Annotated in this window: 54 protein-coding genes (2 of these 54 running past the window's edge); 12 read left to right on the top strand and 42 right to left on the bottom strand. The window is 47.4% G+C overall.

The features are described from left to right. The 4 genes from uxuA to MKY95_RS17670 form a co-directional block, all read left to right on the top strand. A protein-coding gene (gene uxuA / locus MKY95_RS17655; RefSeq protein WP_017688206.1) for a mannonate dehydratase crosses the window boundary here: on the top strand, positions 1-380 show its end. 688 nt of this gene lie to the left of the window's left edge; the window shows 380 of its 1,068 coding nt (coding positions 689-1,068); its start codon lies off the left edge, out of view; it ends in the stop codon at positions 378-380. After that, positions 377-1,240 carry an SDR family oxidoreductase gene (locus tag MKY95_RS17660; protein WP_076317697.1) on the top strand — a complete coding sequence of 288 codons (864 nt, stop codon included), beginning with the start codon at positions 377-379 and terminating at the stop codon, positions 1,238-1,240. The genes uxuA and MKY95_RS17660 overlap by 4 nt, the downstream gene beginning before the upstream one ends. Before the next feature lie 205 nt (positions 1,241-1,445). Continuing rightward, positions 1,446-2,174, top strand: a complete 729-nt coding sequence (locus tag MKY95_RS17665; RefSeq protein ID WP_083684362.1) for a DUF421 domain-containing protein — start codon at positions 1,446-1,448, stop codon at positions 2,172-2,174. Positions 2,175-2,200: 26 nt separating this feature from the next. Further along, a complete protein-coding gene (locus MKY95_RS17670; RefSeq protein ID WP_076328606.1) occupies positions 2,201-2,572 on the top strand; it encodes a DUF4363 family protein in 372 nt (123 codons plus the stop codon). 115 nt (positions 2,573-2,687) lie between these two features. On the opposite strand, the gene MKY95_RS17675 is transcribed toward MKY95_RS17670, so the two are convergent. The 6 genes from MKY95_RS17675 to rpmG form a co-directional block, all read right to left on the bottom strand. Next, positions 2,688-3,389 (bottom strand): M50 family metallopeptidase, encoded by a 702-nt coding sequence (locus tag MKY95_RS17675; protein WP_036613817.1) that lies wholly within the window; start codon positions 3,387-3,389, stop codon positions 2,688-2,690. A gap of 54 nt (positions 3,390-3,443) precedes the next feature. Then, positions 3,444-3,926, bottom strand: coding sequence for a hypothetical protein (locus tag MKY95_RS17680; RefSeq protein WP_036673725.1), 483 nt, complete (start codon positions 3,924-3,926; stop codon positions 3,444-3,446). 165 nt (positions 3,927-4,091) lie between these two features. Next, positions 4,092-5,213 carry a zinc ABC transporter substrate-binding protein gene (locus tag MKY95_RS17685; RefSeq protein ID WP_339193598.1) on the bottom strand — a complete coding sequence of 374 codons (1,122 nt, stop codon included), beginning with the start codon at positions 5,211-5,213 and terminating at the stop codon, positions 4,092-4,094. After that, a complete protein-coding gene (locus tag MKY95_RS17690) occupies positions 5,200-6,093 on the bottom strand; it encodes a metal ABC transporter permease (RefSeq protein WP_339193601.1) in 894 nt (297 codons plus the stop codon). Before MKY95_RS17690 ends, MKY95_RS17685 begins: the two co-directional genes overlap by 14 nt. After that, on the bottom strand, positions 6,039-6,746 hold the full coding sequence (locus tag MKY95_RS17695; RefSeq protein WP_339193602.1) for a metal ABC transporter ATP-binding protein: 708 nt from the start codon (positions 6,744-6,746) through the stop codon (positions 6,039-6,041). The genes MKY95_RS17690 and MKY95_RS17695 overlap by 55 nt, the downstream gene beginning before the upstream one ends. A gap of 49 nt (positions 6,747-6,795) precedes the next feature. Further along, positions 6,796-6,945: a 50S ribosomal protein L33 gene (gene rpmG / locus MKY95_RS17700; RefSeq protein ID WP_036613813.1), complete on the bottom strand. Its 150-nt coding sequence runs from the start codon at positions 6,943-6,945 to the stop codon at positions 6,796-6,798. A 169-nt stretch (positions 6,946-7,114) separates the two neighbouring features. On the opposite strand from rpmG, the gene MKY95_RS17705 reads away from it, so the two are divergent. Further along, complete coding sequence (locus tag MKY95_RS17705) at positions 7,115-7,969, top strand: hypothetical protein (RefSeq protein WP_339193604.1); 855 nt, start codon at positions 7,115-7,117, stop codon at positions 7,967-7,969. Between the two features lie 69 nt (positions 7,970-8,038). On the opposite strand, the gene MKY95_RS17710 is transcribed toward MKY95_RS17705, so the two are convergent. After that, a complete protein-coding gene (locus MKY95_RS17710) occupies positions 8,039-8,326 on the bottom strand; it encodes a GTP-binding protein (RefSeq protein WP_339193606.1) in 288 nt (95 codons plus the stop codon). 23 nt (positions 8,327-8,349) lie between these two features. Then, on the bottom strand, positions 8,350-8,448 hold the full coding sequence (locus tag MKY95_RS17715) for a GTP-binding protein (protein ID WP_076328598.1): 99 nt from the start codon (positions 8,446-8,448) through the stop codon (positions 8,350-8,352). Between the two features lie 224 nt (positions 8,449-8,672). On the opposite strand from MKY95_RS17715, the gene MKY95_RS17720 reads away from it, so the two are divergent. Together MKY95_RS17720 and MKY95_RS17725 are read left to right on the top strand one after the other, a co-directional pair. Then, the gene (locus MKY95_RS17720; RefSeq protein ID WP_339193607.1) at positions 8,673-9,707 is read left to right on the top strand and encodes a permease; all 1,035 of its coding nucleotides are present in this window, start codon (positions 8,673-8,675) and stop codon (positions 9,705-9,707) included. A gap of 105 nt (positions 9,708-9,812) precedes the next feature. Next, positions 9,813-10,775 (top strand): TIGR03943 family protein, encoded by a 963-nt coding sequence (locus MKY95_RS17725; RefSeq protein ID WP_339193609.1) that lies wholly within the window; start codon positions 9,813-9,815, stop codon positions 10,773-10,775. Between the two features lie 122 nt (positions 10,776-10,897). On the opposite strand, the gene MKY95_RS17730 is transcribed toward MKY95_RS17725, so the two are convergent. From MKY95_RS17730 to MKY95_RS17755, 6 genes are all read right to left on the bottom strand, one after another. Next, entirely contained in the window at positions 10,898-12,199 is a 1,302-nt protein-coding gene (locus tag MKY95_RS17730; RefSeq protein ID WP_036613808.1) for a pyrimidine-nucleoside phosphorylase, read from the bottom strand. A gap of 244 nt (positions 12,200-12,443) precedes the next feature. Continuing rightward, positions 12,444-13,151, bottom strand: coding sequence for a purine-nucleoside phosphorylase (gene deoD / locus MKY95_RS17735; protein WP_017688193.1), 708 nt, complete (start codon positions 13,149-13,151; stop codon positions 12,444-12,446). 96 nt (positions 13,152-13,247) lie between these two features. Next, positions 13,248-14,426, bottom strand: coding sequence for a phosphopentomutase (gene deoB, locus MKY95_RS17740; protein ID WP_047843308.1), 1,179 nt, complete (start codon positions 14,424-14,426; stop codon positions 13,248-13,250). A 29-nt stretch (positions 14,427-14,455) separates the two neighbouring features. Continuing rightward, positions 14,456-15,643 carry a NupC/NupG family nucleoside CNT transporter gene (locus MKY95_RS17745; protein ID WP_036613804.1) on the bottom strand — a complete coding sequence of 396 codons (1,188 nt, stop codon included), beginning with the start codon at positions 15,641-15,643 and terminating at the stop codon, positions 14,456-14,458. A gap of 231 nt (positions 15,644-15,874) precedes the next feature. Continuing rightward, complete coding sequence (gene deoC, locus MKY95_RS17750) at positions 15,875-16,525, bottom strand: deoxyribose-phosphate aldolase (protein ID WP_076250397.1); 651 nt, start codon at positions 16,523-16,525, stop codon at positions 15,875-15,877. 213 nt (positions 16,526-16,738) lie between these two features. Beyond that, positions 16,739-17,677 (bottom strand): sugar-binding transcriptional regulator, encoded by a 939-nt coding sequence (locus MKY95_RS17755; protein WP_062836066.1) that lies wholly within the window; start codon positions 17,675-17,677, stop codon positions 16,739-16,741. Positions 17,678-17,913: 236 nt separating this feature from the next. Here MKY95_RS17755 and MKY95_RS17760 point away from each other — a divergent pair, with 236 nt between their 5' ends. Then, entirely contained in the window at positions 17,914-18,540 is a 627-nt protein-coding gene (locus MKY95_RS17760) for an FMN-dependent NADH-azoreductase (protein WP_253508968.1), read from the top strand. 281 nt (positions 18,541-18,821) lie between these two features. On the opposite strand, the gene MKY95_RS17765 is transcribed toward MKY95_RS17760, so the two are convergent. The 13 genes from MKY95_RS17765 to MKY95_RS17825 form a co-directional block, all read right to left on the bottom strand. After that, the gene (locus MKY95_RS17765) at positions 18,822-19,172 is read right to left on the bottom strand and encodes a hypothetical protein (RefSeq protein ID WP_339193610.1); all 351 of its coding nucleotides are present in this window, start codon (positions 19,170-19,172) and stop codon (positions 18,822-18,824) included. An 85-nt stretch (positions 19,173-19,257) separates the two neighbouring features. Then, complete coding sequence (locus MKY95_RS17770) at positions 19,258-20,445, bottom strand: MFS transporter (protein WP_339193611.1); 1,188 nt, start codon at positions 20,443-20,445, stop codon at positions 19,258-19,260. A gap of 82 nt (positions 20,446-20,527) precedes the next feature. Further along, entirely contained in the window at positions 20,528-21,745 is a 1,218-nt protein-coding gene (locus MKY95_RS17775) for a Xaa-Pro peptidase family protein (protein ID WP_339193612.1), read from the bottom strand. After that, positions 21,738-22,583: an ABC transporter permease gene (locus MKY95_RS17780; RefSeq protein WP_036613795.1), complete on the bottom strand. Its 846-nt coding sequence runs from the start codon at positions 22,581-22,583 to the stop codon at positions 21,738-21,740. Before MKY95_RS17780 ends, MKY95_RS17775 begins: the two co-directional genes overlap by 8 nt. After that, positions 22,576-23,493, bottom strand: coding sequence for an ABC transporter permease (locus MKY95_RS17785; RefSeq protein WP_339193614.1), 918 nt, complete (start codon positions 23,491-23,493; stop codon positions 22,576-22,578). Before MKY95_RS17785 ends, MKY95_RS17780 begins: the two co-directional genes overlap by 8 nt. Beyond that, a complete protein-coding gene (locus MKY95_RS17790; protein WP_339193615.1) occupies positions 23,490-24,620 on the bottom strand; it encodes an ABC transporter ATP-binding protein in 1,131 nt (376 codons plus the stop codon). Before MKY95_RS17790 ends, MKY95_RS17785 begins: the two co-directional genes overlap by 4 nt. Before the next feature lie 72 nt (positions 24,621-24,692). Further along, a complete protein-coding gene (locus tag MKY95_RS17795) occupies positions 24,693-25,829 on the bottom strand; it encodes an extracellular solute-binding protein (protein WP_339193617.1) in 1,137 nt (378 codons plus the stop codon). A 68-nt stretch (positions 25,830-25,897) separates the two neighbouring features. Beyond that, on the bottom strand, positions 25,898-27,871 hold the full coding sequence (locus tag MKY95_RS17800) for a hydantoinase B/oxoprolinase family protein (protein WP_339193619.1): 1,974 nt from the start codon (positions 27,869-27,871) through the stop codon (positions 25,898-25,900). Then, positions 27,868-29,916 (bottom strand): hydantoinase/oxoprolinase family protein, encoded by a 2,049-nt coding sequence (locus MKY95_RS17805; protein ID WP_339193621.1) that lies wholly within the window; start codon positions 29,914-29,916, stop codon positions 27,868-27,870. The genes MKY95_RS17800 and MKY95_RS17805 overlap by 4 nt, the downstream gene beginning before the upstream one ends. A gap of 41 nt (positions 29,917-29,957) precedes the next feature. Continuing rightward, positions 29,958-30,665, bottom strand: a complete 708-nt coding sequence (locus MKY95_RS17810) for an FCD domain-containing protein (protein ID WP_076318139.1) — start codon at positions 30,663-30,665, stop codon at positions 29,958-29,960. Between the two features lie 311 nt (positions 30,666-30,976). Then, positions 30,977-31,639 carry a class II aldolase/adducin family protein gene (locus MKY95_RS17815; protein WP_339193623.1) on the bottom strand — a complete coding sequence of 221 codons (663 nt, stop codon included), beginning with the start codon at positions 31,637-31,639 and terminating at the stop codon, positions 30,977-30,979. A 70-nt stretch (positions 31,640-31,709) separates the two neighbouring features. Beyond that, positions 31,710-33,200 (bottom strand): rhamnulokinase family protein, encoded by a 1,491-nt coding sequence (locus tag MKY95_RS17820; RefSeq protein ID WP_339193625.1) that lies wholly within the window; start codon positions 33,198-33,200, stop codon positions 31,710-31,712. 124 nt (positions 33,201-33,324) lie between these two features. Continuing rightward, positions 33,325-35,115 (bottom strand): L-fucose isomerase, encoded by a 1,791-nt coding sequence (locus MKY95_RS17825; RefSeq protein ID WP_339193626.1) that lies wholly within the window; start codon positions 35,113-35,115, stop codon positions 33,325-33,327. A 411-nt stretch (positions 35,116-35,526) separates the two neighbouring features. On the opposite strand from MKY95_RS17825, the gene MKY95_RS17830 reads away from it, so the two are divergent. After that, the gene (locus tag MKY95_RS17830; protein WP_339193628.1) at positions 35,527-36,543 is read left to right on the top strand and encodes a LacI family DNA-binding transcriptional regulator; all 1,017 of its coding nucleotides are present in this window, start codon (positions 35,527-35,529) and stop codon (positions 36,541-36,543) included. A gap of 235 nt (positions 36,544-36,778) precedes the next feature. On the opposite strand, the gene MKY95_RS17835 is transcribed toward MKY95_RS17830, so the two are convergent. From MKY95_RS17835 to MKY95_RS17845, 3 genes are read right to left on the bottom strand one after another with little or no spacing between them, the layout of a single operon-like run. Further along, positions 36,779-37,672: an NAD-dependent epimerase/dehydratase family protein gene (locus MKY95_RS17835; protein ID WP_339193630.1), complete on the bottom strand. Its 894-nt coding sequence runs from the start codon at positions 37,670-37,672 to the stop codon at positions 36,779-36,781. A gap of 21 nt (positions 37,673-37,693) precedes the next feature. Next, positions 37,694-38,455 (bottom strand): SAM-dependent methyltransferase, encoded by a 762-nt coding sequence (locus tag MKY95_RS17840; protein WP_339193632.1) that lies wholly within the window; start codon positions 38,453-38,455, stop codon positions 37,694-37,696. A 30-nt stretch (positions 38,456-38,485) separates the two neighbouring features. Further along, entirely contained in the window at positions 38,486-39,466 is a 981-nt protein-coding gene (locus MKY95_RS17845; protein WP_339193634.1) for a Gfo/Idh/MocA family oxidoreductase, read from the bottom strand. Positions 39,467-39,655: 189 nt separating this feature from the next. On the opposite strand from MKY95_RS17845, the gene MKY95_RS17850 reads away from it, so the two are divergent. Both MKY95_RS17850 and MKY95_RS17855 read left to right on the top strand, forming a co-directional pair. Beyond that, positions 39,656-40,240 (top strand): bifunctional transcriptional activator/DNA repair enzyme AdaA, encoded by a 585-nt coding sequence (locus tag MKY95_RS17850; protein WP_315935737.1) that lies wholly within the window; start codon positions 39,656-39,658, stop codon positions 40,238-40,240. After that, positions 40,237-41,055 carry a radical SAM protein gene (locus tag MKY95_RS17855; protein ID WP_339193637.1) on the top strand — a complete coding sequence of 273 codons (819 nt, stop codon included), beginning with the start codon at positions 40,237-40,239 and terminating at the stop codon, positions 41,053-41,055. The genes MKY95_RS17850 and MKY95_RS17855 overlap by 4 nt, the downstream gene beginning before the upstream one ends. A gap of 168 nt (positions 41,056-41,223) precedes the next feature. Here the strand turns inward: MKY95_RS17855 and MKY95_RS17860 are convergent, their stop codons facing one another. From MKY95_RS17860 to MKY95_RS17885, 6 genes are all read right to left on the bottom strand, one after another. Then, positions 41,224-42,330: a Gfo/Idh/MocA family oxidoreductase gene (locus MKY95_RS17860; RefSeq protein ID WP_339193638.1), complete on the bottom strand. Its 1,107-nt coding sequence runs from the start codon at positions 42,328-42,330 to the stop codon at positions 41,224-41,226. A 96-nt stretch (positions 42,331-42,426) separates the two neighbouring features. After that, positions 42,427-43,152: a ThuA domain-containing protein gene (locus MKY95_RS17865; protein ID WP_047843313.1), complete on the bottom strand. Its 726-nt coding sequence runs from the start codon at positions 43,150-43,152 to the stop codon at positions 42,427-42,429. A gap of 69 nt (positions 43,153-43,221) precedes the next feature. Beyond that, positions 43,222-44,394, bottom strand: a complete 1,173-nt coding sequence (locus tag MKY95_RS17870) for a Gfo/Idh/MocA family oxidoreductase (RefSeq protein ID WP_339193640.1) — start codon at positions 44,392-44,394, stop codon at positions 43,222-43,224. 54 nt (positions 44,395-44,448) lie between these two features. Beyond that, positions 44,449-45,498, bottom strand: coding sequence for a LacI family DNA-binding transcriptional regulator (locus MKY95_RS17875; RefSeq protein WP_339193641.1), 1,050 nt, complete (start codon positions 45,496-45,498; stop codon positions 44,449-44,451). A 280-nt stretch (positions 45,499-45,778) separates the two neighbouring features. Continuing rightward, a complete protein-coding gene (gene glpX / locus MKY95_RS17880) occupies positions 45,779-46,861 on the bottom strand; it encodes a class II fructose-bisphosphatase (protein ID WP_036613775.1) in 1,083 nt (360 codons plus the stop codon). A gap of 692 nt (positions 46,862-47,553) precedes the next feature. Beyond that, a complete protein-coding gene (locus MKY95_RS17885) occupies positions 47,554-48,072 on the bottom strand; it encodes a GNAT family N-acetyltransferase (RefSeq protein ID WP_339193642.1) in 519 nt (172 codons plus the stop codon). A gap of 123 nt (positions 48,073-48,195) precedes the next feature. On the opposite strand from MKY95_RS17885, the gene MKY95_RS17890 reads away from it, so the two are divergent. Then, positions 48,196-48,840 (top strand): YitT family protein, encoded by a 645-nt coding sequence (locus tag MKY95_RS17890; RefSeq protein WP_076328663.1) that lies wholly within the window; start codon positions 48,196-48,198, stop codon positions 48,838-48,840. 82 nt (positions 48,841-48,922) lie between these two features. Here MKY95_RS17890 and MKY95_RS17895 read toward each other — a convergent pair whose 3' ends face one another. The 6 genes from MKY95_RS17895 to MKY95_RS17920 form a co-directional block, all read right to left on the bottom strand. After that, complete coding sequence (locus MKY95_RS17895) at positions 48,923-51,502, bottom strand: X2-like carbohydrate binding domain-containing protein (protein ID WP_339193643.1); 2,580 nt, start codon at positions 51,500-51,502, stop codon at positions 48,923-48,925. 363 nt (positions 51,503-51,865) lie between these two features. Then, complete coding sequence (locus tag MKY95_RS17900) at positions 51,866-52,384, bottom strand: (2Fe-2S)-binding protein (RefSeq protein WP_036673756.1); 519 nt, start codon at positions 52,382-52,384, stop codon at positions 51,866-51,868. After that, positions 52,381-54,846 carry a molybdopterin cofactor-binding domain-containing protein gene (locus MKY95_RS17905; RefSeq protein WP_339193646.1) on the bottom strand — a complete coding sequence of 822 codons (2,466 nt, stop codon included), beginning with the start codon at positions 54,844-54,846 and terminating at the stop codon, positions 52,381-52,383. Before MKY95_RS17905 ends, MKY95_RS17900 begins: the two co-directional genes overlap by 4 nt. 33 nt (positions 54,847-54,879) lie before the next feature. Then, positions 54,880-55,794, bottom strand: coding sequence for an FAD binding domain-containing protein (locus MKY95_RS17910; protein WP_339193649.1), 915 nt, complete (start codon positions 55,792-55,794; stop codon positions 54,880-54,882). 290 nt (positions 55,795-56,084) lie between these two features. Continuing rightward, the gene (locus tag MKY95_RS17915) at positions 56,085-56,732 is read right to left on the bottom strand and encodes a nucleotidyltransferase family protein (protein ID WP_339193651.1); all 648 of its coding nucleotides are present in this window, start codon (positions 56,730-56,732) and stop codon (positions 56,085-56,087) included. Continuing rightward, positions 56,698-57,671, bottom strand: partial view of an XdhC family protein gene (locus MKY95_RS17920; RefSeq protein WP_339193654.1) — the 3' portion only. Its footprint extends 319 nt past the window's final position; 974 of the gene's 1,293 nt are visible here — the last part of the coding sequence; its start codon lies off the right edge, out of view; its stop codon occupies positions 56,698-56,700. The genes MKY95_RS17915 and MKY95_RS17920 overlap by 35 nt, the downstream gene beginning before the upstream one ends.

The following is a 57,671-nucleotide window of genomic DNA, read 5'->3' on the forward strand; positions in this document are numbered from 1 at the left end:
ATTTGAATCTTTATGATAGCCCTTACAACAGCGTGACACTATGCAGTGGCTCTTTGGGAGCGAATGCTGATAATGACATTATCGGGATGATACACGAGTTCAAGGATCGGATTCCATTTGCCCACATTCGTAATGTCAAAATCTACGAAAACGGCGACTTTATTGAAACGTCACACCGCAGTCAAGATGGAAGTGTCGATATTGCGGGGGTTGTTGAGGCTTATCATGATATCGGTTATGAAGGTTATGCAAGACCCGACCATGGTCGTCACCTCTGGGGAGAACAGTGCCGACCTGGTTATGGACTCTATGACCGGGCTTTGGGGATCATGTATCTCTGGGGCGTCTGGGATTCCCTGCAAAGGAGGGCAAAAGCATGAGTGAACACCAATATGAACGCTCATCTCGTCTCGAAGGCAGAACGGCTGTAATCACCGGAGGTGCTGGAGTATTATGCCGCTCCATGGCGGAAGAACTCGCTCGGCACGGTGCAAGTGTAGCCATCCTGAACCGCACGGTGTCCAAGGGACAGGAAGTTGTATCTGCGATAGAAGCTGCCGGTGGCAAAGCGATTGCTATTGCCTGTGACGTAACCCAGGCCGATAGTGTGCAAGCAGCGGCAGATGCGGTGCTGGAACAGCTCGGACCATGTGATATTCTGATCAATGGCGCCGGTGGCAATAACGCCAGTGCCAACACCACCAATGAAATTTTCAGATTGGAAGATCTGGAAAAGAGCGATGTCACTACATTTTTCAATGTAAGTGTAGAGGGATTTCGTCAGGTGATGGATCTGAATTTTGTCGGTTCTCTCATCCCTACTCAGATCTTTGCAAAACATATGATAGAGCGTGATGTTCCCGCTACTGTCATAAACATTTCTTCCATGAGCGCCCCATCGCCCATGACGAAAGTTCCAGCGTACAGCGCTGCGAAGGCAGCCATTAACAACTTCACGCAGTGGCTCGCCGTTCATCTGGCCGAATCCGGTATTCGTGTCAACGCTATTGCACCCGGGTTTTTCTTGACCGAGCAGAACCGTAATCTATTACTGCAACCAGACGGCTCACCTACGGAGCGTTCCAGTAAAATTATTGCTCATACACCCATGCGCCGCTTTGGCAAACCGGAAGACCTGCTTGGCACATTGATGTGGCTTGCGGATGAAAGACAATCCGGCTTTGTCACTGGCACAGTCATTCCGGTAGATGGCGGATTTATGGCGTATTCAGGTGTATAACGATTAACGTGTAAATGAATCAGTGCAACTAATATAGGTATTTAATGAAACCGAAGCTTGGGATACATACCCAGGTTTCGGTTTTTTGCGTTCAAGCATAAGATCCTCCAGCATAGGAAAAGCTTGTTATAATGCGTGTTCAAAGCAAACTTTTCAAACTAGCTCTTAATACAGCTACGGTGAACTTAAGGAAGGTGATACATATATGATGGAAGAAACATGGGTTGTTGCCGTACGGTCTATTATTGCTTTTCTGACCCTGATCATCTACACAAGGGTACTGGGCAAACAGCAGATGGGTAACTTGACGTATTTTGATTACATTAACGGTATCACAATCGGTTCCATTGCGGGGACTTTTGCAACCGATCTTTCGTCCAAGGCGTGGATTCATTTTGTGGCCTTGACCATTTTCACAATCATTACGATCATCTTTCAGTATATTACGCTGAAGAATCGCACCATCTCCAAATTAATGGACTCAGACCCCACATTGATCATCCAGAACGGTAAAATTCTCGAACAGAACCTGAGTAAAATGCGAGTCAAATTTGACGAATTGACCATGATGCTGCGGCAAAAGGATGTATTTGATATTACAACACTGGATTATGCGATTCTGGAACCGGATGGCAGCCTCTCGGTTGTTTTGAAACCTGAGAATCAACCGGTAACCGCCAAAGACATGCATATGCACCCGCCCAAGAGCAAGCTGATGACCGAGATTATCATTGATGGCCTGCTGATTAAGCAAAATCTGGAGGAAAGAAATAAAGATATCAACTGGCTCAGTGAACAGCTTAAGAAACAAAAGATCACGATACAGGATATTGCTTTTGCCGCCATATTGCCCAATGACAAACTGTATGTTGATCTGTTCAAGGATAAAATCACCGAAAAAATCGATATGGGCGATTATGAGGGGCCTTTCTAAATTCTTTACTTGAAGGAGGCGGTTGAATGAAAACGCGTTTCTGGCTGTTATATGTGCTTCCGATCTTCCTCATTCTTGTATTCGTTGCGATTATGGCTAGCGGAGCCTTTCTCAAAAAGCCCTTTGGCAACGATGATCGCTTGCTTGAATCTATACAAACGTTAGAGAAACAGGTTGAGGGTAAAAAATGGACTGAAGCCAAGTCTCAAGTTAATTACGCAATGAAGGCCTGGGATAAAGTCGTCAACCGCATTCAGTTCAGTGTGGAACGTGAAACGATATATGATATTCTGGGCACGCTTGCTCGGATCAAGGGCGGCGTTGCGGCAGAGGATGATAAGGCGATTATGGAAGAGATTTATTACTTTTATGTGTTATGGGATAATCTTGGAGATTAGGTTCAATATCTTTAATATCAGGCTTGAATATAAGAAGTAAGTCCAACAACAAAAGGCACTATCCTTTTATGAAGAAAGGAAGTGCCTTCTTTGCTTTGATATAACTTTATATCCATTACGCTCTTCGTAATCCCCGAGACCGTGACGATCGCGAAGTACCTTCTTTGCGGAAAAAGAGACCGAGTGCTCCCTTGGCACACCACAGTGCAAACAAAGCGAACAGCGTGCCCCAAAACAGCGCGGGAAGGAATGTCTGTTGAGCGAGATTCGCTGCATCCCCTGCCCGTGAAGGCTGAGTCCAGGACATAAATCCAACGTATACAGCACTAACAACCGACTCTTCCAGCGTAAGAAACGCCAGTAACAGATAATAGTACTTCACGATCTTGGCACCAAAAATCATAATGACAACGTTCAGTACGATGAACCCGGTCAGCCATAACATGCCGAACTCCCCTCTTACATATAACAGGAGCGACACCAGAGCGACAGCCGTCATAATACCAAGTCCCCACATGTGCAAGCCTTTGCGGTATAAGTAAAACAACAGCAAGGCGAACAGTGATGCACTGATATATCCCGCCAGAGAAACCAGGATCGATCTGCCTGGCGTCAGCATGGAAGAGTAAGTTACACCACTATGATCAGCGTATAATTCAATGCGCAGCACTTTACCGGACAATACCAGTGTCATTAGTGCATGACCGAATTCGTGAATCATCGTATCCAGGTTACGGAACAAGGACGAAAATGGGATGAATCGTGTAAGAAAGACGGAGCCTAGTAGAAAAAGTATCGTTTTGACCCACTTATTCAATCGTGTATACCTCCTTTACCTTCAAGTAAACAATCAAGTAAACAAGCCTATCCTTTATACTACGCTTTTTTCACTCGATTCGTTTCGGCTTCCGAACTGTAAGGCACAGTGCTCCATCCACCAGCAGAAGCTCCGATTGTGTCCAATGAAAAAAGAAGATAGATCATAGCGGCCCTTTTCGGCCTCTAGCGTAACGAGCAGTCGATTCCGCATCCGACGGAGGGCATAGTGCACGAATTGATCTGCTACCTCACTTTGTATCAGGGTAACATAAGCATAAAGGGAATGATCGACAGGTTCATCAAGCGGACTCACCCCTGCACATGAAAATTCCGTCCTCACGCCCGCACTCTGAAGTATGGACAATGCCTTCACAAGCTCGGCATCAACTTCAACACCGTTCCAAATCTCTGTTTTCTTCGCGGATACTGTATGTTTATCACGTTCCGTCCAGTGCATCAGCTCCAGCTTACGCCGTCTCCACAGATGGGCAGGCTGTTCACTTAACAGCACTTCATGTTCCTCATTTAAATTCATGCAATGTGTCCTCCTGTTCTCCTTGATCCGGTCACCTTATTAAACAAAGAGAGAGCACATCACTGTGCTCTCTGCTTTGCAAAAAGGCAAAGGAATGGCGATCCATTCCTCAGCATGTTGTATTATTGTACCTTTTTCGGTGACAGGCATCAAACTGATTTTTAATTATTCGTTTAGTGCCAGTTTCAGAGCCTCCAGATTCTGTCTCATCACGCTAATGTAGTCCATTCCCGCCGCAATTTCTTCCTCGGTGAGTCCCTCAATCGGATTCAATACAGCCGTCTTGGCCCCCACTTCACTTGCGATTGTCTCAGACACTTTGGATGAAACCAGTGTTTCGAAGAAAATCGTTTTCACCTGATGCTCTTTTGCAAAATCAATGACAGATGCCATCTGTGCTGCCGAAGGTTCTTGCTCAGGAGACAATCCTGCGATGGGCACCTGTTGTAATCCATATTCCTTGGCAAGGTAGCCAAATGCAGCGTGTTGTGTGATGAAATCCTTACGTTTGCTATCCGTCACAGCCGCTTTGAAGTCCTGATCCAGTGACTCCAGTTGAGCAATGTAAGCATCTGCATTCTGCTTGAACTGTTCAGCATGTTCCGGGGCAGCCTGCGCCAAACCTGCTTCAATATTGCGCACTTCCTTTACAGCCAATGCAGGTGACAGCCATACGTGGGGGTCGAGTCCACCGTGATCGTGATCATGTCCTTCTTCTGCTTCTGCCTCTGCGTCATGATCATGGCCGTGTTCTTCAGCAGTTGCTTCATCCGCATGATCGTGATCATGTGCTTCTGTAGTCGCTTCATTCGCATGCTCATGATCGTGGTCATGTTCTGTTGTCTCTGAATCTTCTTGATGGTGATCATGCTCTCCACCTTCAAGCAGGTTGATGCCCTTGCTTGCTTCCACCTGAATGAGCGAAGCGTTGCTTAGACTTCCGGTGACCTGATCAATCCATGATTCCATCCCCGCACCGTTGTACACAAGCACATCCGCTTTTTCAATGCTGGCAATATCTTGTGGTGTGGGCTCCCAATCATGGGGCTCCATTCCTGCTGGAACGAGTGTATGCACATCGGCCAGATCACCTGCCACATTTTTGGTGAACTCATACATCGGGTAGAAGCTGACCTGCACGTTTAATTTTGCAGTTTCCGTCTCGACTGGAACGGAAGTGCCTGTCGAAGCTGTATTTGCATCAGAAGCGGATTTTTGTCCGCAGCCTGCGACGATAAGTGTAAGACTGAACAACAATCCGAGCGTAGCTTTTTTACTGAATTTCATGTGATGTATTCCTCCTAGAATGGTTGACCAGAATGACGTGCTGTGATTTCGTTTCTTTACGGTGACGCTTGCGGTTATATCGTGCAATCAGCTTTTGCGCTGATATTCCAGTCAATAGGATGACCAACAGGATGAGTGCAATTGTTCCTCCCGGTGGTGTATTTAGATGGTAAGATGTTGTGAGCCCGCTAAAAATACCGATTAACCCCGTGATTACCGCGACAATAATCGCTGCTGTAAAACTGCGAGACACTCTTAGTGCCAAGGCAGCAGGCAACACAATGAGAGCAGACACCAGCAACACACCGACGATCGGCATGGCTGAAGCTACAGTCATTCCTGTCAGAATGGCAAATGCAAACGATAAACCTCTTACCTGAATGCCTCCAATGGAAGCAGTCTCTTCATCAAACGTAAAGTTATACAACGGTCTTCGGAGCAGGATGAAAAAAAGTAAACCCGTGATACATACTCCTGCCATCATCCACAACTGCATATCGCTAACCGCGACAATAGATCCAAATAAGTATGAGCTGAAGGTCTTGGACAGATTGGTTTTGAGACTCATCAATACCACAGCAAGAGCCAGCCCCGAAGTCATGATGATCGCCACAGGTACCTCGCTGTAGGTTCGGTAACTTCGCCGCAGTTGTTCAACCAGTAATGCACCGAGAATTGCAATAGCGAATCCGCAGATCACCGGATTAAGATTCATGACCGAACCGAGCGCAACTCCTGCGAGTGAGACATGGGATAACGTGTCTGCCATTAGTACCTGCCGCCTGAGCATCAGATAGACCCCGAGAATTGGAGCGATGACTCCAATCAGTCCACCTGCCCAGAAGGCACGTTGCATGAATTCGTACTCAAACACTGCCATTCCTCACTTTCTTGCCTCTCCAGAGTAATCGTTCGGTCCAATCGATCCCCCATCTCTTCCAGTCCATGAGTAATCATAATAATCGTTATCCCATGAGCATCAACATAGTGGCGCATCAGATTGTAAAATCCCTCACGGCTGTGGCGGTCCATTCCCGTTGTTGGCTCATCAAGTACCAGAACCTGCGGTTGCCCAGCCATAGCTCTGGCAATACAGATCCGTTGCTTCTGTCCACCAGACAGCTCACCGACGCGTGTATTCCGATATTCCCACATACCAACTTCCCGCAGACTGCGTTCAACGACGGCATCCTGCTCTGCTGTGAATCTGCGGAATAATCCCAGACTGGTGTAACACCCGGACCGGACCAGTTCATTCACCGTACTGGGAAATCCACTATTAAACGATGCCACCTGCTGGGGCACATAACCGATATTGGACTTGTTCCCACGTTTCAACTGCGGATTCATATGTATCGTGCCGCTCCAGGGCTTTAATAGCCCTAGCAGCAGCTTTAACAGGGTCGTTTTGGCAGAACCATTGGGACCTGTGATGCCTATGAACTCTCCCACATGGATATCCAGCGACAGTTGATCAATGACCGGCTCTTTGCCATATCCAAATACAACATCACGCATGGAGGATAGTATCATGCCTTTCCCTCTTTTCGTAAATATTACGATTTAAAAATAACAAAAAAATTTACCTGGTTTCCCGGTGGATCGTCATTTTCTTCAAACGTGGGGAGTACTTCTTCATCTCAAGTCTCTCTGGATGGTTACGTTTGTTCTTGGTTGTTGTATAGTTGCGGTCCCCGCACTCGGTGCAGGCTAAAGTTACAATGACTCTCATGGTTGTTGCCTCCTCTTATTTAATCGTAATTATTACTATTTAATGATATTAGTCTATGGCTTTTCTTTTGTCAACTCTATATCTGTTACAGTAAAATTTTGTATGCACAATATAATTTCATATGATATACTGCTTTGGTAGCATTATACTTTACCTACGGAGGAACTAGATGAAGATCAAAAAATCAACTTTTATTGGGTCATTGGTAGCTTGCAGTTTGGCTTTCGGTGCCCTTGGTGTAGCAGCTTCAAACGGAATTCAAGATATTGAAGCAGCACTCGACAGCAACATTAGCTTTAAAGTAAACGGTTTGTCTTGGACACCCAAGAATGAAGCTGGAGACAAACTGAATGCACTGGTATATGACGGTGATGTATACTTGCCTGTAAGTACCACAGCAGAAGCACTCGGAGCCAACGTATCTCTGAATGTTAGCAACAAAGTTGTAAGTATCACTAATTCAGGTAACAGTAAGTCTAGTAGTTCAAGTAATAACAGCAGTACAGGTACCAAAGGTTCTGAAGATTCAAGTAAACCAAGTAGTTCAAGTAACTCAAGCACTTCTGGCTCAATCAAGATGACTGGAACTGACGCTCAGATGATAGTCAAATTGCAGAAAGAATCTTTAACATTGATCAAAATGTATGGTAAAGCACTTAAAACAGGTAGCACTAGTGAATTTGATAAATACATAGATGCTAAAGTTATTGAAAATCCTGAGATCGACATTTTTGATCTGGGTAAGCAATCCCAGAAAGATAAATTTAAGACTACAGTCAAAGGTATCATTGCAGCAAATGATAAAAAAACGCTGACTAAATATGCAGATCAGTTGATTAATGTGAAATCAGCTGATTTTAAAGTGATTGCAATGAATGATAAAACCAAAACAAGACACAGTTACAAAGCCATTTATTATCCGCAAGGATGGACGGGTTCCTATGGAGTGTACCTTACCTTTGTGTTTAGTCCGCAAAAAAGTGGCAACGGTGATTTTTATCTTGGCGATTTGTACTTTAGCTAAAGTCATTAATGCAATATAATCATTGATCTTCAGGGGCACTATTGCACTTGAAGATCTTTTCTTTTCACTTCAACTCCACGCTGGAAAAGGATCTTTCAGTTCACGCCAGTTCATCAACATCTCCTCCTCCGTAAGAAGGGTCTCATCCAATGTATGTTCAATCTCCGCCCGGTTCATATCGATGCCGATAAATACTAATTTGGTTACCCGGTCATCCCACTCATCATCCCAGTCCGGTATGCTTGGCAGCGTGTCGCCAAAATGAAGTTCCCTTTCCTCCTCACTCATCGCACCTACCCATACTCCTGCTGCTGCAAGCTGCTTCGATGTACCTGCATGACTGAAAGATATTGCCATATGGTTTCTTGTCGCCAGCCACATCAGGCCTTTGCATGATTGAGAAGTGTCGTTTTGCCTGCACCCAAATATCCACTAAGTACGGTTACTGGAACCCGCTGTTGAACCTGTTGATCTGACATTTCTGCTTCCTCCACTCTGTTTAAGATGAAACTTTAATCGTAATTATTACTATTAATGATAATCAATCCGAACTATACCGTAGTTTTCTTTGGATTGTCAACATCTAATATGATGAAAAACCTTGATTAATCGTAAAAATGTTGATTAGAACATAGGAATGATGTATGTTGCCGCACGTACAAGCATATATTTTAGCAAAGTCCTAGTTGTGGAGGTCTGTTTCATGAAAATGGCAGCCAATCTGAAGCTCCTGTCCTTCCTGGTCCCTTGTGCATTTCTTGTTCCCGTGTTGATCACAATGGCTCCAGACTTGAAGGAAGCATGGAACAGTGAAGCTTTGCAAAATATGAAAACCGTATTCATAGGTATTTTCCTTGAAGCCGCACCTTTTCTGCTCATGGGTGTGCTATTATCCTCGCTCATGCAGTGGTTCGTATCCGAAGAAATGGTCCGCAAACTCACGCCCAAGAATCCGATAGGCGGTGTGCTGGTCGCAGGACTACTCGGTATTATTTTCCCCATCTGTGAATGTGGCATGATCCCGGTAGTGAGAAGGTTGATGCACAAAGGCATGCCAGCCTATATCGCAGTTACGTTCATCCTGAGTGGTCCCGTAGTCAATCCCATCGTATTTACGGCAACTTTGCTTGCCTTTCCCTCCCATCCTGAGATTACCATTGCCCGCATGGGACTGGCCTTTTCTGTAGCAGCTTCCATAGGCATGCTCGTATATGTGTTTGTCCGTCGAAATCCTCTTCGGATGCCAAAGGTCGCAGTGACAGAGGTCAAGACACATCCTGGGTTTAAAATGTTGCAACCTCACGCGCACGCAAATGTACATGATCATAACCATGTAAAAAACTGGCGTAGCTTCTTCATTCATGCCGGAGATGAATTTGTCGATATGAGCAAATATTTGGTGATCGGTGCCTTGATTACAGCCTGCATCCAGACATTCATTAGCCGCAGTGATCTGATCTCACTTGGTAATGGTCCTGTTGCCTCTTACGTGTTCATGATGGGATTTGCTTATGTATTGTCTCTCTGCTCCACTTCTGATGCTTTTGTGGCTTCAGCGTTCTCACATACGTTTGCACTGGGGCCGTTGGTATCCTTCCTGGTGCTTGGTCCAATGCTGGATTTCAAAAGCACCCTGATGCTGCTCTCCACCTTCCGTACCCGGTTTGTTATTGGTCTAAGTCTAGCCATTATCACGCTTGTCTTTGCCGGCTCGTGGTTGATTAACCTGCTGGTATAAAGGTTGAGCCCAATACTTCATGACCTGAATGGTTAATCCCATGAACTTGCATTCTGACTATGAATAGAAATGAGGTGATGATATATGAACCACACTATCTATACGATGACCAAGCCTCCTGTTCCAAGGTCACACGTCATCCAATGGCATAACCTGATCCGTGCAGGCTGGATCGGCGGGGTGGCAGTGTACATTATTCAGTTGAATTCAAGTGATTCGCTTCATTATTATTTGGCTCCTACCATGCAAAAACTGCTATTATGCTGTCCTGTTCCCTTATTGTTTATTGCCGTTATCATGGCATGGCACGGACTGTTCGGCAGAAACGAGGTTCATTGCGACTGTGAACATCCACCACCCTCGGGGTTCCTTCGTAGCTTAATGGTATATGGTCTGATTGCTATCCCCTTGTTGCTGGGGTTTCTGTTACCTGATCGGGCTCTCGGCAGTTCCATGGCCAGTCAGAAAGGTATGTCTCTCACCTATGCCCCTCCCGAGATTCGTCGAAAAGAGCCTTTACCTGATCCGGCAACGCAATTGAATGTACAAGATCTCACACAAAAACCAACGACCGTTCAGGCTGCTTCGGCTACCAAAGTACAATTCATTCCCCCAGACGAGTATAGCCGCGAATTCGCTGAACTGGCGGAGAAGTTGTATGCAGAACAGGTCATTCGAGTCTATCCTGAGATTTTCTCTGAAACCCTCGGCACGATTGATATGTTCCAGCGACAATTTGCAGGCAAAGATATCTCCTTAACCGGGTTCGTTTATCGGGACAAAAGCATGGATCATGAATCACATTTTGCACTGGGACGATTTCTCGTCATGTGTTGCCCCGCGGATGCGGCTCCCTTTGGCGTGATGATTCACATCCCAGAAGCGGATAGCTTCCCTACAGACAGTTGGGTGCAAATTGATGGCAGCATCGGCTCAGCACAGGTGAATGGTAAGGATACGATTGAAATTCGCGCCACAAAGGTGACACCTGTAGCCGAGCCATCCATGCCTTATATTTATACCAATGCGGACTCGGTGATGGCTTATGAGAAAATAAAGAGCCCGTAGTTGCTAGTAGTAGTAACAACTTGCACCTCAACGACAAAAAGCCCCAAAGCTATGGATTACATAGCTTCGGGGCTTTCATGTTAAGTCAGACATGAGATTACATCTCGTCTTCTCTGATTGTATTATTCCGTTACGATATCATGAACCAATACAGGAGCATCGGCATGATCCGCAATGGTAATGTTTTCTTTGATCTTCGCGATGACGTCTGCTACGTCTTCACGATTGGCATGAATTGTTACGAGGGACTCACCAGCTTTGACTGGGTCACCCACTTTTTTGTTCAGCATCAGACCAACAGCGAGATCGATCTCGGACTCTTTTGTGGCACGGCCTGCGCCGAGCAGCATTGCTGCAGTTCCGATTTCGTCAGCGACGATTCCGGCAACATAGCCGTCTTTATCTGCTGGGACTTCAACCAGATATTGTGCTTGTGGCAAACGATCTGGATGATCCACAACCGAAGCGTCTCCGCCTTGGTTTGCCAGGAAATCTTTGAATTTCTCCAGTGCTTTACCGTTCTGGATCACTTCTTTCAATTTCTCCTCAGCGTGCTCCAAGGAATCTGCCTTGCCAGCAAGGAATACCATTTGACGTCCAAGTGCCAGACACAGTTCTTCCAGATCTTTTGGACCTTTACCTTGCAGAGTGAGGATGGCTTCTTTTACTTCAAGCGCGTTACCAATCGCCAGGCCCAGTGGTTGGGACATATCGGAGATAACAGCCATCGTTTTACGTCCAACATTGTTACCGATGCTTACCATGGCATGTGCCAATTCTTTGGCATCTTCTGTTGTTTTCATGAATGCACCAGCACCCGTTTTAACATCCAATACGATTGCATCTGCACCTGCTGCAATTTTCTTACTCATGATGGAACTGGCGATCAGTGGAATGGAGTTAACGGTAGCTGTTACGTCACGTAGTGCATAGAGCTTTTTGTCTGCAGGCGTAAGGTTACCACTTTGTCCAATAACTGCAACCTTGTGTTCGTTTACGAGACGAATGAACTCTTCTTTTTCAAGCTCTACGTGGAAACCTGCAACGGATTCCAGCTTGTCTGTTGTACCACCCGTGTGACCAAGTCCACGTCCGGACATTTTGGCAACAGGAACATCCAGCGCAGCAACAAGCGGAGCAAGTACCAATGTTGTTGTATCGCCCACTCCTCCTGTGGAGTGCTTGTCTACTTTGATGCCTTCGATAGCGGACAGGTCGATCGTTTCACCGGAATTCACCATCGACATCGTCAGATCAGCGCGTTCCTTGTCTGTCATATCTTTGAAGAATACTGCCATCGCCCAAGCGCTGACTTGATAGTCGGGGATTTCTCCTTGTGTGTATCCTTGAACAACAAAATCAATCTCAGCAGTTGTCAGTTCTTTTCCGTCGCGTTTCTTAGCAATAATGTCTACCATTCTCATGATGATCTCTCCTTGTGTGTGTATTGATTGTATAGAACACTTCGTTGTTAATTCGTTCCGGCTCCGGATCGTTCCTTAGATCGCTGTTGTCTCCAAGTTTTTTTGATTCCATTTGCAATGGAGAAAACTCGGAGACAAAGGCGAACGCTAACGCTTCTTCAGAATCGGTTCCGGTTCCCTTCACTTCGTGCTAAAACAAAAGTTTCGATCCAAATCAAATGATTATGAATATAAAATGCAACAATTACAGTGTGATTGCTGTGTCCAGGGCAACTACCATCATGTCGTTGAACGTTTTTTGACGCTCCTCGGCAGATGTTTCTTCGCCTGTCAGCAAGTGGTCACTTACCGTCAGGATCGTCAGTGCGTTAACACCAAACTTGGCAGCAATAGTGTACAATGCTGTTGTTTCCATCTCTACGCCGAGTACGCCGTGTTTCATCAACTTCTCGGTTACGGAACGGTCATCGCGGTAGAAAGAATCGGAGCTGAATACGTTACCAACGTGAATCTTCATACCTTTAGCTGTTGCACGGTCATAGGCTTCTTTCAGCAGGGAGAACGTAGCGATTGGTGAGAAGTCATAACCACCAAATACGTGTTTGTTCATGCTGGAATCTGTACATGCTGCTTGTGCAAGGATGACGTCACGTACACGTACATGCTCCTGCATACCGCCACAAGTACCCACACGAATCAGGTTTTTTACGCCATATTCGCTGATCAATTCGTTAGCATAGATTGCAAAGGACGGAATACCCATCCCTGAACCTTGCACCGAAATCCGGTGTCCTTGATATGTACCTGTGTAACCGAGCATTCCACGAACTTCGTTGTAACATACAACATCTTCGAGATACGTATCTGCGATATATTTCGCGCGCAAAGGGTCTCCTGGCAATAGAATCGTTTCTGCGATATCCCCGGGTTTTGCTCCAATATGTGTACTCATGAATGAATCTCCTCCAGTTATACAATTAGTCTATTATGATGGCAGGACCGGAGCAGCCCAAGCTACTCCGACCTCCCCTATCCAGTTTTGAAAAACTTATTTCAAATCTTTCAGGAAGCTGGTGCCGTATTCCGGCATTTTCACTCCAAAGTTCTCGGCTACGGTTGCGCCAAGGTCAGCAAATGTGCTGCGCAGATCAAGCTTTTTGCCCTCGCTGAAGCGCGGAGAGTAGGCAAGCAGTGGTACATATTCACGTGTATGGTCTGTACCGCGGTATGTTGGATCGTTACCATGGTCAGCTGTGATCAGCAGCAGATCATCATTGGTCATTTTGGCAAAAATCTCTGGCAGCCGTGCATCATAGTCTTCAAGTGCCTGAGCATAACCTTGCGGATCACGACGGTGACCGTACAGGGCATCAAAATCAACCAGGTTCAGGAAGCTGAGTCCAGTGAACTCTTCATCCATCGTTTCAGACAACTTGTCCATGCCATCCATGTTAGAGACGGTACGAACAGCCTTGGTTACACCTTCGCCATCATAGATATCTGCGATTTTACCCAAAGCAATCACATCAAATCCGCTATCTTGCAGTTCATTCATAACAGTACGACCAAAAGGTTTAAGCGCATAGTCATGACGATTTGCAGTACGTTTCCAGTTACCCGCTTCACCTACAAATGGACGTGCAATAATGCGGCCGAGCATATACGGATCTTCAAGTGTAATTTCACGGCAGAACTCACAGATCTCATACAGCTCTTTCAGTGGAACAACGTCCTCATGTGCTGCAATTTGCAGAACCGAATCGGCGGATGTATAAACGATGAGCGCGCCAGTTTCAACATGCTCTGCACCCAGCTCATCCAGAATTTCCGTGCCGCTGGCCGGTTTGTTACCGATCACCTTGCGGCCCGTTTTCTCTTCAATGCGTTGAATCAACTCATCAGGAAAACCATTCTCGAACACACGGAAAGGTGTATCAATGTAAAGACCCATCAGCTCCCAGTGACCTGTCATTGTGTCTTTGCCTCTGGATGCTTCCTGCATCTTGGTGTAATACGCTTTAGGTGCATCCGCTACAGGGACACCCTCAATTTCTTTGATGTTGGACAGTCCGAGACTGGCCATGTGAGGCATTTTCAGACCTCCGCGTTCACGTGCAATGTGACCAAAGGTATCTACATCAAAATCATCAAATTCTGCTGCATCCGGCGCTTCGCCGATCCCTACAGAATCCATAACGATCAGATGTACTCTTTTGAATGTTGACATAACCTAAGCACTCCTTCCAATAATCCGGTTTACAAGAACAGTCCAGTAATGATCGCTGACAGCACGCTGACAAGCGAAGCACCGTAAAGCAGTTTCAGACCGAAGCGGGCGACCACATTACCTTGCTTCTCATGGAGTCCCTTCACCGCACCAGCAATGATACCGATGGAGGAGAAGTTGGCGAACGACACGAGGAAGACAGATACGATACCCGTTGTTCTGGCAGACATTGCAGTCTCTTTCAAATTAAGCATAGCTACGAATTCGTTGGATACCATTTTGGTTGCCATAATACTTCCTGCCTGAATCGCTTCTTTCCATGGAACACCCATGATGAAGGCAAATGGTGCAAACACATAACCAAGTAGCTCCTGGAACGAAATGCCAAGCACCGCGCTGAAAATTCCGTTAACAAGTGCGATCAAAGCAACAAAACCGATCAACATCGCAGCTACGATGATAGCAACTTTGAATCCATCCAGGATGTATTCGCCGAGCATTTCGAAGAAGGACTGTTTCTCCTCTTCCTGTACTTCCAATATATCTTCTTCCTCTGTAACCTCATAAGGATTCACAATCGAAGCAATGATAAAACCGCCAAACAGGTTCAGTACAAGAGCTGTAACCACATATTTCGGCTCGATCATGGTCATATAAGCACCAACAATCGACATCGATACCGTGGACATCGCCGAAGCACACAAGGTGTACAGCCGATGTTTTGGCAACAACCCAATTTGTTTTTTCACAGAAATGAACACTTCAGATTGCCCCAATACAGCCGAAGCAACCGCGTTATATGATTCCAGTCTGCCCATTCCGTTGATTTTGCTTAATACCAGACCAATATATTTTATAACAAAAGGCAAGATTCGGATATACTGCAATATACCGATAAGGGCGGAGATGACAACAATCGGCATCAATACGCTGAGGAAGAACGGTGCCCCCCCGCTTTCGGCACCTACAGTAGTCAAACCCCCAAATACAAATGCGATACCTTCATTCGCATAGTCGAGTAAACTTTTAAATACGGTCGCGAAACCGCCAATTAAAAAAGTACCCACTCCTGTATTCAACAGAGCATAAGCTAGTATAACTTGCAAAACAATCATGATAGCCAGCGGCCGGTAACGAATCTGCTTTTTGCCGTTGCTTGCGATATAAGCCAGTCCAAAAACAACGAGTAAGCCGATAATGGCAATTAGAAATTTCATTTGATTTCTCCTTTGAAGGTAGTTAAGCCGGATGTGAAAATTCAGCTCAAAGGGCTCTTAAGCATTCTTATCAGTAATCTTTCAGAAAACTTATGAAGCGCTTACAATTAGTTCCGTTATTTAAAATACAAGTGTAAGTTGTATTCCCTGTACCTGAGTCGACTGCCCAAGTACAGAGAATATAACATTACTTTTATTTATTAAGCTTTTTTCTTGATAAGATGCTTTTGCTTAGTAAGACGATGAAGACTGTTCGCCCTGCATAATCTTCACGCCAGAACTAGCACCGATACGAGTTGCACCCGCTTCGATCATTTTTTGCATATCTTCCAGGCTACGTACGCCACCGGAAGCTTTAACGCCAACATCAGGACCTACAGTACGACGCATCAAAGCGATATCTTCTGGCGTTGCTCCACCTGTGGAGAAACCTGTAGAAGTTTTAACAAAATCAGCTCCAGCTCGCACAGCTGCCTGACAAGCACGTACTTTCTCTTCATCCGTCAACAGACAAGTTTCAATAATAACTTTCACCAAAGCTTTACCCGCAGCCGCTTCAACAACAGCACGAATATCTTGTTCAACGAAATCATCTTTGCCATCTTTCAAAGCACTGATGTTGATGACCATATCGACTTCAGTTGCACCTTTAGCAATCGCATCTTTCGTTTCGAAAGCTTTTGTCTCCGATGTAGATGCTCCCAGAGGGAAACCAATAACGGTGCAGATATCTACGCCAGAACCCTGCAACTGCTCAGCAGCATAAGCAACCCAGCCTGGGTTAACACATACGGAAGCAAACTGATATTGCTTTGCTTCTTCGGTTAACTTGGCCATTTCACTTTGCGTTGCGTCCGCACGAAGCAACGTATGGTCGATCATTTTAGCTAATTGTGGTGTAGTCAATTGAATCTCTCCCTTATCTGAACTAGTTATTTTCTATACCCTTACACTAACATGAACATATGTAAAAATCAACTTGAACTTTTGTTCACAGTTACACTTACATTTCTTCTTCGTTATATTTTCTTCCTAAAAAAGCAAAACATCCGCCCTGTTTGCATGGCAGATGTTGTCATCCATATCCATTTGAAATTAAAATCGAAGTAATGCCTGCGCTGTGTACTGATCCGTGACCAGAATATTTGCGTAATGACCTTTGAGCGCGGCGTGTATGGCTTCAATTTTGCGTTGTCCCCCAGCGACAAGGATTGATTTTTCCTTATTTCTCAACTCCGCTAGATCAATTCCAACGGTTCTGCTGTTAATCTCTTCACTGATCAACTGACCTTCCGCGTCGAAAAAGCGTGAACAAATGTCACCTGCACCGGAGTTCATCAGCAATTGTTGCTCTTCTTCATTGAAGTAACCGAGCCTGAACAATAATGCATCTTCCTTCACAGTACCCACGGTAAACAAAGCAATGTTGGCCTGTCTGCCAAGTTCCACGATTCTGCCGATATGTCGATCCGCTTCCACCATGTTTTTTACTTCAATGTTGTCGAAAATCACAGGCAGCGGCAGATACCTTGGTACCGTATGGAATGCCTCAGCGAACAAATGAACAATCTCAGCGGCATAGGTATTGACATGGGAGTGGCTTACGCCCCCCTTCAATTGTACGACTTCGACACCTTTAACCTGCTTGGGACGAAGTTGGCGTGCTACAGCATGCATGGTTGTTCCCCAAGTCACCCCGATAATATCTGCATCCTGAACCGTCTCTTGAAGATAATCCGCTGCTCGTTTACTGATATGCTTCTGTATTTCCTCATCACTCTTCAACGGGGCAAAACACACAAGTGCCGTATCCAGATCATATTTCGACTTAAGTTCTCCGGCAATGATGTCGATATCCTCCAGCGGGTCCATAATTTCAATCCGGACGTATCCACGATCTTTGGCGTACTGAAGTAATCTTGACACCGTTGGACGCGACACGCCCAACCTTGCGGCAATATCCTGCTGGCTATAATCGGACTGATAATACAATTTCGCTGCTTCAATGCTTAATCGTTGCTTCTCCAGGTCCATTCCCATGTGCGCTCATCTCACTCATCCTATTGTCTTTGGAAAATAAATACTCGTCCTGTATATTATACATGGATTGAGTATCCGGTCACCATATAACATCCAATTCAGTATCATGATCGATCCATTCATATCCCTTTCTGACGTATAAAACGGGGGAAACGATGCATACTACTGCGGTCGCTTCATCATTGCCAAGATCGCTTCACCCCATTAATCACACAGAGAGGAAGAACTACATGTCTACCTTATTATATATTACTGCCCATCCTCATGATCATGAAACCTCCTTCAGCATGGCTACAGGTAAAGCGTTTATTGATGCGTATCGTGAAAGTCACCCTTCTGATGAGGTTGTTCACCTCGATCTGTATCGCTCGGATATCCCCCATATCGATGCGGATGTCTTCAGTGGTTGGGGCAAACTGCAATCGGGTAGTGATCTGACTTCCGAAGAGCAGACCAAAGTAAGCCGTTTGAATGAACTCTCGGATCAATTTGCCTCAGCAGATAAATATGTTTTTGTAACCCCGATGTGGAACTTCTCGTTCCCCCCTATTCTGAAGGCTTATGTGGACTCGATCTGCGTAGCTGGCAAAACATTTCGTTATACCGAACAAGGTCCTGTCGGACTGCTGTCTGATAAAAAAGCACTGCATATTCAGGCCCGCGGCGGCATTTATTCCGAAGGCCCAGCGGCTCAAATGGAATCCGGTCATCGTTACTTAAGCATTATCATGTCATTCCTCGGTGTGCCGAAGCTTGATGGCATTTTTGTTGAGGGGCATAATCAATATAAAGATCGTGCAGATGAGATCAAGCAACAAGCTATCGAACAAGCACGCACTTTCGCAAAACAGTTTTAATAGAAGTAGTTCAAAAAGTCCGCTTTTGATTACGAAGGATGCCTAATGGCATCATCAGCATCGAATATGGAATTCAGCCGAAATGTCCGTTGCTCACGTAGTTTTCCCTACGCTCCGCTACTCCATTTCTAGCTTCATCCCATCTTCTCGGTACTGAAAACCGACCTTTTTGAACACTCACTAAAGTGTAGTAAACAATAAAGCAAAAACAAAACCCGCGTGCGACCTAGGGGATAATCCCAGGAAACACGCGGGTTTTCAATGTATAATCAACCTAGAGCTTACTGATGTCCAGCACTGGCACGGCTCATGGTTTCAAGTTTACGTGTGATCGCATGACGGTCTACTTTCAATCCCCAGATCATTTCAATAATCTGTTCTTTCTCCTCAGGACTGTCGGCATTCTTCAATTGCATTAACAGATCATGCATTTGTTCATTAATGCCTTCAAATTGAATCCATAAATCCTGTCTTACCTCTTTGGAATCCAGATGATGATTCGCATCGACTTCTTCCTTCAATGCTTGCAGAATAGCATCTTTCCATTCGTCATCACCTAGCTGTTTCGCAATGTTCAGGAGATCCAGATAATCGTCAACAAGAAGTGAGTTCAATTCAGCATGTGTTTTCATCGTTTATTGCATCCCCTTTTCGTCTATTTACCAAGTATTATACTCGGTATTTCAGGATATGCAATAGCTGTCGGAAAAAGTTGATTTATGTAGCCTGTCCCTTCAACCTGTGAACAAGCAAATTACACAAGACAAAACCGATCAAAACGTACACACCGATCATCCCCACAATGCCTATCCATCCAAGATGACTGTAAAGCAGTCCACCTCCTGTTCCACTTACGCTTGAACCAAGATAGTAGAAAAATAAATACAACGCATTGGCCTGGGATTTGTGCTGATTAGCCACGAGTCCAACCCAACTGCTTGTGATGGAATGACCGCCAAAGAATCCAAAGGCAAACAGGGCGAGTCCGATAATCTTGACCCAAAGCGCTGGATGAACGGTACAGACTGCACCAGCCAGAATAATTCCCAGCGCGATTCCAAGCACATGTGACCTGCCGTACCGATCTGCCAGCCTGCCCATCCAGGTGCTGCTTACCGTGCCCATCAGATATACCACAAAAAGACTTCCAACGATAGACTGGCTAAGATGATAGGGTCCACCCGTTAATTCAAAACCGATATAGTTGAACAGGGTCACGAATCCCCCCATCAAGAGAAAACCGAGTCCATACAGGCATAACAGCCTTGGATTGCGACATTGTGACCACAAAAGAGGTATTGGATTTTTGAATCCGGGTGCAGCTTTGACAAAATGACGGGATGGCGGGATGACAAGCCAAAAAATAACGGCTGCACACAGTCCAATAATACCAATGAACCCCACAGCAGCGCGCCAACTGAACCAATCTGTCACCACACCGCTGATGAAACGGCCGGCCATGCCTCCTATCGAATTGCCGCTGATATATAGGCCCATAGCATAACCAAGACTTCTAGGTTCAATTTCTTCTGACAAATATGTCATGGCTATCGCTGGCAACCCCGCGAGTGCCACACCCTGGAGAATACGAAGCAGAAGAAGCTCCGTATATCCCGGGCTGAATGCGCTGAGCAAAGCAATAACAGAAGATATCACCAGTGCAGCTGTCATTATAAAGCGTCGGCCCACAGAATCAGACAAGGACCCGATGAACAGCATCGTCAGTGCCATGGCGATCGTTGTAACGGATAACGTAAGACTGGCGTGTGCCGGCGTAATGGAGAATGCGTTGCTAATCTCAGGCATCAGGGGCTGGAGGCTGTAGAGCAAAGCAAAAGTGACAAAACCTCCGGCGAACAGTGCAAGGCTAATGTTACGAAACGTCTTAGTTCCCTGCTGAATCATGGATGTTCCAACTTTCCCAGTAAGAAAGCTTCTTGGATCGACTGTGGTCTGATCGCCGGTCAGTGAAGCCTTCCATCTATCGTTATTTAGTGAACAAATTCCGCTCCATATGGGTTAGAAACTCATAACCATCTGGCGTTACAACAATTGTATCCTCGATTTGGAACCCACCAGCACCTAGCTCGTAATATGGCACCTCAACACATAACACCATACCGGGCTCCAGTATCCGCTGGTCACCCGGGGAGAGGGTTATATCATCGTACAGTTCCAACCCGATGGCATGTCCGACATGCTGACGTCGGTAATGCGGAATCCCCTCACGCTGTACGCGAGACACTGCCGCATGGAATACTTCCGACGCCTTGACGCCAGGGCGCACGGTCTCAAGTGCCGTCTCCCATCCACTTTTGACCGCAGCAAAATGTTTTTTCATCCAAGCGGTAGGTTCCCCTGCAACAACCGTGCGGCCCGTATCTCCCCAGTATCCTTCCAGCTGCAGGCAAAGATCGAAACGGATCTGATCTCCGGTCTCAATCGTATGAAAATAATTTTCGATGAGTGGTAATGCGCTGCGTGGCCCTGCCCCTACCGCTGTCATTGCCGGAGTTCCACCTGCTCGCATCACAGCCAGACGATAATGATCCGCAAGTTGCTTCTCATGAACACCTGCGGCAATCAGGTCAATCAGCTCCTGCTCAATCCGTTCGTTTAATTGAGCAGCCTGGCGCAGTTGCTCGATTTCGAAAGGTGTCTTAACCAGGCGGATTTGTCGGAACAGTTTATATGCGGGAATTACCGGTCTGTCAGGAACCTCCTCCTTGATTCTAGCCAGAATATCGGGAGCGATCCGCATCTCATCGATTCCAATCGGCTGATCTTCGATCTCAAGCTGTTTTAATGCAGCCTTGAGTGCTTCAACAGGACCTGGATGAATAACCGTCGTTTGCAGAAGAGAATAAAAGAGATCAATGTCGTCAGTGGAAGGTTTGCCTTCAATTGAACCTTCTACGAAGAAATCACTGTAGGCAAATATATCTACCCCCGTAATACCGAACTGAGCTACAACACCTAACCGATTCGTTGGAATGACGATACAAGGCTTAGCAGATCTGTCGGCAGGTAAAACAGCATAAATCTGCATAGTCCAGTTGCTTGCGCGTAGCTGGGACCCGATGACATAGTGAATATTCTCCGGAGTTGTTGCGATCAGGGCGCTTAGCCCTTGAGTTTTCATCACTTCTTCCGCCCGGTCCCAGTTCAGACCTGAGCTATGGTATAGATGCTGTGAATTATTCATTTTGATCCAGACCTCCTTTTGTTTTCCTGCGACCAAACAAACTTTCAAGTCCTGGTACAGAGCGCAACACTAGTTTAATCGTCATAAACAGAGCCAGCGCAAACGCGATCAATACAACAGACACCACGGCTATCGTTGGGTCCTGCCATTTCTCCATATACAGGAATAGTTGTATTGGCAACGTGTAGCTGTCCTGACGGAGCAGCAACAGAGCAGCCTCTACCTGATCAAAAGTGAAGACAAAAGCGATTGACCCTGACAAAAGCAGGGATAGTCGGAGCTGTGGCAGCGTAATTGTGAAAAAAATGCGTATCGGCCCAGCACCAAGGTCCGCGGCAGCTTCCCGATGAGCCGGGTGCAGATTGGCTAACGCACTGCCAACAATAGTGAGCACAAATGGCAGCACAATGACCGCTTCACCCAAAATAAGTGCAAACAGTCCGCCTGCAATATGCATTTTTGAGAATAAAATCAGGTATGCAATACCCAGCGTAATTTTTGGCATGACCATTGGAGATACAAAAAATGCCCTTAAGATACCAGAGCCCGGGAAAGGGTATTGCACGATTGCTAACGCAGCAAGCGTACCTGTAATTAAAGCCAGCAGAACCGCACCTGTAGAAGCAATAAGGCTGTTCTTGAATGCATCGAGAAACTGGGTCTGCTCACTCAGATTGGCATACCACTTCAAGGTGAGACCTTCCGGGGGAAATTTGCTGGCTGAACCTGAGCCTACAGATGTCAACATAATCATCAGCAGTGGCAGCAGCAAATAAATCGCTACGGCACCCACAAAGATGTAGAGTAACAGCTTGGTGCCCCTGTTCGACTTAACCATACGCCTGACCTCCCTTACGGGAACGACGGAACATCAGCATTTCTGCTCCTTTATTCACAAGCAACGAGACGACAATGGAAGACACAAGTAAAAACAGGCTGGCAACCGCAGCCATTGGCCAGTTGGTGTCCAAGGTTCGCTGGTATATAAATACCGGAAGTGTCATGACTCTTCCCCCGCCGATCAGTTGAGGTGTGGTGAACGCGGTGAGGCATAGCGTGAACACAATCTGTACCCCGCTTGCAATACCTCTTGCCGATAAAGGCAGGGTAATGGTCAGGAATGTTCTCCAGCTGCCCGCCCCCAGATCCTGAGCAGCTGCCTTTAAGGAAGCGTCACTTTGGGACAGTACATTCAGGATCGGAAAGACCATAAATGGCAGGAAAATATGGACAAGGGCCACGACAACACCTGTCTCATTGTATATCATGCTGAACCCTTCCTCGGTTAGCCCCAGACGGATGAACAGCCAGTTCATGAAGCCCTGTTTGGACAACAAAAGCTGCCATCCGTAAGAACGCACAACCGCACTGACCAGTAGCGGAAGAAACGTGAGCAGCAACAACAATTGCTTCATGCCAGGCTTCTTTAGACCCGCAATGCAATAGGCCAGCGGATAGGCAAGCAGAAGACTCCATAGCGTAACCTTGAAGGCAATGCGAAACGTTGTGCCAATCAGCTTCCAATAATAAGGGTCGGACAGAAACGCACGATAAGCTCCTAAATCCCAGCCCCGAATAAGCTTTCCATTCTCATACATATCAAAGCTATATCTGCCAAAGATCAGCAACCCACCCAGATACACGATGCCCATCAGAGCAAGCGCAGGCAACAGAAGCAGTAACCGGGTTACCCATGTGCGGTTTCCAAAGGAATACAGATTCACGATCCGTTCCGCGATCCGGTTCATATTCTTGCCCCCTGTACACGGTCATCAATGGGTTCGGATAACAAGAGCGTGTCCTCTGGATCAAAGCCAACCTGTATTGGCTCACCTGGACTATAACGTGAGGTTCCCCGCTGATGCAGCACACTGGCCTGAATTAGAAAACCCTCAGCAATCTGCACGTTGTATCGAATATTTGCTCCGCCATACACCGCTTCAATCACGTGTCCATCCAGCTTGTTCAGGCAATGAGTTGCATCTTCTCCAAGTCGAATATACTCATTGCGGATTGATAAGGAATGTCGTGCTCCCGCTTTCGGTACAGCATTGCCATCACTGACTTTCACCAGCAATGGCTTGCCGAAGCATTCCACCCGAATTCCATTCACATCATGTCCCAGTACTTCCGTCTCAAAGAGATTGGTATCTCCAATAAACTTGGCCACGAAACTATCGGTCGGTCTTTCATAGATTTCATCAGGGGTTGCGTATTGCAGCAGCCTTCCATCGCGCATAACGCCAATTCGGTCAGACATATTCATGGCTTCGCTCTGATCATGCGTTACAAAGATAAACGTTCCGCCGAATTCACGCTGGATGCGTTTCAGTTCACGCTGCATATCGAGACGCAGCTGCATGTCCAATGCAGAGAGAGGTTCATCAAGCAGTAGCACTTCGGGTCTGTTGATCAGTGCGCGAGCAATGGCGACGCGTTGTGCCTGACCCCCGGACAGCTCGGATACAGCACGCCTGCCATAGTCTCCGAGCTGGACCAGATCAAGCATTTCACCTACCTGCCGTTGGATATCGGCTTTTGGTAACTTCTTCACCTTTAGTCCATAGGCAATGTTGTTGAATACATCCATATGAGGGAACAACGCAAGCTGCTGAAAAATCATATTGCTATTGCGTCCATAAGCCGGGATGCCAGTAACATCCCGACCTCCCAGCATAATGGTGCCCTGATCCGGCTGCTCAAGTCCGCCAAGCATGCGAAGCAGTGTTGTTTTGCCACAGCCACTCGGACCAAGCAAGGAAACGAATTCCCCCTTTTTCACTTGGAGTGTTACTTGATCAACGGCGGCTCGCTCACCATAAGTCTTCGTGACTTCCCTTGTTTCAATGGATATGGTCTCTTGTCCGCTGCTCATCTCTGATTCCCTCCCATCCATTCCGGGTTCATAACAGAACCCGGAATCGTTGTGTGCTTGGCAACAATTGTTTTATTGAAGCTTTGTTTTCACAAGGCGGTCCCATAGTTCCTTCCAGGAAGAACTGTTCTGTGCAAGCAAATCCCAGTCTGGATTAATGCCGTTACTTTGCGTTTCGACGGAGAATGCAGGATCATCCTTGTACTTGTCCGGAACTGCAGCTGTCGTACTGGTTACCGGCGTACCCGTTGCTTCTGCATATTGTGACAGCGCCTCGGCGCTCAACAACTCGTTAATAATTTCATTTGCAACACGTGCTTGCTCAGGTGTTGAGCCCTTCACTACCTGAAGTGTGTACGGGAAGGAGATGGCACCTTCACTCGGATACGCTACGGCAAGTGGAGAACCGCCATCAATCCATGTCTGTGCAACCTGTGCACTGAATGGGGCAATGAGCGCATCACCTGACTCCAGCAGTGCCTTCAGCTGATCATTGGATGAAACCAATGTGCCAATCTGGTCACTGCGATCTGCCCAGAACTGGAAGGCTGGCTCGGGATTTTCATAGGATGCGCCAATCTCTTGACCGTTGGTAGCAATAAGTGGGGAGATATAGGAATAGAACATGTAGTCCCAGAGCGCAGTTTTTCCTTTGAACTCCTCGTTATCCCATAGATCGTTCCAGCTGGTAGGTGGCGTTTTCACCAGATCTTTGTTATATACCAGGGCGAAGCTCGAAACGCCCCAGACCACACCTTTATTGTCTGGCTTGTGGAAGGACTCGGGAATATCCTTAATATTGGTCACGATGCTGGTATCCAGTGGCTCCCACATGTCATCATTCAAGCCTTTTGCCGTCGCATCTGCATTGAAGTAACCGAAGTTAACAATCGGATTGTTGGCATCAGCCTGCTTGCCTGCGACCATCTTGGGGTACATTACCGAATTGGAGGATTCCTCAAAGGTGACTTCAACGTTGGGATGTTCTTTCACATACTCGGCAACCACTTCTTTCGGAACGACATCCTGATTGGAGCCAGCCCAGATAAACATCGTCAGCTTAACTTTGTCTCCGCTTGCTCCTGAAGAGTCGCTCTCTCCGGCAGTATTACTTGAGCTGCCTGCTCCACCGCAGGCGGAAAGCACCAATGTACCGGCCAGTGTCAGAGAGGCGAGGCTGAGAAAGCGTTTTTTGTTGGATTTGAACATGCAAATTCCCCCATCCATGTAGTTGGTTTTACCGATAAGACAGAACTAGATAGTTTCCATATACTTGATCAATGCAACCCTATTTGCTGGCGTAAACCTTCCATAATGTCGGATATCTCCCGTGGATCTACAGATAGGGAATCCTTATACTTCTCCTCTACAACGCCCATGGTCTGACGCTTCAGGTAGTCTCTTAGTGCAAGTGGAGCATTCAGCAAGGCCTGATTCAGTGTTACCTGCATCTCATCGCTCCATATGTCTTCAAATTGCTCCCGCGCCTTGCCAAAGGCGAATTCCTCCTGCTGCCGTGGTCGCTTGGCTCGCATTTGTTCGGTATCGCTCTCGTTCAGCTCCAGGCCGTCAATCACAACACCGTATAAATCAAGGGCTTTCTCCGGGGATACTAGTCCACTTCTTACATCCTCCAGAACTAGGCGTGGGTCACGTTCAAGTGGATCACCATATCCGCCTCCGCCTTGCGACAGGAACGTAACCGTTTCTCCAGGTTGAAGTAGTAGCTCATCAATTCTTCCCAGATGATGCTCACTTGCGCGCCCAGCATTAAGAATCGCTTCTCCATGTGAACCTACGCCGCCACCGAGCCTGCCCCAAGGCTGGAACTCCATACGCTCCATGTTTCTGGCCGTCATCACGGTATCCGGTGTTAGAATTCTGACACACAGGTCAATCCCGCTTCCGCCACGGAAGGTTCCTGCACCCGCCGAGTCAGCACGAAGACCATAATGCTCAATCAACACAGGCATCTCGGATTCCACCGTTTCCGCAGGAATATTCCGAAGATGACCGACCGCAAAATCCATGCCATCAATGCCGTCTTTCATCGGCCTAGCTCCCGAACCTCCGCAGATCGGCTGAATTACGCCCACCTTTTTCTTGCCATCGGATGCATCTGTCATCGCCATCATGACAATGCAGGCTTGTCCAGCTCCTGCCGCGGGAACCATACTGCCCTGAGCTTTCCCCAGTGCTCCCGTGATAACGTCCATCAGCCGGATAAAGGTCGCAGCACGTGCCCCAACTGCTGCCATCGGCTCCGGGTTTAGTACGGAAGCAGGCGGCGCGTAATTTCGAACCATACGAATCATGCCCGAATTCCAAGGAATGGTCGGATCGAGCGTACGGAAATAACGAATGAGTGCGGGCACCAGCATGTAATGGCCCTGTTGGTTGTGGGTAGGAATGTTGAATGAAGCCCTGACCTGAGGATCGGTGCCACTAAAGTCCAGATGAATGTCACTACCTGCAATCGTCATCTTGCAACGCAACCGAATAGGATATCCCCCTGGTCCTTTCTCCAGATAGTCCCAGAAGTCATAGGAACCGTCCGGGATATCTTGCACGATAACACGTGCCTTCAGCTCGGCATATTCCAGCAAATGTTCGATGCCCTGCTGGATTTTTCCCACGCCATATCGTGCAATGAGTTCCTCAAGCCGTTGCTCTCCCCGATTCAATGCAGCCATAAGCGCTTTGAGATCACCGAGATTTTGCTCCGGAATTCGGCTGTTGTCCATAAACATTCGCAGGATCTGCTCGTTGAGAACACCAGCTTCATACAGCTTGACTGGTGCAATTCGAATGCCTTCCATATGAATATCATAGGCGCTGGGAGATACGCTCCCCGGTACCTTGCCGCCCACATCGGATGAATGGACAAAGCACATGCCGTAAGCAATGATTCGCCCTTCGTGAAAATAAGGCTTGATGAGATGAATGTCTGGAAGGTGTGTGACCATGCCTTTGGTGGAATAAGGATCATTACATATGACGAGATCCCCTTCTTTCCAGTCTTCTATACTGTTAATGGTCGCAGCAGCAGGGATGCCCAGGGACAGATTGTAACCCGTCTCCAGCGGCGATCCGAACGTTTCCCCGGATGGAGATAAGAGGTAGGTTCCAAAATCGCCAGTTTCTTTGACAAAAGCGGTGAATCCTGTGCGCAGAACAACATTTGCCATTTCTTCCACGGCAGCTTGAATTCGGTTGTTAAAAATCTCAAGAAAGACCTTGTCACCGATCATGCTTCCACCTCCCCAATCACGTTCCCATGCACATCCCGGTATACCTTATATCCTGGCGGAATAAAGATCGTTGTATCATATTCCTCCACAATAATGGGCCCGGGGATGGGGGCATCCACCGATGGAATTTGTCCCCTTTTCAGTACCTTGGCAATCTGCTGTACATGGTCAAAGGTGATGAGCCTTTCTTCCGCTACACTCTCATCAAATGGCAAATTTGCCGGATCTACCGTGTTATGGGTAGGTAAAACACCAACAATGGTTGCTCTGAGACTTACAAACATGACCTCTGCCTCTGGCTGACTAATGCCAAACACGTTTTGGTAAGACGTATGGAATTTAATCCCTGCCTTCTTTGGATCTTCAATTTCTTCCAATGTCAGCGTGACCTCTATATCAAAGGCCTGTCCCTCATATCGCATATCCGCACTGTATAGGCAATAAATATTGTCCAGCTTGACACCACCACGGGCTTCCTCTTCGACCCAGCTACGTCCCTGGTTTTCCAATTCAGCAAAAAGAGAGCTTAATTCACCAGACTCCAGAGTCTGGGTGCTTTTGTGTAACGTATGAACGAAATCATTGCGAAGATTGGCAACCGTGCAGCCCATGGCACACAATGTTCCCGGAGATGGCGGGATCAGCACTCTGCCGATACCTACCTCACGTGCCATCAGAAAAGCATGCATCGGGCCGGCTCCACCATATGCGAGCAACGTAAAATCGCGGGGATCAACGCCCTTGCGAGCCATGAGGGGAGAAAACTGGGCGTACATATTGGCAGTTGCCACATCAAGAATGGCTTGTGCAGTCTGTTCGGCATTCAGTCCAAGCTTCTCTCCCAGATTGCCCAGAGTACGCTCTGCAAGTTCGGGATACAGACGCATTTGTCCGCCAAGGAAACGGTCAGCATGCAGGATACCGAGCTGTAGATAGGCATCTGTGGTTGTCGGCTCTTCTCCCCCGCGCTGATAACATGCCGGACCGGGGTTGGCTCCCGCGCTGCGTGGCCCAACCTTGAGTACGCCTACGGAATCGAGCCAGGCAATTGAACCACCACCTGCTCCTATAGCCGTTACATCAACAGCGGGAATGATGACAGGAAAATCTCCAACCTTGTTCTCAGAAGAATAACTCGGTTCTTTGTCAATAAGGGCAACGTCAACACTTGTCCCACCCATGTCAAATGTGATGACCTGATGAATGCCCGCTCGTTCAGCAATATGGGTCGCGGCGATTACACCGGAAGCAGGCCCGGACAGAAGCGTACGTACCGGCTCATTAGCCGCTCTGGCAGCCGTCATAATTCCACCGTTGGACATGGTCGACAGCAAGTTGTCTTTGAGGCCGTATGCCTGAATCCCTTCTTGCAGACGCAGGAAGTAAGACCCCATCCGTTCACCTACATAAGCGTTCATGGCCGTTGCGAGTGTTCGTTCGAACTCGCGCTGTTGTGGCCAGATGGCGCTGCTTCGGCAGATGAACAGTTGCGGATAACGTTCCCTGATCAGATCTTCCGCAAGCTGCTCATGAGCGGGATTCACATAAGCATGTAAAAAGCTAATCGCCAAAGCGGTAACGCCATCCTCCACCAGCTCATCCACCGCTTGCAACAGTTGTTCCTCATTCAGTGGCTGAAGTATGCCCCCACTCGCAATGACCCGTTCATCGATTTCCTTAACGCGATGTCTCGGTACTAGTGCATCGGTCTTGTCACCATACAGATTGGTTGTATCCTCAAGTCGCAACCGGCGGATTTCAAGAATGTCACGGAATCCTTTAGTGACCAGCAGACCTGTAACTGCGCCATTTCGCTCAATCAACGTGTTGACGCCAAGCGTTGTTCCATGCACAAACAGATCAATCTCATGAATATTCACGCCACTCGCCTTCAACTGATCAAGTGCGTTAAAAATCGCCTGTTCAGGAGCTACTGCAATCGATGGCGTTTTCAGCGCCGCAATCACCCTGCCCTGATGGTCCATCACAAGCGCATCCGTGAAAGTACCTCCGATATCTATGCCTAGACGGTAGATTGTGTCCACAAGCTCAACTCCTTTATCACCGGGTCTGTTTCTAAGGAATGTTATTGGTTTTGCATGGCGAAATAACGTTTGACATCATCGATCATTTGGTTGATATGATTCACCATTGCCGCTTCAGCCTGCTCCGGAGAGCCCGCTACAATAGCATCCAGAATCTGCTGATGATCCACAACTAATTCGCTTCCTACTCTCCGGCGAATATACGCGGTTTCCAGAAAATCGCGGCTTGTCTCCCATACCAGTTCAACCGCATGCAGAAGAATTTGGTTTTGCGCAGCATAAGCCAGCAATCTGTGAAACTCCCGGTCCTCCTCGTATGGTATAATATTCTTGGAAAGCAATTCATGCTGGTTGGCAATAGATGCTTGCAACAGTACTATGTATTCTTTCGAGGCACGTTGTGCTGCCAGGGAAGCGATCTCACGCTCAAGTGCCCTTCTGGCAACGAGAACATCCAGCAGAGCCTTTTCCCCGGAATGGTTCAGCATCTGAATTAACTGTGAGTTCACGCTTTGTTGCTGCAAATCTTTTTCCAACGTCTTCATTCGATCCAGACCCTGTTCGGTCAAAGTTCTTCCCTTGCGACCTTCCAGAACTGTAAAACCTTCAACATCCATCTCCATAAGTCTTCTTCCGATGGTTGCCTGACTCAGACCATACGTTTTGCCCAAAGTATGAACCAACGTACTGGCCCCGATGGGAGCATTAGCGTCTCGAAGCTGCTTTAACAGTTCGTATTCCAACTCCATTTCGTTTAGCTCAGGACCCACTGATCTCACCCCTCTTAGATACTTAATTGTGTTTTTAATCTTCTTCGTAGTTGTTACTCACTGATGATTAACGTTAGTATACCTTGCAGACATCACAATTTCAATAATTCTCATCAAAATAGTGCGAATTATTCCCTCAGCTATACTGTGCGCCTTTTCAATTCAAATTCAAAATTAAAAAAGAGCAGTTTACATCCTTTATTCCAGCGTTTATCTGGAGAATGCAATCTGCCCTTAACGTAGCAATCTTTTAACATCACAAATGTAATCATTAATATTCAAATCAGGTATCAGGACTTGAGTTGTTGCAATAACTGCACACGGTAGGCTTCACTTTCAAGGGATTGAATTTCCTTATATTCTTCAGCAGTTAACACTTTGGGTTCACCGGCTGCCTTGGCGATCATATATACCTTCGCGCTTTCTTCCACCACCTGAGTGCGGTAATAGGCTTCGCGGAGGTTTTTACCGGTCGTAACCAATCCGTGATTGACGAGAATGAGTGCCGTATGTTCTTCTACCTTGGCTGAGACTGCATCGGCAAGTTGCTTCGTTGTTGGCAGAACATATGGAACGAACCCGATATCGCCCACCAATGCAGACTGATCAGGGAACAAGTGTGGCAATTCATCGAAAACAAGACTGAGTGCGATCGTATATGCCGGATGCGTATGCACAATGGCTTGGATATCAGGATTCACACGATAACTATACAGATGCATTAATACTTCGGAAGATGGACGTGTTGATCCTGCGCTAGTTTCCCCTGTCTCGATATCAATGGCGATCCATTCGTCAGGCTCCAGATCCTCAAGTGCATAACCACTCGGAGACAACAACATCGTTCCCCCAGAGCGAGCGCTCAGATTCCCACCGGGTCCTACCACCAACCCTTGGGCAACTGCTCTGCGGGCATATTTCGTCAACTCTTCTCTTACTTGCTGTTCAGACATGTTGCTCACCACTCCTCATACTTTTCTTTTTAGCATTTTGCGTCAATGCTCATTGCATTGAATCTGTTCATTACCTTTTGATTTGATTCAGACTTTGGTAGTTTTCATAAGCTTCCTGCCACAGCTCTGTATCCTCAGGTTCGTAGGTCTCGGGGGAAAAGGAAGCAGCCATGACCTCCCGTACCTCGGCCAAGCTACTCACTTCACCATGTGCAAGGAATTGCAGCATGCAATTCCCGGCTGAAGTCGCCTCTGCCGGGCCTGCCACCACCGGGACACCGGCTGCATTAGCTGTAAACTGGCATAATAGTCGATTGTGTACACCACCACCAACCATATGAATGACACGAGGTCTTGTACCTGTAACCAACTGCAGTTCATCCAGCGTCTGTCTGAATTCCAGTGCCAGACTTTCCAGAATGCAGCGTACAATCGCTCCAGTCGTTTCAGGCACAGTCTGTCCGGTGAGACTGCATTGTTGCCGTATTCGTTCGGCCATATTCCCTGGGGCCAAATATACGCCATCTCCCGGCGATACATAACTTTGATGTGGCGTTGCCAAGGTAGCCAGTTGAATCAGTTCTTCATGTGTAAAAAGTTGATTCTCCTGCTCCCATTGCCGTTTGCATTCCTGTAGCAGCCACAAGCCTGAACGATTTTTCAGGGTGCGTACTTTTCCACTTACCGTCCCTTCATTGGTGAATCCGAGTGTACGACTTCGGTCATCCAATACAGGTGTATCACGCTCCACCCCCATAAGAGACCAGGTACCACAGCTGATAAAAGCGAAATCCGAATCATTCGCAGGTATTGCTGCCAAGGCAGATGCCGTATCATGTGAACCCACAGAGACTACCTGCATCGGTCCAGTCCGTAACTCTTCGCACAACTCATTTGTTAAATCACCCAGCACGGTACCCGGTTGAACGAGTTTTGGAAATAATGTTTCCGGTATACCGAGACGCCCGATCAGATGTTCATTCCAACGCGCCTCGCCTGCATGCAACAGCCCGCTAGTACTTGCAATCGTATACTCACAAGCCTGCTGACCGGATAGATAATAGTGAAATAAATCCGGCATAAATAACATGCGCACATCCGTACGCAAACCTTCGGCCTGCTCTCGTACACTGCCTAGCAGTTGAAATACTGTATTGATCTGCTGCGGCAAAACGCCGGACATGGCATACAGTTCTTCATCTTTCACCATGTGCAGAACTTCTTCCATCCACTGTGCGTTGCGTGCTTCCCGATAGTGACGTGGGTTCGAGCACAACCTTCCCGCACCATCCACCAGTCCATAGTCCACTCCCCACGTATCCACAGCTATAGAACGGACCGATGGAGAGATGCCTTGCGTCCCTTTCACAATGCCTTGTTTTAATTCATGAAAAAGTCGTAAGAAATCCCAATACAATCCGTCCCCCAGCTGCACGGGTTCGTTGTTGAATCGATGCACTTCTTGTAACGAGAGTCTGTTTCCGTCAAAAGAACCACGGACTACGCGTCCACTACCGGCGCCGTAATCGGCAGCAAGCACATGTGTTGCTTGATTGCCCATTCTTTCAAGCCTCCTTAACTCTTCGCGATAAGCCGTATTCGAGTTCTGAGCACAGCTTTCAAGAGAAAGCCATGTTACCTCATCTCACAAGGAACATGGCGTTTGACAGGAATGGAACTTTATTTTAACGATACAACGGGCCAAACACACTGCAAGCACGGTAGTCTGCACTCTCCGGCTCACTTGTGCCGAACAATCCCCATGCACGCGGACGGAAAATTTCCGTTTCAGGTACATTATGCATATTTACCGGAATGCGAAGCATGGAAGCAAGCGTAATCAGATCAGCACCGATGTGTCCATACGAGATGGAGCCATGGTTGGCGCCCCATTGATTCATGACCTCGTATACGGAAGTAAACGCTCCCGATCCGGTTAGAACAGGAGCAAACCAGGTGGATGGCCAGGTTGGGTCTGTCCGCTGATCCAGCGTATCATGCACATCTTCAGGCAGATCGACCGTGTAACCCTGAGCGATTTGCAGCACCGGTCCCAGTCCTTTGACCAGATTCAGACGTGTCATCGTTACAGGCATGCCACCTTTGGTCAGGAAATCCGCTGAATAGCCGCCCCCGCGGAAATACTCTACGGATGCCGGTCTCCACGATGTTGCTTTCAGGCAGTCCTGAACTTCCTCATCTGTAATTTCCCAGAATGGCTTGAGTACAGGCTTACCATCTCTGGACTGTTGCCCAGTGCCATCCAAGGCTGCCGAACCAGAGTTGATCAGATGCAGAATGCCGTCCTTCGCATTTCCTTCCAACTGGTGTCCCGTCACACGTTGTACTGAATCCGGACTCCAATACGTACGCACATCAGCAAAGATCTGTGCCGTATGTGTCAGCAGCGAACCGAACAACATGGACACGCCATTCAGGCTGTCATTCTCCGTTGCAACCAGATAAGGCGCACGTTTGCCATTCCAGTCAAAGGAAGAGTTTAATATCGACTCCAGAAAATCTCCGTTAGGTGAATGATCTGTCCACTGCCGTTGTCCCTGGAAGCCGGATACAATCGCGTGGTGGCCCATCGATTCCTCTGTGAAACCAAGCTGAGCCAATCTTGGGTTGCCCGCCATCAAGTCACGCACGATTTGGGTCATTTTCACAACGGTTTCCCATTCGTACTCTTTGCGTTTGCGATCCGTTTGCAGATGGGCAGCGTTGTTGTCTGGACCTTCGTTACAATTCTCCTTCACCCAAGCCAGTGCGAGCTTATACTCCTCAGGATCATAGATTTCTTCTTCAATACGACGAGTGAGTTCGCTCATATCTACATATTCGTTCCTCATGCCCAGATACTCTTGGAAAAATGAATCGTTCACAATCGAACCTGCAATCCCCATGGATACTGATCCAATAGACAGATAGGCTTGCCCTTTCAAGGTCGCGGCTGCAAGACCTGCACGGCTGAACCGGAGCAATTTCTCACGCACGTCATCGGGAATTGTTGTATCTCCGCCGTCCTGCACATCTTCTCCATAGATCCCAAAGGCCGGAATCCCCTTCTGTGCATGGGCAGAGAGTACCGCTGCCAGATATACTGCACCCGGACGTTCAGTCCCGTTAAAACCCCAGATAGCCGTAGGAATGGATGGTGACATATCCATCGTTTCCGTACCATAACACCAGCATGGAGTCACGGTGATGGTTACCCCCACGTTGGAACGGCTGAATAGTTCTGATGCTGCGGCCGCCTCGGCCACCCCGCCAATACAGGTCTCAGCCACAACACACGCCACTGCGGACCCGTCAGGATAACGTAGTTCTGCTGCAAGCAGTTCCGCAACAGATGTCGCCATCCGCATCGTTTGTTCTTCCAGTGACTCCCGAACACCCTTGCGTCTTCCATCAATCGTGGGACGAATACCAATCTTGGGGAAAGCCTGTTTATAACGATAATCCTGATGTGTCATACTGGAATGTCCTCCTTCAATTCGTTTCATAGAATTTGGGTTGAATTGAGAAACCTTCTGTCTGATCCATGTGCAGTGATTGGAATAAGATAATGACGGAGATATAACCGATACCCAAGTTGCACGCAAGAGCTGCATACACAGATTACCAAGAGCCTTATTTTAGTTTGAATACGTTTACATATTTAAAAAATAACAATAAACCATTTCATTAATTAGCTATGTATGTAGTTCCTCTATTCAAGAAAATGGAACGTGCATGAGCGAATTCAACGAAATGGTTTATGTAGTAAAGACGTTCAGAACCCTTTAGGGTTATCGGTAACCCTAACATAGCACGAGCCTATCTTGCTGTCAATTGACATTATCCTATAGAATGGTAAGACTATGTTGCGGAAAGGTTAGATTCTAATGATTACCATTTACGATATTGCCAAAAAAGCCAACGTCTCCGCCATGACGGTCTCCAAGGTCATTAATCATACAGGCCGTATAAGTTCCGCGACACGTGAACGTGTGCAACAGGTGATCGACGAACTGGGTTACATCCCGAACTCCAATGCACGCAGCCTTGTGCTTCAACGAACCCAGATGCTCTCCCTGCTTATTACGGATATTACCAACCCTTTTTATACAACACTGGCGCGTGGTGCTGAAGATGCAGCCCATCTTCGTGGGTACCGTCTTTTATTCGGCAATAGTGACGAGGATTACAAAAAGGAAAAGGATTATGTAGATGCGATTCTGTCTACTCGTGTGGATGGTGTACTCTTTGCCCCAGCGGGAGATCGTTCTCTCCAACATCTGAAACAGCTGCAGGAACGTCACATTCCGTTTGTCTTTCTGGACCGCACCGTACCTGGCATTACGTCAGATATCATTGCTGGAGATAGCCGGGAAGGCGCGATTGCTCTGATCCGATATCTGGTGCAATTGGGGCACCAGCGCATTGCACTGGTCAATGGTTCTTCGGAGGTTTCTACCGCCAGACTGCGGGAGGAAGGTTATATAGCGGGTTTACGAGAGGCCGGAGCTGATATTGATCCCGAGCTTGTGCTTCGAACCGGGTACCGGGATTTCAGTGATGTAGAGGGACTCGATCGACTACTCTCTCAACCAAATCAACCAACAGCCATTTTTGCAGCCAACAACATGCTGGCGATTGGGGTCATTCGGCTTTTGCGCAAACGAGGACTGCGTGTACCAGAAGACATCTCTGTTGTGTGCTTCGACGATCTGGATCTGGCTTCTGCTTTTGATCCTTTTCTGACTGTAGCTGCACAGCCAGCATATGAATTTGGGTTTCAGGGAGTACAGATGCTGATTGACCGGATTGAAGGCAAGGCTCCTTCCGAAGCCCAAACCGTCATTCTACCGTCAGAACTGCGCATACGGGCATCAGCTACTGCTCCACGTGAGCAAGAATAGAGTTAAGCGCGTGAATTGATTAAATATTATCGTGTAAATGATTAGTCCCTCTTATCTAGATTAGGTCTTGTTCAAATTCGAAAAATGTACAACATAAACAGGGTGCACCGGAGATTACGCTCTGGTTGCACCCTGTTTGAAGTTCATTCGCTGAAATAATCCGTCGTTCGAGCCGTTTGGTTCGTCTGTTTCATTCAGGCTCGTCGTTTCCTTCAGTTCCATCCGAGCCGATATTCTACCGCTCCGACTGTAATGCAAGAGCGACCTCACGAACGAGTCCCGGGAACCAGTCCATCAAAGGTTCGAACGTATACCCCGCTTGTTCAGCTTTGGTCGTCTCCATCGTCCATGATTGCTCAATTCCGAAGGGTGACATGTCCTCTTTCACCGTTTCCGTGAGGATCTGGGACTGCATGCCCGTGACCGTCTCGATCAGATGTATCATGGCTGACAGTGTAATCGCACCCTTGGAAGCTGCATTCACCGGACCGGTAATGGACGAATGTCCAAGCCAAGCGAGAAATCTTGCCGCTTCGGTGGAATTGATAAATCCAATCTCCGCATCCGGATTTGGCATGCCGATCGGTTTTCCTTTTTGCACATGTTCAATATGAAAATGAAGTCTTCTCGTATAATCATCAATCCCGAGTACAATGGGAATGCGCATCGCCACAACCGGGAAATCCGCTTCCTGGAAAAATACAGCCTCCGCAAGCCGTTTGCCTTCTCCATACGAAAAATCATCTGCACTTCCATACTGTAATGGATATGTATACGGGTCAAAATCCGTTTCCTTAAATCCAGGTCTGGGATCACCGTACACCGAGAGTGTGGATGTCAGAACGTATCTTTTGGTTCGTCCTGCAAAAGCTTCACATGCCGCTTTCGCCGCATCTGGGGAATAACAGATATTATCGTACACAACATCCCACATGTCTGTCTGCGCAACCTCTGCCAGAGATTCTGGGTTTTCACGATCCATCTTGATCCGGTTTACTTCGGGTCCGAAATCAACATCCGTTTTACCACGAGTTGCGACTGTGATCTGAGACTTCCCTTCCCACAGCAAGTGATCCACCAGACGTTTACCGAAAAAACGTGTACCCCCAAGTATAAGAACTTTATTCATCCAAAAAACCTCCTATCATGTTCAATTATGTTTAACAATTTGAAGCATGGTGTGAGCATTCCGTTGAAACTCATATGAAGTTGGTTCTTCGGATACCGTGCACCCACGCTCTTCGAGTATTAATTTCAACTCATCCATGTGTTTGTAACGTTCGCCAGACAGATCCACTGTTGGAAAAAAGCGAACCTCTTGTTTGGTCACACGCAGCAACTCCATTATGGTTGCAACATGAAAATCAACATCCAATCGATCCGCATACGTAAACAGGAAATGGGCGGATAACGTCAGATCGAATTGTTCATCTGCAAAGGGTAGATCCGGGAGCACAGACGCCACATAACGGTCAGGAAACATTCTCATATCTGCGATGCAATCTGTGATGGCACGAGTTCGTTCTTCCTTTAACCCCTGGATTGATCCAAATTGATCCCACACATATATCCCTTGCACGGGTTCCATCTGTTTCATCGTATGCTCAATGTCCTGAAATCCCTTTACTTCAAGCTCGTCGATCTCGTATTCGTAGGCAATATCCACGGCCACGGGATCAGCACCCAACTTGCGCGCCTGGCTACTGAACGAACATGCTCCACCTGGACAATCCAGAATAGACTTGCCATTAATCTCGTCCACCGTCAGGTTGAACATCTTCATATATTCTTCGAAGGTTCTTCCTATGAAAACGATCTGTTTCAGTTCCAAACCGCCAGAATTACTGGACCGATTACCTTCTCTACGGTTCTTCTTCTCTACTCTACTGTTGCTCTGCTTATCTCTACTCATCTCGTCTCAGCTTCCTTTCCTGCGCTTGAATCAATCGTTGGGGAACACAAGCCCAATCTGCTTCCGAATCTGATCCATGACCTGCATCGTCACATAAGAGCGTTCATACGTGTTCATGTCAGACTCTTTTTTGCCCTGCTCAACCAGATTCACGAACTCCTCCACTTCATAATACATCGCCGGATGGTTTTGTTCGACTGTGAGCTGCTCCACCGTACCGTCATTGTATCGTATCTCTGCATGTTCCGGTGAACCAATCTTGTCAATGATGATACTGCCCAGTTCCCCCATGATTTCGCTTGGCAGATGAGAGTTGGAGATTTTAGAGTATGTAACGACCGCATCCATCCCATCATAGTCCAGCAGCACACTACCTTGTCCATCCACGCCAGATTCCAGCATCATCGCTTGGGATTGAACCCGGTTAGGTTCACCGAACAACGTAATCAATGGATAGAGACAGTACACACCGAGATCCATTAACGCCCCATTAGCGAGTTCAGGCTTGAACGCGTTCAGGACAATCCCTTCTTTGTACTTGTCGTAACGCGAAGAATACTGAGAGTATCCTGCTACGTATTTGCGGACAGGACCGATTTTATGCAGGCTCTTCTGCACCATTTTGAACTGGGGAACAAGAGTCGATTTCATCGCTTCCATGAGCAGAACCTCGTGTTCTCGTGCAGTATCGATCATACTCCGAACTTCGGCGCTATTTGCAGCCAGAGGTTTCTCACACAATACATGTTTACCGTTTCTCAGAAAAAGCTCAGCCTGCTCTGCATGAACCGTATTCGGTGTTGCGATGTAGACTGCATCAATCACATCACTTGCCGCCAACTCTTCCAGATCGGTGAAACGGTGTTCAACATCATATTTATCTGCGAATGCATTAGCCTTATCTTCAGTTCTTGAATACACAGCGGTTAATTTGAATCCTTTAACCTGTGCTGCGGCTTCAAGAAGCCTTTCTGTAATCCAGTTGGTACCCACTACTCCAAAACGAACCATGCTTACCTACCTCTTTCATCTATAAATTTCATTTGAGATATAAACCACTTCCATTCTGTATATTGTAGCTCATATTTCGTTCAGATTGAAGGAAGGTACTTTATCCCAGATATTGATATCTTGCTTTTTAAGTTGAAACTTCGTCATTCCCTTGGAATCAGGGGTATAATTAGAGATGAGGTGATCACCGTGGAAAGTCCAGATCAAGATCGCATACTGCCCAAATCTATAGATGAAAAATACTGGCACGCCATCATCCACAACGATAATTCTTATGATGGAACGTTCTTTTACGGTGTGCAGACAACGGGTATCTTTTGCCGACCTTCCTGTAAGTCCAGAGCACCCAAAGCTGAAAATGTGCTGATATTTCAACATGTTGAAGAAGCATTGGCACGAAAGTTCAGACCCTGCAAACGTTGCAAACCTACAGGCGAGCGGGTACCTGATCAGGAGTGGATATACGGGATCACGGATTACATCGAACATCATTACGCCGAACCTCTAACCTTGGATGTCCTTGCCACTGTAAGTCATGGCAGTCCTTATCATCTGCATCGTGTGTTCAAGCGGATTACAGGCCGCACACCGGTTCAATATATTCAGGATAAACGAATTACCGAAGCCCGGAAGTTGCTTGAACATACCGGACTTACCGTCACCGATATTGGCCGCCATGTCGGTATACCTAACTCAGCTTATTTCATTACTGTATTTCGCAAACACACAGGTCTCACACCTGCACACTACCGCGAAAGGCATGAGAACTTATGAAGACAAATCTTACTTACAAAGTACCCAAAACGTTACTCAACAAGGGGACAGGGTTCCTTAATGGCTATACACATACACTGAATCCTTACACAGGCTGCGCCTTCGGTTGTTCTTATTGTTATGTCAGACAGATGCCTGTCTCCCTATTTCGTAAAGAGGATTGGGGGAGCTGGGTGGATGTAAAACAAGAGGCCTCCCGGGTGTTCGCCAAAGAGTTGCAGCGTGCCCAGACCAAAGGGAAAGTCACTCTGTTCATGTCATCCAGTACCGACCCGTATCAACCCGCCGAATACAAGGAGTGTATCACGCGTTCATTGCTTGAAACCATGTTACAGCATCCGCCCGATTTTGTATTAGTCCAGACCCGCAGTCCACTCGTTACCCGGGATATAGATCTGTTACAACAGTTAGGTGACCGGGTTCGGGTCAGTATGACGGTGGAGACGGATCTGGACGATATGCGCAAGCATTTCAGTCCTTCCGCTCCCCCAATTGCAGGCCGATTACGTGCACTGGAACAGTTGCGGGATGCCGGAATACCCACGCAGGTTGCGATTGCTCCCGTATTACCCAGCAGTGAACAGTTTGCAGCCATCTTGAGACCTCTGGTTCAGCGTGTATGCATTGACGATTATTTCATGGGCGATGGCAGCGAGGGCAAGCGAACCCGGCGACTCGGCATGGAGTCGCTCTATCAAGAAGTGGGGATGGAGCATTGGTATCATCCAGATGCGTATCAGACTGTTGTACAGTGGATGAAAAACGTTTTTGCCGAAGATGAGATCTGGATCAGTCAGGCGGGATTTGAGCCATAAATGGCTATATAAGTTGGACTAAAAATTATTTACACTGGTCACTCCGATGACCGAACAACCTTCCGATCGCTGTTATTCCCAGATTTTTTTGATTTAATAAAAAACAGCCCCTTTCCTTGTTCGAAGGAAAAGGGGCTGTTTATCATGATATAAGTCATAATGGCTATCTTATTTATCCAATGTATACAATGGCAGATCCACCGGCAATGCAGCCGGGCGCTGACACGAGCTTTTCATCTGGTAGAACGTCTGTTCATCTGATGAATCGTGGAATGCCCACATGGCCTCAAGTACGTGGTATGCCAGTTCCCCACTCGCACGGTGTGCACGTCCACTATGTGCTGCATAGGCCATATCTGCCACACCGATGCCACGTGTATTTTCCTGATATCCTGGGAGGAGCGGAACTTCCGTCCATTCATGTTCACCCAGCAAGCGATAACGAACCGGACCACCAAAGGTGTTGGGGTCAGGTACCTGTAATGTACCGTGCGTGCCATATATCTCAATCGGTGGCAATGCACTTCCGCCAAATACGTCAAAACTTGTAATCAGTGTGCCAATGGCTCCCTGTTCAAACTGTAACAGACCGGTAACGTGAGTTGGAATTTCGACGGGAACCGTCTGGCCCCTCTTTTTCTCACTCGTAATCGTCCGCTCTTCCATGGCTTTACCTGTCATACCTGCGATCGACTTGATCGGTCCCATTAGTTGGACCAATGCGGTGAGATAGTACGGACCCATGTCAAACATTGGCCCACCGCCTGACGCGTAATAAAACTCCGGATCTGGGTGCCAGTGCTCATGACCACGACTCATCATAAATGCGGTCGCCGCCACCGGCTTGCCGATTACCCCTTCCTCCACCAATTGAAGTGAAGTCTGGATGCCTGAACCAAAGAACGTTTCTGGTGCACAACCCACGAGCAATCCTTTACGCTTCGCTGTTTCGAGCACGGCATGCCCTTCTTCACGGGTAACCGCGAGCGGTTTTTCTACATAAACATGTTTGCCAGATTCAAGCGCCCGCAAGCATACATTCGCATGAACGGAAGGAATCGTCAGGTTGATGATCAGCTCAATCTCGGGATCAGCCAAGATTTCGTCGACGCTGTATACGTTAGGCACGTTATAGGCTGCTGCCTGCTCCTCGGCACGTTTCCGGTCGAGATCCGCAACAGCAACAAGTTCCAGCACCTCGAACCGGTGACAGTTTTCCATATAAATACCGCTGATTTTACCGCAGCCAATAATGCCTACTTTCATTGTTTTCATACCTGGGGCTCCCTTCGCCGTGGATCAGAAATGGTTTATCCATTGAGGATGAATGGTTAACACTGAAGTTACGTTTGCAATCAAACTATAATCTCATTAGTTCTGGTTGTCCGCCATACCTGTGTACACTTCGGTTGCTGAACTTACTCGACTCTTGGCAAGTTCTTTGCCTGCTGCTGTCCATTTGAACCCACTGCGCATCATTTCAGTCACGGGTTTCATGTCTACAATGTCTGCATGGTGTCCCAGGGAGTTGTAGAATACCCGCCCTGCGCCCCAGCGTTTCGTCCAGACAACAGGCATATCTACAGGACCATTCGCCGCATGCGGACCAGCCACCACTGGGAAACGAGTTGTTGCCAGCACTTCCACTGCCGGGTCTACGTGCAGGTAGTACTGTTCACTTTTCACCTGAAAATCTTCTATATGATCCAATAACGGGCTAGAACCGCGCTTCATGTTCACCATATACTCCACACCATCGTTACCTGGATGGGCAACCCATTGTCCACCCGTCATAAACTGCCAGTCTACGTTATTTCGGAAGGCATCACACATCCCGCCATGAAGACCAGCCAAGCCCACACCGCTCTGAACAGCCGCTGATACGTTATTGACGAGTTCTTGCTCAATCTGTCCCATTGTCCACAACGGCACAATCAGATCCAGACCTAGCAGCTTCTCTGCATCCGCATAAGACTCCAACGTATTCGAGACTTCAACCTCAAACTGCTCTTCCTTCAAAATACGCTCAAATATCGCTGCTACCTGCTCCGGTTCATGTCCATCCCAGCCGCCCCATACAATCAGTGCTTTACTCATCGTTTATTCACTCGCTTTCGCCTAGTTTTATGTGTTCAACCTTATTTCTGACGTCACTGTCTTGCTTGCTCACATCTCTTCAAGCGTCACCCAGCGCCGTTCTGTTACCGAACGTTCTACTGCTTCCAGTACAGCCTGACACGCGACCCCATCGTGGAAACTCGGTGATGGTTGGCGTCCTTCAGAGATCGCTGTCACCAGCTCCAGCATTTCATGGGTGAACGTGTGCTCGAATCCAATCGTATGTCCAGCAGGCCACCAGGCTTCAGCATATTTATGTGCCGGATCGGTCGCCAGTACACGGCGGAATCCCTGTACGTCCTCTTCATCCTTTGTGAAATACACTTCCAGTTCGTTCATCCGCTCAAAATCAAATCGTACACTGCCGAGACTGCCGTTAATCTCAAACGAGTTCGTACTGCGATGCCCCGCTGCAAAACGTGTAGCTTCGAAGCTGCCCAGCGCCCCTCCTGCGAATCGTGCCAGGAACAACGTAGCGTCGTCGACGGTCACTTCTCCTTTCGGTGCATCCGCATTCGAACTGCCCTTTGCACTCAAACCGGTCATCTCGGCTGCAAGCGGTCGTTCTTTGATGAAGGTTTCGCTCATGCCGATGACTTCCTGGAATTCACCAACGAGGAAACGAGCCAGATCGATTAAATGCGCGCCCAGATCCCCATGGGAACCGGAACCAGCCACTTCTTTTTGCAAACGCCATACCAGCGGGAACGAAGGGTCCATGATCCAGTCCTGCAAGAAAAAAGCACGGAAATGATAGATCTTACCCAGTCGTCCGCTCTCCACCAGACCCTTCGCTAATTGCACCGCTGGTGAGAAACGGTAGTTGAACCCGACCATATGTGCGACGCCAGCATCCTCTGCTGCCTGAAGCATCTCACGCGAATCCGCAAGTGACAGGGCCAGTGGTTTCTCACAAAACAGATGTTTGCCCTGACGGGCTGCTTCCAACGCAATTTCCTTATGGGCATCACTTGGCGCGTTAATATCAATCAGATCAATATCATCCCGCTTCACCAGTTCGCGCCAATCCGTTACACTTTCGGACCAACCGAACTGATTCGCTGCCTCCTGCACTCCCTGCTCGTTACGTCCACAGATCACAGACATCTCAGGTTGCAGCGGAGCAGACGGGAAAAACATCGGCAGACTGCGATAGGCATTACTGTGGGCCTTCCCCATAAACTTGTATCCAACCATTCCGACACGAAGACGATTTGACATGATCATTTCCTCCTTTGGAATAATAAAAAGTCTTTCAATATGTGTACCAATAAACTATTGACGGATAGAAGAAGCACGGATGATCAGTTCGGTAGGCAACAACGCTCTCGCTGATTCGGTTACCGCTACAACAGAGTTATTCGCTTTATGTGTGTCACCCACAGACCCATGCATAAGCTTCGATACTGCAAGTTCACCCATCTCGAAAAATGGAACCCTGACGCTGCTCAGCGGCGGAACCGCCATCTCGGCGGCATCGGAGTCGTCATAACCCACAAATGCCGGAAAATCCCCAGGCCCTATTCCCCGCTCACGCAAACCATGCATGACACCAATGGCCATCCGGTCATTGGCCGCAAATACAGCATCAATCTCATGTAGGCGATCTGCTACAGTCGCTGCCGCCTCAATGCCACTTCTTCTACTATAATTCCCTTTAAGCAATAGACTCGGGTCCAGCTCCATATTTGCTTCTTGCAGGCCAAGACGAACGCCTTCCATTCGCTCCTGGCTGTTGGAATAGCTGTCTGGACCATTGAGAAAAGCGATTTTGCGATACCCCTGATCCGTAAGATGACGTATGGCAAGTCTGCTTCCTTCCACATGATCCGCATCCACTTCCGTGAACGATTGGCCCTCAAAATGCTGATTCATGACACAGAATGGGTGTCCTTCCTGATGAAGTTGCTGCATGGCCGCCAGTTCTTCATGATCATCTCTGGCACCAAGGATAATGCAAGCGTCCACTTTCTGACGCCGGAACAGATCCGTATAATTCATCACTTCACCGGGTGTCCGGAACATAACCAACAGGTCCATGCTATTGTCTCTGGCTTTGCTTCCAATCCCACTCAGCATTTCCGAGAAAAAATACGCCGAGAACAAATGCGCCTTCGGAACATAAGGCAATACTACGCCAAGGTTCCCGCTTTTACTTCTGGCAAAACTGCGAGCAAGAGCGCTGGGCACATAGCCTAACTGTTCGGAAGCTTCAAGAACCTTGCGACGTGTCTCTTCTTTAATAGGACCTACCCCATTAAGCACCCGGGAGACCGTCGCCTCGGAAACACCCGCAAGATCAGCCACTTCTTTACGAGATGCCATGAATATTCACCCCCTTCTAGCTCACCTATAAATCAAATAGTAATTAAAAATCGATATTTATGTACGCGCGTACATTTTCTCATGCCATGTAACCGTTGTCAATGCTTTTAACACAAAAAAATAATGAGGGTTTGGGTTAATCCAAGCCCTCATTATTATCTTGCCAGAGATGGTACTTTCATTAACTTCATGCTCTGTAACCTTAGGGGTTCAAGTTACTTATCAAATTCACTACAACGATTTCAGTTGATCCTGTTTGTTCAATTATGGGGAGTGCAGCTCACAACGTCGTTGTAACGCCAAGATCAACGGAAGATTGACTAAACTCAGCCTGCTCCATTGTTTTCGCATGACTCGGAATGCGATCCGAGGGTTCTGGCGTGGATTGGAGCTGTCTTACTTTGTGCAGCACTTCTTTGTTCGGCAGAAAGTGTTGGGAACGAATAAACCGAATTGTTTTGGTTTTGGCACGCATAACAATTGAATCGGTCTCGGCCCGATCATCCGCAAGATATCGTACCCCTCCCAGAATCTCACCTGGCGTCACACCTGTTGCGGCAAAAATGACATCCTCTGTGCCGATCATATCCTGCATCGTTAACACTTTGTAGGGATTATCGATCCCCATCTGCAAGCAGCGCTGGAATTCGTCTGCGTTGGCAGGCATCAGACGACCTTGGATCTCACCCCCAAGGCAAGATAGCGCTGCGGCAGCCAGCACACCTTCTGGCGCTCCTCCAGATCCGACATACAGATCAATGCCCGCCTCCGGGAAGGCCGGTGCCATCGCACCCGCAACATCACCGTCACTGAGAAACTTGATCCGTACGCCAACCTTGCGTAGCGTCTTGATGGTACTCTCGTGTCGCACACGATCCAGAATCATCACAGTGAGGTCCGAGATGTTTTTGTTCAATGCGGCAGCGGCTTTCTCCAGTGTGACTTCAACCGGGTCTTCAATGCTGACCTTGCCTACAAGCGCAGGCCCTACCGCCAGTTTCTCCATATACATGTCCGGTGCGTGGAGCAGGTTACCTTTTCCCGCCACTGCAATAACCGATAGAGCGTTGTTTAGTCCTTTGGCCACGATTTCTGTACCTTCGAGCGGGTCTACAGCCACGTCAACCTCAGGGCCCTCAGCGTTGCCTACTTCCTCGCCGATGTACAACATGGGTGCTTCATCCATTTCTCCTTCACCGATTACCACCGTGCCGCGAATGGACACGGAATCGAACATGGCGCGCATGGCCAAAGTAGCCGCTTCATCTGCACTGTTCTTGTCGCCTCGTCCCATCCAGGGTGCTGAAGCTAACGCAGCCAATTCTGTTACTCTGACAATTTCCAACGCCAGTTCGCGTTCCATTTTTCCCACTTCCTTTCCAATTTCCAAAAGCATAACGTGAAAGCGGTACTAAATCCATCGCAAATCCATATGAAATTGATCTATAATCGGCGTAGTAGCGCCTTTTTAACGATTTATACCTTATTTATCCAATTAATATATTGATCGATTTCGCTCCTTTTTTCGGCTGGTTTTAAGAGTCCAAATCCTCCTGAGTTCTTACTTAAAATATTAATTTTATTTTCCATTTTCCGCTCTAAAACTAAATAATTCAACATGGTGGATTAACACGTCCGTTTCATGTACAAAAAGTTCTTTTAACATGAGGTATATACAACTTATATACTGATTATTAAGAACGTAAAGCTATCTAACAAACTACGAACGAAAACGATTTTCGGCTGACTCTCCAAACGTTGAAATAAACTAATAAATTGTATTGATGATCCTTGAGATCAGCCTATTACCTTCACGATTATTGAGCAAAATATTACTGCTAATTATGTATTAATCAGGCCTTTAACTTTTGCTAAAGCCATAGATGCAGCTTATGAAGGTCATCGAAAATAATAAGTTTACATAATATTTGTTATGTATTAACCTTCGCCAATTTCTTCATTTTATGATTCAACGGTTCTGGCAAAACATGAAAAAGCCCGAAAGAGTTCTGCTCAATAGCATTTTTCTCCCAAGCTTTTCCCTCGATGATCCCGTTAGAGTATCGTTTTGGTCATTATAAAATCAATCTGTTCCTCATCTCCCATGTAAAAAGCATGAGCTCCTGTCTGTACAAACCCCATCTTTTCATAAAATGCGATGGCATTTTCATTTTTCTCCCACACGCCTAACCAAATATTCGTTTTGTGTTGTTCTGTTGCCATCTCTATGGCTTTATGGAGCAGTACCTTACCCAGGCCATGTTTTTGGAACTCTTTTTTGATGTACACCCGCTCGATCTCAAAGGATTCCAAGCCCATCTTCTCCGTCTGAGTATCATTGATATTCACCTTCATGTACCCAGCAACTTGATTGTTGACATAAATAAAAAGAAATTGTGAATCCGCCACGGACAGTTCCGTTTCTAATTGCTCCCGATTAAACGCCTTTTCCAGATAAGCTTTCATATTTTCGGGTGAATTTTGCCCTTTAAACGTTTCATTAAACGTCTCATAACTAATCTCCTGCAGTTCACATACATGTTCAATGGTACATATCTCTATACGAATCGTCATCTATATTCACATTCCTTTAACAAGTTAATCGTTTGTTGCAAATGCACTAAAAAAGGGTTACATTGAATTTAGCTCAATTTTGTTGTATTTGCAACATAATATTGAAAAAGAGGTTGAATGAATTTGAAATATGTACTTTTTGTCGCAGGTATTCTCATCTTAACACTTGGCATCTCCCTTACCATCCAATCTGAACTGGGCACCTCACCGTTTGATGCACTTCTGGTAGGGCTGTCACATCATGTAGGGCTAAGTGTAGGTAGCTGGGAGGTCATCATTGCTTTCCTATTAATTGGATGTAATTCGCTTTTGAAGCAGCAAAAACCCGAGTTTTTAGGACTCGTCACCGCATTCATTACTGGTGTCGGGATTGATATCTGGCTTTATGTATCTGATTCCTTGATCACACCCGAAGTTTGGTACAGCAAATTAATGACTTTTGTCATTGGTTTAGTGATCATAAGTATCGGCACGGCAATTTATTTACAGACCAATTTTGCACCCATTCCGATTGACCGCTTAACATTAATCTTGCATGAAATCACTCAAACGCCCTTATTTGTATCGAGAACGTTCATTTACCTTGTATTTTTAATTCTGGCGTTTCTGCTCAGTGGGCCAATCGGGCTTGGAACGTTGATAACCGTATGTTGTGCAGGTGTACTTCTTCAATTCATCATGGGCCATACGAAAAAGATAATAGATCGCATATTAACAGACATGGATACATCGTCACATACTAAAAATGAAAAAGAACATTCCGTTTAATCGGTGTACACCGTCTACACCATAAAAAGGCTGAATCAGAGGTTCAACCCCTGATCCAGCCTATTAAACGTGCTATCTACCTTTACGGCTCAATTCCCCATACCAGCTGACCGTTCACATACCCGGTAACCTTATCATGGTTTGCGAACTGACTACCGGTTGCCTTGAACGAGTAATCGTTAGTCTGAGTGTAATTCGACCAATTATTTTTGGAAAAGCGTGTTTGAATCTCTGCGCTCTGGCCCGCATTCAGTGATCCCGCCGCACTTGTAAAGCCCACTTCCAGATAATGATCCGCTCCGGCAACTGGAGTCGCCAGTTTAACGAAATTGCTCGTTACATTTGCACTGCCCATACTGGCCCAGTCGGACCAGAAACTCTGAGCTTCCTCCCCGTCAATTGTATAGTAATAACGGATTTTTACATCACTTAAAGGAATATCCGAATTGCCTGAGTTGACCAATTTAAACTTGGGTGAGACGCCGTTGGTGGATGCACTTGTATTGCCGTTAAAAGCTTGAATCGTCAAATCCCCCGCTGGCACATTAACCGTGCTGTCTACCACATTCACAGTTAACACAGCGTTATTTCCTCCATTGAAGTGAAAGGTCAACACGTTCTGGCCCAGCGGTAGTGTAGCAAGATAGGATTTGTTCAGAACAACAGCAGAGCTGGACGCTGTATAATTCTGACCCGCTACAAGTGTAACATCCCCCTTTGTGATGCTTGTAAGCTGACGGCCGTTTAAGGTGATAGATACGGAAATATCCTGCGCGGGATTCGTCGCTTTATCAAATGTTGCATTCACAGGAGAAATCACAGCATTTGTACCCGGTGTTGAATCCACAATTTTGACTTTTAACACAGGGTCCTGACCTTGATTAAAATCCAGAACAATCGAATGCTCACCAACTGGCAGGGTTGCCAGATAAGATTTTTTCAGCAGCAATGTGTTTCCGTTCAAGGTATAGTCTGTCGTTGCGGTCAACGCATTGTTGCCTGCCCGGAGAGCAGTTAGCGTATTGCCGTTTGCATTCACGGTTACGGTTTTATCGCTTTGATTGGGTGTGTATTTGTCAAATTCAACGTTTCCAGGTGTGATGGATGCATTGGGGTTGGGATTGTTAACCTTTAGATTTGGCAGCTCATCCAACGTAATGACATAATCACTTTGATAAAGCGTTTTCAATGTTGCCGGGTAATTAAAAGCAGAACTCATCAGATGCTCGCCATACCAAGGACAGAAGTACAGCCATCCTGATTTCTCCTCTGTCAGATTTTTCACGCTTGGGATCGTATCGTTCTCCGTCATGGCTACCATTTTGGTACCGTTCGTCAATTCAACAAGCTTATAGAAAATCGAGGTAATCGCATCTTCATTCGGTACGCCGGACAAACCGTCATAACGGTTGTAGATCGTATTGTATTTATCATATCCGACGAGATCTACCTGATCATCGCCCGGATACCAGGCAGGAGAAGTGCTGTATACGTAGCTGTTGTAGGTCCAGATCAGATTGTGCAAGCCATACGTCTCGGTCAGTTCGGTATACAGCAGATCCCATAGCTCTTTGTACACTTCTGCGCCTGCCGAAGCCCACCAGAACCATGCACCTTCCCCGTTCAGCCCACCGTTACCTTCTGCTTCATGATACGGACGGAAAAGCACTGGCACATCGTTATCTTGCAAAATCAGTAATTGTTCTGCCAGATCCTCGATGGTCATCATCACGTATTGATACTCTTTCGTACCGGGAATTACCGCATTGGCTGTATTAAAATTCGTTTCTGTTGGCTTGTAGGTCGCCTCTTTCCAATCCACAAAGTCCCCAAGCTCATACGTATTGAAATTACGAGGCACATTGATATGCCAGGAAGCTGTTGCAATACCTTCACGGTTATTCACCCAATCAATCATGCGATCGGTTGTACCGTCCTCCCAACCATACAACGGATTATAATTCATCAGATCAAAGCCACGGATTGCCGGATACTTTCCGGTCAGATCATGAATCCACTCGAATTCAAGCTCCGAATCTCCGTCATTCCCTCCTCCGTAGATCTCTTGCTGACCAGAAATAATGTTGTTTCCGTATACCTCCGTTAAATAATTCATCAAAATTTGAGTTTCCGGTGTAGCTTCAGGATCAGTGAGAACTGGCTGCACATTCAGGGGATCCAGATCAGCATGATCCACTGTAAAAGTATCAAAATAAGCGAAGCCCCATCCAGCCTTCAGCTCAATCGTGTTGGCACCCTGATTCAACTTGTGAAAACCAAAATCGAAGTCTGACCATGTTGTCGTGTAAGGCAGCATGTACGCCCCTTTCGTAACACCATTTACGATTAAATTTTGTGACCTGCCATCTGCACTGAGCTCCTGCATATATCGTGTGGAGATCGCGTACATGCCGGTTTCCGGGACAGTCACTGTGAAGGTTAATGTGCCAGAGTTCTGCATCCAGACAAATCCGGCCCCTGAGAATCCGGGCTTGGGTTGCCCATAGATTGAAGTAACCACTTGAAGATCCGGGGTGAGCTGCGCATCTTCGCTTTCGATGGTGAACAATGGTGTGTCTGCATGAACGGGCGCTGTCATTAATCCAAGCAGTAGGAGCAATGCCAGCATCATTGCGGTTGCCTTTTTGAGCAAATTTTTCATCAATTCCATCTTCCTTCCCAAGTGAAATATGATAATGAAATGTCAATGAACCCATTCATGATGGCGCTTTCATTTTAACCATATCACGCACACCAATATTTGTAAATATATGGTGAATGAGAATGTTTGAAATTCTTTTGTACCAGTACTTTGAACAACATTACTCCATCGTCTCACCAATATTGGAGCCAATCGAAAACGGTTCATTATCTGACCAGATTCTGGCCTTGAACTTCATCTCCCATTAGATGACTGTACTTGGCAGAAAACCTAAAAAACAAAAAAAGCATTCCTGTATCGGATGCTTTTTCAAAGTACGTTTCTTCAATTCTCCTTGTATTTATGTCTACGTCCTGTCTCGGTTCAACTAACGGTTTCCTCGGCAGACGTTTCCTTTACCACACAGCGTTCCCCTGCCTTGCGTACCGCCCGAATAATGCCACCGTAACCGGTACAACGACACAGATTCCCGCACAATCCTGTTTCAATCTGTTCTTGAGAAGGCTCAGGATGTGCATCCAGTAATGCCTTGGTTGAGATCACCATGCCTGGAGTACAGTAGCCGCACTGAAAACCACCTTCCTCTACAAAAGCCTGTTGAATTGGATGCAGAGTGCCTTTCTCCTCGCCGTGCAGACCTTCAATCGTCATAATGTCACTTCCTTCACATTGATAAGCCATGACAAGACAGGAATTCACGGGTTCTCCATCCATCAGAACCATACATGCGCCGCAGCGACCAACTTCGCAGGATACTTTGGTACCCGTTAGTTGCAAATGAGTCCGAAGCACATCGACAAGTCGGGTTGTTTGCGCGATCTCCAGATGTTTCTGTTCGCCATTCACAACGGCTGTCCAGTGATTCTCAAGTGGTTTACTCATGATGGACTCACTCCTTCCTGCAAAGGTACATTTAAAGGTCTGACCAGTTGTTCCCTCGGTACAGGAAGACGGTTAACCCATACGCCTGTCGCCTGGTGAATTGCAGCTGTTATGGCCGGCGCAAGCGCAACGGAGCCTATCTCACCGATCCCCCTAGGACCAAACGCATCACCTTCGGGTAAGTCTTCAATAGCCTCAACCTCCAGATTGGTATGAATATCCTGAATGGTTGGGATCAGATACGTGTCGAGGTTCGTGGTTACATAACGGCTGTCCTGCATGACCGCATCCTCCGTTAACGTGAATCCAAGCGCCATGACACTGCCACCTTCAATCTGTCCGATATAACCCATAGGGTTGATAACCGGGCCTGCCGCTACAACATGGCGTGTATCAAGTAGCTTGGTTTCGCCGGTCAATGTATTTACTTCTACCTCTGCCGCAACCGCCGCATACGTATACAAATAATGCCCGCCTACCACGTTGTCTGGCGTAGTTGGGTAATCAAACTTTGTATCAAAAATCCATTCATCGGCTTCGCCCTGCGTTGCGAGTTCAGCATACGAGATCAATAAGCCTGATGAAACTCCCTCTTTCGCCAGGTATTGAGATGCACCTAAATAACTACTTTCAGCAGTTTGATCACTTTCAGTCCCTCCAGCAACGATCTCAGCCACTTCAGTTCTTTCAGCCTTCTCGCTCTTTCCTGTCCCTTGCACATCTGTTTCTACTTCTGAAGTTTCGGCAGGAAGCTGGCCTTTGCGCCATATACCCCCAGGCCCTGTCACCAGTTCATCTGCCGGAACGCCTGACATTTCAGACGCGACAGCGAGAACACGGGAACGAAATGGAGTCTGCAAGCGTTGAAGAGCCATCCATGCCATCGTTGTTGAACGTGAAGCTGTACTTGATCCGCTGTGGGGCACACGATCCGTATCTCCGATGATAATACTGAGATCCGATGTACTGCATTGGAACAGATCACATAACATAATTTCCAGCGTTGCAATGAGCCCCTGACCAAATTCCTCGTAGCTGAATGCCACCTCAATCTTGCCTTCGTTATTCAGGGACAGGCGGCCTCCCGCAGGGTCTGGAATGCCATAACCCAGGCCTGCACCGTGCATGGCGATGGCTGCTCCGACTCCGCGTTTGATCCACGGTGGCAGGGCAGGATGTGCCGGGGGACTCTGATGTTTTTGCCACAGTTCGGAGCGATCCAATGCCTCCCATACCTGGGACAGTCCATCCGTAACCAGAATGCGTTGATTCAACGGTCCAGGATCATTTTTTTCCCTCATATTACGTCTGCGGAACTCCCAAGGGTCCATGTTCATGATTTCTGCAAGCCGATCCATCTGACCTTCCATGGCGAAAATCGCCTGATTCCCGCCAAATCCGCGAAACTCACCTGACAGCCCGTTATTCGTATATACAGATACGCCTTCCACATCCACATTTGGAATAGCGTACGGTCCAAGGCAATGCTCGGTACAGAAGTTCAGCACCGGTGCGCCAAGCGTGGCATACGCTCCGGTATCTGCTGTAATACGTACACGATGCGCCTGTATGATGCCTTCTCGACTCATGCCAGTCTGCATTTCAATCTTCATTGGGTGCCGTTTCAGCCCTGCACGTACGGATTCTTTACGAGAATTATGCATTTTCACAGGACGTCCGCATCTCAAGGCCAGCAATGCACCATAAGGCTGTACGTTTAGTTCATCTTTTCCGCCAAATGAACCACCAATCGGTGAAGACACCACCCGAATATCTTCTTCAGGACAGCCAATGATGCGCGCAAGCTGCATCCGGTCTTTATAACCATGTTGCGTTGCCGCGTATACATTCAGCCTTCCCTCTTCATCCGGGACAAACAGGCCACCTTCTGTCTCCATGTACGCATGCATCTGACGAGGCGTATAATACGTCTCAGTCACGATATGATCACACGTGGCAAAGGCTTGCTCAGCGTCTCCACGTTTGATCTCCGTCCGATGCAGCACATTACCTGGTCCATGCTCATGCAGCTCTGGTGCGCCTGGAGCCAATGCAGCGTCTGTACTATTCAGCGGAGTGAGTTCCTCATACTCTACACGGATCGCATCCAGTGCAAGCGCCGCACGTTCCGGGGAATCCGCAGCAACCGCTGCAATGGCGTCCCCAACATAACGAACAATATCCTCGCAGAACACAGGCTGATCCGGGGTCGCTATGCCAAAACGATTCAGACCAGGCACATCTTTGGAGGTCAAAACCGCGTAGACACCTTCCAACGCCTCAGCTTCCGAAGTATCTATAGACAATAGACGAGCATAAGGATATTCGCTTCGCAATACTCTGCCATGGATCATGTCAGGTAACGTCATATCCGTCAGATATTGAAGTTGGCCTGTAACTTTGGGTGCCCCATCTGGCCGCAGGTGCCAGCGTTTCCCGCTCTGTTTCCGATTCAGCAGCATGATGCCTCTCCTCCTTTGCTTGATCGAAGTCTTCTATTCGTGAAGTTCTTCCCATAGCCCGGCGCCAAGCATGTTGCCCGCGGTCTGTTTGCGATAATGTTCTGTTGCAAATGCATCGCCATAAGTCGTAAATTCGCTAGCCACGGCAGCTGCAAGAGTCGCCGCTTGCATAACAGTAGCTTCGCTACCAAGAAGCTGTCGTTCCGAATCCAGAAGTCGCATCGCCATGCCTGAGCCTCCACCAGCTGCAATCGCAATCTTGGTCCAGCGGTTATCCAAATCAATCTCACCGTATAACGCAACCGTCACCAGCGAAGCACTGAACGTCTCCCGTCGACCCAGCTTGCGGTAAAAGGAAACTTCTCGTGCTGCATGTCTCTGCTCACTGTCCACATCAAGCAGAGATGACGGTCTCATCGGGATATGAATGGAAATCAACACATCACCTGGATTCCGACTTCCATCCCGTCCACCTCGAAGCCAGGATGACACACTGCGGATCTCAATGCCGTTGTCCGTCAACCAGTGCAGCTCCGCATCATATACAAGCAAAGCAGGCAGCGTATCCCCTACTCCGGACACAATGTTCCCGCCAATGGTTGCCACATTTCGAATGGAAGGAGCAGCAATTGCATTCACCGCTTCTTGCAGGATCGGCAGTTGATGCAGCAACGCTTGTGCAGCACATTCCTTTAATCGGGTCATCGCGCCAATGACCATCTCATCTCCACGAATAGATATACCGCTCATTCCTGGAATACGAGCCAGACTAATCATGTGTTCAGGCACTGGAACCAAGCCACCCTCCCACTGGGTTCGTAGCAATGTTCCACCTGCCGAGAAACAACATATCCCCTTGAGTCTACTTCTCAACGTTTGCAGTTCTTGCAGGTTCTCAGGCTGCCATACCGATGGCAATGCTCCAGAACCGTATGCTGGTAGTACCATCGCTGCATCCCCTTTCTCTCTCTTCCTTGGGCAGGAAATTCAACCGTCTGATCCAAATAATTCTTCAAATCATATGAGAGTTCAGCAGCAACGTCAATTACCTTTACATCGTTTTGGATAAATGTATAAAACCTGCGTTCTATTTGTGCTTGATGCATCATGATCTATCGAAAGCTAACATTGGCTCTCTTTCACCATACTTGAAAAGAAGACAAATAGGCCAACCAGACTGCCTGGCTGACCTGATCATGTAATTAAATTATACATAGTTAATAATCTTCTCCTGTTATTTAGTCTGTCTGCTGTGATTCATATACATGACTCAGAATGCGTTCCAGTTCCGGTTCTGTATCCGCATCCCAGAAACTAGTCTCAGACAGTGGCACATGTACACCTGAATAGTTAGCGCTGCGCATAATCTTGCGTGCCCCATCATCTCCATGCAAGGACAACAGAGGGCCGAACATATGGGAGCGAAAAGCAACGGGCGGCTTGCCTCCCTCACCGTCGGTAGCTGCGACATAGTCACATAACTTGTGGGTAGCCAGTTCTGTAGTCACCCGATTAATATCCTGCGTTTTTAATAAAGGCTGATCACCCAGTAACATGAGAATGCCCTCCGGTTTGTACTGCATGGCCGACAATACGCCAGAATGAAGAGAATTGGCCATGCCGCAGGCATAGTCAGCACAGACCACAATTCGAAGTCTCGCTGTCGGATGGTAGGCATAGGTAGCAGAATCAAACCATTTTACAGGTAGCCATGCCAGCGAATCTTCCGGTTTGACCACACAGACCACTTGATCTAGCTCCGAATTCAACGCAGCTTCCAATGACCATGCAGCCAGTGACCTTCCGTCAGGCATGACAACCGAGAGTTTATCCCGACCAAGGCGACGACTCTTACCAGCTGCCAGAACTATGCCCGTCATTCGCATGTGCAACGCTCCCCCTCTGCACCTCAGAACTCAAGGAAGAAACCTTATGTTTACATGCGATCAATTCCGCTGCAATGCTGATGGCGATCTGTTCGGGACCGTCTGCTCCGATGCTCAAACCAACGGGAGAATGCACATATTTCAACGGTGGTAAGCCATCCAGCAGACGGGCTGTTCGTGTTTTGGAACCCATGATGCCAAGATACGCGTACTCACAGTCCACTACCATCTCCAACAGTTCACGTTCGCGGGGGAAATTGTGACTCATTAAAATCAAATAATCTCCGTTGTTTACGTTTAACAAAGGCATAATCTCACGTGGGAAACCCATTACCAGTTCAGCTTCAGGGAATCGTTCCGAGGTGCATAAGGACTCTCGCCAATCGGCTACAACTACTCGGAATCCTGCGGATTGGGCGAGTCTGGCAACAGGAATAACATCATTCCCGGCTCCGATGATAATCAGGCGAGGTTTAGGCGTGTACAGCGAAGTGAGTTGCTGCGGGAGGTCCCAGGGATTCGTTGAAACCGTGTTGTTTGTCGCTATTTCAGCATCAGACTCAGAGATATGTTGTGAATCACCGGATAGATGGGAAGAGTGAGATTCGTTTGACAAAACAGGTACCACTTCAGGCACAAGCGTAAGGCGAGGTATGTCGGGAGAATATTGTTTTGATGCCGTATGTTCATGCTTGATATTCCCACTGCTGTGTTGTACATCAACCTGCAATGAAGCTGGATTATTGTTCGTCACGCGATCATGAGGTGGGACGAGCGAAGGACGCAAGATTGGCTGGCGCCGGGGACCCGTTGGTTCAATCCGTCTCCAGCCATATCGAACCCTTGTGTAACCATCTTGGAACGTTCGGGTTAACGCTGTTGCAGCGCCGGATTGAAAACACTCTTGCATCTTCTGCAACGTATATCGGAGTTCACCAC

The organism is Paenibacillus sp. FSL P4-0176 (assembly GCF_037975265.1).
In the GTDB taxonomy this organism is placed as follows: domain Bacteria; phylum Bacillota; class Bacilli; order Paenibacillales; family Paenibacillaceae; genus Paenibacillus; species Paenibacillus amylolyticus.

Excerpts from the sequence above, each read along its gene's own strand:
- MKY95_RS17685 (WP_339193598.1), bottom strand. The coding sequence starts at position 5,213 with ATGAAATTCAGTAAAAAAGCTACGCTCGGATTGTTGTTCAGTCTTACA.
- rpmG (WP_036613813.1), bottom strand. The coding sequence starts at position 6,945 with ATGAGAGTCATTGTAACTTTAGCCTGCACCGAGTGCGGGGACCGCAAC.
- MKY95_RS17670 (WP_076328606.1), top strand. The coding sequence starts at position 2,201 with ATGAAAACGCGTTTCTGGCTGTTATATGTGCTTCCGATCTTCCTCATT.
- MKY95_RS17830 (WP_339193628.1), top strand. The coding sequence starts at position 35,527 with ATGATTACCATTTACGATATTGCCAAAAAAGCCAACGTCTCCGCCATG.
- MKY95_RS17825 (WP_339193626.1), bottom strand. The coding sequence starts at position 35,115 with ATGACACATCAGGATTATCGTTATAAACAGGCTTTCCCCAAGATTGGT.
- MKY95_RS17820 (WP_339193625.1), bottom strand. The coding sequence starts at position 33,200 with ATGGGCAATCAAGCAACACATGTGCTTGCTGCCGATTACGGCGCCGGT.
- MKY95_RS17715 (WP_076328598.1), bottom strand. The coding sequence starts at position 8,448 with ATGTCAGATCAACAGGTTCAACAGCGGGTTCCAGTAACCGTACTTAGT.
- MKY95_RS17775 (WP_339193612.1), bottom strand. The coding sequence starts at position 21,745 with ATGAATAATTCACAGCATCTATACCATAGCTCAGGTCTGAACTGGGAC.
- MKY95_RS17870 (WP_339193640.1), bottom strand. The coding sequence starts at position 44,394 with ATGTCAAATCGTCTTCGTGTCGGAATGGTTGGATACAAGTTTATGGGG.
- MKY95_RS17915 (WP_339193651.1), bottom strand. The coding sequence starts at position 56,732 with ATGCGAATGACGGGCATAGTTCTGGCAGCTGGTAAGAGTCGTCGCCTT.
- MKY95_RS17795 (WP_339193617.1), bottom strand. The coding sequence starts at position 25,829 with ATGTTCAAATCCAACAAAAAACGCTTTCTCAGCCTCGCCTCTCTGACA.
- MKY95_RS17705 (WP_339193604.1), top strand. The coding sequence starts at position 7,115 with ATGAAGATCAAAAAATCAACTTTTATTGGGTCATTGGTAGCTTGCAGT.
- MKY95_RS17710 (WP_339193606.1), bottom strand. The coding sequence starts at position 8,326 with ATGGCAATATCTTTCAGTCATGCAGGTACATCGAAGCAGCTTGCAGCA.
- MKY95_RS17745 (WP_036613804.1), bottom strand. The coding sequence starts at position 15,643 with ATGAAATTTCTAATTGCCATTATCGGCTTACTCGTTGTTTTTGGACTG.
- MKY95_RS17695 (WP_339193602.1), bottom strand. The coding sequence starts at position 6,746 with ATGATACTATCCTCCATGCGTGATGTTGTATTTGGATATGGCAAAGAG.
- MKY95_RS17875 (WP_339193641.1), bottom strand. The coding sequence starts at position 45,498 with ATGGCATCTCGTAAAGAAGTGGCTGATCTTGCGGGTGTTTCCGAGGCG.
- MKY95_RS17785 (WP_339193614.1), bottom strand. The coding sequence starts at position 23,493 with ATGAACCGGATCGCGGAACGGATCGTGAATCTGTATTCCTTTGGAAAC.
- MKY95_RS17800 (WP_339193619.1), bottom strand. The coding sequence starts at position 27,871 with ATGATCGGTGACAAGGTCTTTCTTGAGATTTTTAACAACCGAATTCAA.
- MKY95_RS17860 (WP_339193638.1), bottom strand. The coding sequence starts at position 42,330 with ATGAAAACAATGAAAGTAGGCATTATTGGCTGCGGTAAAATCAGCGGT.
- MKY95_RS17900 (WP_036673756.1), bottom strand. The coding sequence starts at position 52,384 with ATGAGTAAACCACTTGAGAATCACTGGACAGCCGTTGTGAATGGCGAA.
- MKY95_RS17755 (WP_062836066.1), bottom strand. The coding sequence starts at position 17,677 with ATGGACCTGGAGAAGCAACGATTAAGCATTGAAGCAGCGAAATTGTAT.
- MKY95_RS17770 (WP_339193611.1), bottom strand. The coding sequence starts at position 20,445 with ATGATTCAGCAGGGAACTAAGACGTTTCGTAACATTAGCCTTGCACTG.
- MKY95_RS17905 (WP_339193646.1), bottom strand. The coding sequence starts at position 54,846 with ATGCTGCTGAATCGGAAACAGAGCGGGAAACGCTGGCACCTGCGGCCA.
- MKY95_RS17815 (WP_339193623.1), bottom strand. The coding sequence starts at position 31,639 with ATGTCTGAACAGCAAGTAAGAGAAGAGTTGACGAAATATGCCCGCAGA.
- MKY95_RS17845 (WP_339193634.1), bottom strand. The coding sequence starts at position 39,466 with ATGGTTCGTTTTGGAGTAGTGGGTACCAACTGGATTACAGAAAGGCTT.
- MKY95_RS17910 (WP_339193649.1), bottom strand. The coding sequence starts at position 55,794 with ATGGTACTACCAGCATACGGTTCTGGAGCATTGCCATCGGTATGGCAG.
- MKY95_RS17855 (WP_339193637.1), top strand. The coding sequence starts at position 40,237 with ATGAAGACAAATCTTACTTACAAAGTACCCAAAACGTTACTCAACAAG.
- deoD (WP_017688193.1), bottom strand. The coding sequence starts at position 13,151 with ATGAGTACACATATTGGAGCAAAACCCGGGGATATCGCAGAAACGATT.
- MKY95_RS17720 (WP_339193607.1), top strand. The coding sequence starts at position 8,673 with ATGAAAATGGCAGCCAATCTGAAGCTCCTGTCCTTCCTGGTCCCTTGT.
- MKY95_RS17765 (WP_339193610.1), bottom strand. The coding sequence starts at position 19,172 with ATGAAAACACATGCTGAATTGAACTCACTTCTTGTTGACGATTATCTG.
- MKY95_RS17725 (WP_339193609.1), top strand. The coding sequence starts at position 9,813 with ATGACCAAGCCTCCTGTTCCAAGGTCACACGTCATCCAATGGCATAAC.
- MKY95_RS17865 (WP_047843313.1), bottom strand. The coding sequence starts at position 43,152 with ATGAGTAAAGCACTGATTGTATGGGGCGGCTGGGATGGACATGAACCG.
- MKY95_RS17680 (WP_036673725.1), bottom strand. The coding sequence starts at position 3,926 with ATGAATTTAAATGAGGAACATGAAGTGCTGTTAAGTGAACAGCCTGCC.
- MKY95_RS17730 (WP_036613808.1), bottom strand. The coding sequence starts at position 12,199 with ATGAGAATGGTAGACATTATTGCTAAGAAACGCGACGGAAAAGAACTG.
- MKY95_RS17885 (WP_339193642.1), bottom strand. The coding sequence starts at position 48,072 with ATGACGATTCGTATAGAGATATGTACCATTGAACATGTATGTGAACTG.
- MKY95_RS17780 (WP_036613795.1), bottom strand. The coding sequence starts at position 22,583 with ATGGTTAAGTCGAACAGGGGCACCAAGCTGTTACTCTACATCTTTGTG.
- MKY95_RS17840 (WP_339193632.1), bottom strand. The coding sequence starts at position 38,455 with ATGAGTAGAGATAAGCAGAGCAACAGTAGAGTAGAGAAGAAGAACCGT.
- deoC (WP_076250397.1), bottom strand. The coding sequence starts at position 16,525 with ATGATCGACCATACGTTGCTTCGTGCGGACGCAACGCAAAGTGAAATG.
- MKY95_RS17760 (WP_253508968.1), top strand. The coding sequence starts at position 17,914 with ATGTCTACCTTATTATATATTACTGCCCATCCTCATGATCATGAAACC.
- MKY95_RS17665 (WP_083684362.1), top strand. The coding sequence starts at position 1,446 with ATGATGGAAGAAACATGGGTTGTTGCCGTACGGTCTATTATTGCTTTT.
- MKY95_RS17835 (WP_339193630.1), bottom strand. The coding sequence starts at position 37,672 with ATGAATAAAGTTCTTATACTTGGGGGTACACGTTTTTTCGGTAAACGT.
- MKY95_RS17895 (WP_339193643.1), bottom strand. The coding sequence starts at position 51,502 with ATGAAAAATTTGCTCAAAAAGGCAACCGCAATGATGCTGGCATTGCTC.
- MKY95_RS17790 (WP_339193615.1), bottom strand. The coding sequence starts at position 24,620 with ATGAGCAGCGGACAAGAGACCATATCCATTGAAACAAGGGAAGTCACG.
- glpX (WP_036613775.1), bottom strand. The coding sequence starts at position 46,861 with ATGGAACGCGAACTGGCGTTGGAAATTGTCAGAGTAACAGAATTGGCT.
- MKY95_RS17810 (WP_076318139.1), bottom strand. The coding sequence starts at position 30,665 with ATGGAGTTGGAATACGAACTGTTAAAGCAGCTTCGAGACGCTAATGCT.
- MKY95_RS17660 (WP_076317697.1), top strand. The coding sequence starts at position 377 with ATGAGTGAACACCAATATGAACGCTCATCTCGTCTCGAAGGCAGAACG.
- deoB (WP_047843308.1), bottom strand. The coding sequence starts at position 14,426 with ATGTCAACATTCAAAAGAGTACATCTGATCGTTATGGATTCTGTAGGG.
- MKY95_RS17690 (WP_339193601.1), bottom strand. The coding sequence starts at position 6,093 with ATGGCAGTGTTTGAGTACGAATTCATGCAACGTGCCTTCTGGGCAGGT.